Annotated in this window: 42 protein-coding genes; 24 read left to right on the top strand and 18 right to left on the bottom strand. The window is 64.3% G+C overall.

Annotated elements, in window-relative coordinates; translation table 11 throughout:
* Nucleotides 1-301 precede the first annotated feature (301 nt).
* Both QM467_RS02640 and QM467_RS02635 read left to right on the top strand, forming a co-directional pair.
* Nucleotides 302-1,363 (top strand): permease, encoded by a 1,062-nt coding sequence (locus tag QM467_RS02640; RefSeq protein WP_283364726.1) that lies wholly within the window; start codon nt 302-304, stop codon nt 1,361-1,363.
* Nucleotides 1,364-1,379: 16 nt separating this feature from the next.
* Entirely contained in the window at nt 1,380-1,616 is a 237-nt protein-coding gene (locus QM467_RS02635; protein ID WP_283364725.1) for a thioredoxin family protein, read from the top strand.
* A 13-nt stretch (nt 1,617-1,629) separates the two neighbouring features.
* Here the strand turns inward: QM467_RS02635 and miaA are convergent, their stop codons facing one another.
* Nucleotides 1,630-2,550 (bottom strand): tRNA (adenosine(37)-N6)-dimethylallyltransferase MiaA, encoded by a 921-nt coding sequence (gene miaA, locus QM467_RS02630; RefSeq protein ID WP_283364724.1) that lies wholly within the window; start codon nt 2,548-2,550, stop codon nt 1,630-1,632.
* Here miaA and serB point away from each other — a divergent pair.
* The 6 genes from serB (at nt 2,542) to ppk2 (ending at nt 8,562) form a co-directional block, all read left to right on the top strand.
* The gene (gene serB, locus QM467_RS02625; protein ID WP_283364723.1) at nt 2,542-3,477 is read left to right on the top strand and encodes a phosphoserine phosphatase SerB; all 936 of its coding nucleotides are present in this window, start codon (nt 2,542-2,544) and stop codon (nt 3,475-3,477) included. The genes miaA and serB overlap by 9 nt on opposite strands.
* A 160-nt stretch (nt 3,478-3,637) precedes the next feature.
* Nucleotides 3,638-5,080: a cysteine--tRNA ligase gene (gene cysS, locus QM467_RS02620; RefSeq protein ID WP_283364722.1), complete on the top strand. Its 1,443-nt coding sequence runs from the start codon at nt 3,638-3,640 to the stop codon at nt 5,078-5,080.
* Nucleotides 5,077-5,220, top strand: a complete 144-nt coding sequence (locus QM467_RS02615) for a hypothetical protein (RefSeq protein ID WP_283364721.1) — start codon at nt 5,077-5,079, stop codon at nt 5,218-5,220. The genes cysS and QM467_RS02615 overlap by 4 nt, the downstream gene beginning before the upstream one ends.
* Complete coding sequence (locus QM467_RS02610) at nt 5,220-5,717, top strand: GNAT family N-acetyltransferase (RefSeq protein WP_283364720.1); 498 nt, start codon at nt 5,220-5,222, stop codon at nt 5,715-5,717. The genes QM467_RS02615 and QM467_RS02610 overlap by 1 nt, the downstream gene beginning before the upstream one ends.
* The gene (cimA, locus tag QM467_RS02605; RefSeq protein ID WP_283364719.1) at nt 5,714-7,318 is read left to right on the top strand and encodes a citramalate synthase; all 1,605 of its coding nucleotides are present in this window, start codon (nt 5,714-5,716) and stop codon (nt 7,316-7,318) included. Before QM467_RS02610 ends, cimA begins: the two co-directional genes overlap by 4 nt.
* A gap of 134 nt (nt 7,319-7,452) precedes the next feature.
* The gene (ppk2, locus tag QM467_RS02600) at nt 7,453-8,562 is read left to right on the top strand and encodes a polyphosphate kinase 2 (RefSeq protein ID WP_283364718.1); all 1,110 of its coding nucleotides are present in this window, start codon (nt 7,453-7,455) and stop codon (nt 8,560-8,562) included.
* A gap of 75 nt (nt 8,563-8,637) precedes the next feature.
* Here ppk2 and QM467_RS02595 read toward each other — a convergent pair whose 3' ends face one another.
* From QM467_RS02595 to QM467_RS02575, 5 genes are all read right to left on the bottom strand, one after another.
* The gene (locus QM467_RS02595) at nt 8,638-10,710 is read right to left on the bottom strand and encodes an acyltransferase family protein (RefSeq protein ID WP_283364717.1); all 2,073 of its coding nucleotides are present in this window, start codon (nt 10,708-10,710) and stop codon (nt 8,638-8,640) included.
* A gap of 3 nt (nt 10,711-10,713) precedes the next feature.
* Nucleotides 10,714-11,271, bottom strand: coding sequence for an acetolactate synthase small subunit (ilvN, locus tag QM467_RS02590; protein ID WP_283364716.1), 558 nt, complete (start codon nt 11,269-11,271; stop codon nt 10,714-10,716).
* Between the two features lie 48 nt (nt 11,272-11,319).
* Complete coding sequence (locus QM467_RS02585; protein WP_283364715.1) at nt 11,320-13,080, bottom strand: acetolactate synthase 3 large subunit; 1,761 nt, start codon at nt 13,078-13,080, stop codon at nt 11,320-11,322.
* Between the two features lie 306 nt (nt 13,081-13,386).
* The gene (rsmD, locus tag QM467_RS02580) at nt 13,387-13,956 is read right to left on the bottom strand and encodes a 16S rRNA (guanine(966)-N(2))-methyltransferase RsmD (RefSeq protein ID WP_283364714.1); all 570 of its coding nucleotides are present in this window, start codon (nt 13,954-13,956) and stop codon (nt 13,387-13,389) included.
* A gap of 3 nt (nt 13,957-13,959) precedes the next feature.
* Nucleotides 13,960-15,489: a pseudouridine synthase gene (locus tag QM467_RS02575; RefSeq protein ID WP_283364713.1), complete on the bottom strand. Its 1,530-nt coding sequence runs from the start codon at nt 15,487-15,489 to the stop codon at nt 13,960-13,962.
* 60 nt (nt 15,490-15,549) lie between these two features.
* On the opposite strand from QM467_RS02575, the gene QM467_RS02570 reads away from it, so the two are divergent.
* Nucleotides 15,550-16,014 carry a nucleoside deaminase gene (locus QM467_RS02570; RefSeq protein WP_283364747.1) on the top strand — a complete coding sequence of 155 codons (465 nt, stop codon included), beginning with the start codon at nt 15,550-15,552 and terminating at the stop codon, nt 16,012-16,014.
* 15 nt (nt 16,015-16,029) lie between these two features.
* Here the strand turns inward: QM467_RS02570 and QM467_RS02565 are convergent, their stop codons facing one another.
* The 4 genes from QM467_RS02565 to modA form a co-directional block, all read right to left on the bottom strand.
* Nucleotides 16,030-17,613, bottom strand: a complete 1,584-nt coding sequence (locus QM467_RS02565; protein WP_283364712.1) for a putative bifunctional diguanylate cyclase/phosphodiesterase — start codon at nt 17,611-17,613, stop codon at nt 16,030-16,032.
* A 258-nt stretch (nt 17,614-17,871) separates the two neighbouring features.
* A complete protein-coding gene (locus QM467_RS02560; protein ID WP_283364711.1) occupies nt 17,872-19,197 on the bottom strand; it encodes a Hint domain-containing protein in 1,326 nt (441 codons plus the stop codon).
* Nucleotides 19,198-19,561: 364 nt separating this feature from the next.
* Complete coding sequence (locus tag QM467_RS02555; RefSeq protein ID WP_283364710.1) at nt 19,562-20,416, bottom strand: SHOCT domain-containing protein; 855 nt, start codon at nt 20,414-20,416, stop codon at nt 19,562-19,564.
* Nucleotides 20,417-20,591: 175 nt separating this feature from the next.
* Nucleotides 20,592-21,428, bottom strand: a complete 837-nt coding sequence (modA, locus tag QM467_RS02550) for a molybdate ABC transporter substrate-binding protein (protein ID WP_283364709.1) — start codon at nt 21,426-21,428, stop codon at nt 20,592-20,594.
* 109 nt (nt 21,429-21,537) lie between these two features.
* Between modA and QM467_RS02545 the strand changes: the two genes are divergently transcribed.
* A complete protein-coding gene (locus QM467_RS02545; protein ID WP_283364708.1) occupies nt 21,538-22,836 on the top strand; it encodes a DUF3422 family protein in 1,299 nt (432 codons plus the stop codon).
* 71 nt (nt 22,837-22,907) lie between these two features.
* Here the strand turns inward: QM467_RS02545 and QM467_RS02540 are convergent, their stop codons facing one another.
* On the bottom strand, nt 22,908-24,365 hold the full coding sequence (locus QM467_RS02540; protein WP_283364707.1) for a catalase: 1,458 nt from the start codon (nt 24,363-24,365) through the stop codon (nt 22,908-22,910).
* A 130-nt stretch (nt 24,366-24,495) separates the two neighbouring features.
* Here QM467_RS02540 and QM467_RS02535 point away from each other — a divergent pair, with 130 nt between their 5' ends.
* Nucleotides 24,496-24,789: a LysR substrate-binding domain-containing protein gene (locus QM467_RS02535; RefSeq protein WP_283364706.1), complete on the top strand. Its 294-nt coding sequence runs from the start codon at nt 24,496-24,498 to the stop codon at nt 24,787-24,789.
* On the opposite strand, the gene QM467_RS02530 is transcribed toward QM467_RS02535, so the two are convergent.
* A complete protein-coding gene (locus QM467_RS02530) occupies nt 24,758-25,999 on the bottom strand; it encodes a glycosyltransferase family 2 protein (RefSeq protein ID WP_283364705.1) in 1,242 nt (413 codons plus the stop codon). The two genes, QM467_RS02535 and QM467_RS02530, sit on opposite strands and share 32 nt — an antisense overlap.
* 130 nt (nt 26,000-26,129) lie before the next feature.
* Here QM467_RS02530 and QM467_RS02525 point away from each other — a divergent pair, with 130 nt between their 5' ends.
* The 3 genes from QM467_RS02525 to QM467_RS02515 all read left to right on the top strand — a co-directional run bounded on the left by QM467_RS02525 (nt 26,130) and on the right by QM467_RS02515 (nt 29,676).
* The gene (locus tag QM467_RS02525) at nt 26,130-27,590 is read left to right on the top strand and encodes a glycosyltransferase family 39 protein (RefSeq protein WP_283364704.1); all 1,461 of its coding nucleotides are present in this window, start codon (nt 26,130-26,132) and stop codon (nt 27,588-27,590) included.
* Nucleotides 27,591-27,631: 41 nt separating this feature from the next.
* Complete coding sequence (locus tag QM467_RS02520; RefSeq protein WP_283364703.1) at nt 27,632-29,134, top strand: protein adenylyltransferase SelO; 1,503 nt, start codon at nt 27,632-27,634, stop codon at nt 29,132-29,134.
* Nucleotides 29,135-29,310: 176 nt separating this feature from the next.
* Entirely contained in the window at nt 29,311-29,676 is a 366-nt protein-coding gene (locus QM467_RS02515) for a hypothetical protein (RefSeq protein WP_283364702.1), read from the top strand.
* Nucleotides 29,677-29,834: 158 nt separating this feature from the next.
* Here the strand turns inward: QM467_RS02515 and QM467_RS02510 are convergent, their stop codons facing one another.
* Complete coding sequence (locus tag QM467_RS02510) at nt 29,835-30,365, bottom strand: CreA family protein (RefSeq protein WP_283364701.1); 531 nt, start codon at nt 30,363-30,365, stop codon at nt 29,835-29,837.
* 99 nt (nt 30,366-30,464) lie between these two features.
* Here QM467_RS02510 and QM467_RS02505 point away from each other — a divergent pair, with 99 nt between their 5' ends.
* The 3 genes from QM467_RS02505 to QM467_RS02495 all read left to right on the top strand — a co-directional run bounded on the left by QM467_RS02505 (nt 30,465) and on the right by QM467_RS02495 (nt 33,992).
* Entirely contained in the window at nt 30,465-31,232 is a 768-nt protein-coding gene (locus tag QM467_RS02505) for a dioxygenase family protein (protein ID WP_283364700.1), read from the top strand.
* Nucleotides 31,233-31,486: 254 nt separating this feature from the next.
* On the top strand, nt 31,487-32,863 hold the full coding sequence (locus QM467_RS02500; RefSeq protein WP_283364699.1) for a class II 3-deoxy-7-phosphoheptulonate synthase: 1,377 nt from the start codon (nt 31,487-31,489) through the stop codon (nt 32,861-32,863).
* Nucleotides 32,864-32,909: 46 nt separating this feature from the next.
* On the top strand, nt 32,910-33,992 hold the full coding sequence (locus QM467_RS02495; protein WP_283364698.1) for a DUF2865 domain-containing protein: 1,083 nt from the start codon (nt 32,910-32,912) through the stop codon (nt 33,990-33,992).
* Between the two features lie 15 nt (nt 33,993-34,007).
* Here QM467_RS02495 and gltX read toward each other — a convergent pair whose 3' ends face one another.
* A complete protein-coding gene (gltX, locus tag QM467_RS02490; protein ID WP_283364697.1) occupies nt 34,008-35,378 on the bottom strand; it encodes a glutamate--tRNA ligase in 1,371 nt (456 codons plus the stop codon).
* 270 nt (nt 35,379-35,648) lie between these two features.
* On the opposite strand from gltX, the gene QM467_RS02485 reads away from it, so the two are divergent.
* Complete coding sequence (locus QM467_RS02485) at nt 35,649-36,812, top strand: ceramide glucosyltransferase (protein WP_283364696.1); 1,164 nt, start codon at nt 35,649-35,651, stop codon at nt 36,810-36,812.
* Between the two features lie 29 nt (nt 36,813-36,841).
* On the opposite strand, the gene QM467_RS02480 is transcribed toward QM467_RS02485, so the two are convergent.
* The 4 genes from QM467_RS02480 to adh all read right to left on the bottom strand — a co-directional run bounded on the left by QM467_RS02480 (nt 36,842) and on the right by adh (nt 41,289).
* Entirely contained in the window at nt 36,842-38,590 is a 1,749-nt protein-coding gene (locus QM467_RS02480; RefSeq protein ID WP_283364695.1) for an NAD+ synthase, read from the bottom strand.
* A gap of 69 nt (nt 38,591-38,659) precedes the next feature.
* Entirely contained in the window at nt 38,660-39,046 is a 387-nt protein-coding gene (locus tag QM467_RS02475) for a DUF779 domain-containing protein (RefSeq protein WP_283364694.1), read from the bottom strand.
* Nucleotides 39,047-39,176: 130 nt separating this feature from the next.
* The gene (locus QM467_RS02470) at nt 39,177-39,605 is read right to left on the bottom strand and encodes a DUF779 domain-containing protein (RefSeq protein ID WP_283364693.1); all 429 of its coding nucleotides are present in this window, start codon (nt 39,603-39,605) and stop codon (nt 39,177-39,179) included.
* Between the two features lie 163 nt (nt 39,606-39,768).
* Entirely contained in the window at nt 39,769-41,289 is a 1,521-nt protein-coding gene (adh, locus tag QM467_RS02465) for an aldehyde dehydrogenase (RefSeq protein ID WP_283364692.1), read from the bottom strand.
* A 679-nt stretch (nt 41,290-41,968) separates the two neighbouring features.
* On the opposite strand from adh, the gene pqqA reads away from it, so the two are divergent.
* The 6 genes from pqqA (at nt 41,969) to QM467_RS02440 (ending at nt 46,153) form a co-directional block, all read left to right on the top strand.
* Nucleotides 41,969-42,055 (top strand): pyrroloquinoline quinone precursor peptide PqqA, encoded by an 87-nt coding sequence (pqqA, locus tag QM467_RS19860; protein WP_446737721.1) that lies wholly within the window; start codon nt 41,969-41,971, stop codon nt 42,053-42,055.
* 339 nt (nt 42,056-42,394) lie between these two features.
* Nucleotides 42,395-43,315 carry a pyrroloquinoline quinone biosynthesis protein PqqB gene (gene pqqB, locus QM467_RS02460; RefSeq protein ID WP_283364691.1) on the top strand — a complete coding sequence of 307 codons (921 nt, stop codon included), beginning with the start codon at nt 42,395-42,397 and terminating at the stop codon, nt 43,313-43,315.
* Nucleotides 43,312-43,596 (top strand): pyrroloquinoline quinone biosynthesis peptide chaperone PqqD, encoded by a 285-nt coding sequence (gene pqqD / locus QM467_RS02455; RefSeq protein WP_283364690.1) that lies wholly within the window; start codon nt 43,312-43,314, stop codon nt 43,594-43,596. Before pqqB ends, pqqD begins: the two co-directional genes overlap by 4 nt.
* Nucleotides 43,593-44,762, top strand: a complete 1,170-nt coding sequence (gene pqqE / locus QM467_RS02450) for a pyrroloquinoline quinone biosynthesis protein PqqE (protein ID WP_283364689.1) — start codon at nt 43,593-43,595, stop codon at nt 44,760-44,762. The genes pqqD and pqqE overlap by 4 nt, the downstream gene beginning before the upstream one ends.
* Nucleotides 44,763-44,876: 114 nt before the next feature.
* Complete coding sequence (gene pedF / locus QM467_RS02445) at nt 44,877-45,299, top strand: cytochrome c-550 PedF (protein WP_283364746.1); 423 nt, start codon at nt 44,877-44,879, stop codon at nt 45,297-45,299.
* A 5-nt stretch (nt 45,300-45,304) separates the two neighbouring features.
* The gene (locus QM467_RS02440; RefSeq protein ID WP_283364688.1) at nt 45,305-46,153 is read left to right on the top strand and encodes a substrate-binding periplasmic protein; all 849 of its coding nucleotides are present in this window, start codon (nt 45,305-45,307) and stop codon (nt 46,151-46,153) included.
* Nucleotides 46,154-46,191: the final 38 nt, after the last annotated feature.

The raw sequence follows: 46,191 nt of genomic DNA, 5'->3' as shown, positions 1-46,191 counted from the left end.
CGGCGGCGTGGATCGTGGCGCGTTCGATATGGGGGAGTGAGCCATTCCGTCATCGCGAGGAGCGAAGGCGACGAAGCAATCCAGAGCCGGCAAGCCGGCGCGGATTGCTTCGCGTCGCTCGCAATGACGGACCCGGCCGAAGTTGCGCGTCTTATCCCGAATGCTCCATTACATATATGCGGCATCGCGCATATATTGCGCCGCATGAAGTTCGTTTCCATTATGGCTCCTCGCGACGAACCTTGCCGCCTCGGCGCGCCGCGATCATGATCGCAGCGTCGTAATGCGGGAAGGACGCCCAATGAGCGTGAACGCCCCTCCAGATCTTCAATCCGGACCTCGGGAGCCGACGGCTTTGTGGGTCGGCGCGACGGCGGCGATGATCGCCCTGTGGTTTGCGGTCTATGGACGACTGCCCTGGCTTTCCGATTGGGCGACAGGGCTTTTGCCGCTCGTTCCCGGCAGCCATCTGGCCGAAGCCGTCCGGTTTTTCATCTATGACACCCCGAAGGTGTTGATGCTGCTCACGCTCGTCGTCTTCGCCATGGGCGTCGTGCGCAGCTTTTTCTCGCCGGAACGCACCCGCGCGCTTCTCGCGGGCAAACGCGAGGGTATCGGCAATATCGCGGCGGCGGCGCTTGGAATTTTCACGCCCTTCTGTTCCTGCTCGGCGGTGCCTCTGTTTGTCGGCTTCGTCTCCGCGGGCGTTCCGCTGGGCGTGACATTCTCCTTCCTGATCGCCGCTCCGATGATCAACGAAGTCGCGCTGGGGCTTCTGTTTGCTCTGGTGGGCTGGAAAGTGGCGCTGACCTATCTGTCCTTTGGCCTTGGCGTGGCGATCGCCTCCGGCTGGGTGATCGGGCGGCTGCATCTTGAAAGCTGGCTCGAGGAATGGGTGCGCAACGTGCGCGCCGGCGCGGTCGAAACGCCCGTCGAAACGATCTCGGTCGTGGACCGCATCAAGGCCGGCGTCGAGGCGGTGCGCGACATCGTCGGCAGGGTCTGGATCTGGATCATTGTCGGCATCGCCGCCGGGGCCTTGATCCATGGCTATGCGCCCGAAGATCTGCTTGCCTCCATCATGGGTAAGAACAGCTGGTGGTCCGTGCCGGCCGTCGTCGTCATCGGCGTTCCGATCTATTCCAATGCGGCGGGCATCATTCCGGTGGTCGAAGCCTTGCTCGGCAAGGGCGCGGCGCTGGGCACGGCGCTCGCTTTCATGATGAGCGTGACCGCGCTGTCGTTCCCGGAAATGATCATCCTGCGCAAGGTGCTGACGGCGAAGCTTCTTGCCGTGTTCGTCGGCGTTGTCGCGTTGGGAATCGTCGCCGTCGGCTATTTGTTCAACACTTTGTTCTCCTGAAGGAAAGGCCAATCCCATGAGAGACGTCAAGGTTCTCGGTTCGGGCTGCAAACGCTGTCAGGAGACGGAGCAGATGGTGCGAACGGAAGCCCAGCGGCTCGGCGTCGACATCACGATTGAAAAGGTGACGGATTACGCGGAGATCGCCAAATTCGGCGTCCTTTCCACGCCGGGCGTCGTGATCGACGGCAAGGTCGTACATGCGGGCGGGATCCCGAAGGCGGCGGATCTGGCGAAATGGCTCATGGCGTGACGGCTTCGTTCCGTCAGTCCACGGCCTCCCACACAAATTCCGGCAATTGCGTCCGCGCGAAAGTGAATTGCCTTTTGGCGTATTGGCGGCTGTCGCGTTTGCTCTTCTCGACCGCCGCCTCCAGCGAAATTTCGCCGCGCAAAAAAGCGCTCAGCCCGGGGACGCCGACGGCGCGCATCGCTGGCAGCGCGGGGTCGAGGTTGCGGACGATCAGACGGCGGACCTCATTGAGCGCCCCGGCCTCCATCATCCGGTCGAAACGCGCGTCGATGCGAGCGTTGAGCGCCGCGCGCTCCGGCGCCAGAAACAGGCAATCGCATCGCGCAGCATCGAGCAAAGGCGGCTGCCGCGCGCCCTGAAAACTTGAGAGCGGCGCGCCGGCGGCCTCGAAAATCTCCAGCGCGCGCAGGATGCGCTGCGGGTCGGTCGGGCGCAGCCGGCCCGCCGTTTCCGGGTCGCGCGCGCTCAATTTCGCATGGAGTTCGGCGGGCGTCGCGCCCTCGGCCTCAGCGCGCACGCGGGCGCGCACCTCGTCCGGCACGGCGGGGATGTTCGAGAGGCCTTGCAACAAAGCCTTGAAATACATGCCGGTTCCGCCGACGAAGATTGGCAGGCGGCCGCTGCGTCGAGCCTCGTCCAGCGCGGCGGTCGCGTCCGCGAGCCATTGGCCGACGGAATAGTTGCGTTCGGCCGCGATATGGCCGAAAAGCAGATGCGGTATGTCGCCTGTCTCCTCCGGTGTCGGGCGCGCCGACAGGATCGGCAGATCCTGATAGACAGCCATGGAATCGGCGTTGATGACGACGCCGTCCAAATCCCGCGCCAGTTCAATGGCTCGGGCGGACTTGCCGCTGGCCGTGGGCCCTGCCAGAAGAACGGCCTGAACATCCTTCCGATTCGACAAGTTGCGAGCGTTCAAAACTTTATGACCCATGTCGCTACATTGGTTGGCGCGCCCGGCGCCGATGCCCTGACCGCCGAAATTCTTGCCGCGGCTTCGAGCCGCCTGCCCGGCGCGCGTGGGCCGGTCATCCTTGCCCCGAACGAGGCGGCAGACATTCCTTTCGCACCCGGCGCGGCCTATGGCAATCACGCCGAGGGGGCCTTCGCCGACGCCGCCTATTGCCGCGCGGCGATGTCGGTCCTTCGCCTCGCGCTCGGCGACGCGCCGGTCGATATCTTCGTCCAGCCGATCGCCTGGCGGCGCAAGAAACTGCTGCTCGCCGACATGGATTCAACCATGATCGGGCAGGAATGCATCGATGAGCTGGCTGACTTCGTCGGGCTGAAGGAACAGGTCGCGGCGATCACCGAACGCGCGATGCGCGGCGAGATCGCCTTCGAACCCGCCCTGCGCGAGCGCGTCGCCCTCCTCAAAGGCCTTGCCGCCAGCGTCGTGGAAACGGCGATCAACGAGCGCATCACGCTGACGCCCGGCGGTCGCGCCCTGGTGCAGACCATGCGCGCCCATGGCGCCTATACCGCGCTGGTTTCGGGCGGCTTCACTGTCTTCACCTCGCGCATCGGCGAGGCCATCGGCTTCCATGAGAACCGCGCCAACACGCTCCTGATCGAAGAAGGCCGGTTCGCCGGCCATGTGGCCGAACCCATTCTCGGCAAGGCGGCCAAGCTCGCGACGCTTCAGGAGTTGACCGCGAGCCACGAACTGTCGCCCGAGCAGACTCTGGCCATCGGCGACGGCGCCAATGATCTCGCCATGCTGGAGGCCGCCGGCCTCGGCGTGGCCTATCACGCCAAGCCCGCCGTGGCCGCTGCCGCGCAGGCGCGGGTCGATCACGGCGACCTCACCGCCTTGCTCTATGCGCAGGGTTTTGCGGCACATGAATTCGTGACAGAATGAAATCCTTGACGGCGCCGGCTGAAATCAGCATGGTGCGGCCATGACGCATTCGAACATTCTTTGCCGGATTTCGATTATCAGCTAGCTGCAAGCTGGCTGGCGCCGTCATGTCTCCCCAAATCCATCGAGATCGACGTCCCGGCCAAAGCCTGGGGGATTCATGTCCGTTTCGACGCCGCTCAAACTTTACAACACGCTTTCGCGCGAGCGTGAGATCTTTGTCCCGCTCGATCCGGACCATGTGCGGCTCTATGTCTGCGGGCCGACCGTCTATGATTTCGCCCATATCGGCAACGCCCGGCCATTGATCGTCTTCGACGTTCTGTACCGCCTGCTGCGCGAAAAATATGGCGCGGATCACGTCAAATATGTCCGCAACATCACCGACGTGGACGACAAGATCAACGCCCGCGCCGCCGAGCGCGCCATCACGATCCGCGAACTGACGGAAGAAACCAACCGCGTCTTTCAGGAAGATGTGGCGGCGCTGAACTGCCTGCCGCCCGACGTGCAGCCGCGCGCCACCGAGCATATTGCGGAAATGATCGCGATCATCGAGAAGCTGATCGCCAATGGCCACGCCTATGCCGCCGACGGCCACGTGCTGTTCGACGTGCCCTCGATGCCGGACTATGGCGCGCTGTCGCGCCGTCCGCTTGACGACATGATCGCGGGCGCCCGCGTCGATGTCGCGCCCTACAAGAAGGGCGAGATGGATTTTGTGCTCTGGAAGCCCTCGAAGGAGAGCGAGCCGGGCTGGGACAGCCCGTGGGGCCGTGGCCGTCCGGGCTGGCATCTCGAATGCTCGGCCATGTCGCACAAGCATCTTGGCGAGATGTTCGACATCCACGGCGGCGGCATCGATCTCGTCTTCCCGCATCACGAGAACGAAATCGCCCAGACCCGCTGCGCCTTCGGCCATGACGTGATGGCGAACGTCTGGATGCATAACGGCTTCCTGCAGGTCGAAGGCGAGAAAATGTCGAAGAGCCTCGGCAATTTCGTCACCATCCACGAGCTGCTGCACAGCGACAAATTCGGCGGCAAGGCCTGGAGGGGCGAGGTTCTGCGCCTCGCCATGATGCGCAGCCATTACCGCCAGCCGATAGACTGGACCGTGAAGGCGCTGGAAGAAGCCGAAAAGACCCTTTCGCGCTGGTACGCCATTTTGCGCGCGCAAGGCGTCAATTCCGATACCGCCTTTGACGCGCCTTTGCGTCAGGCCTTCGCCGAGGCGCTGTGCGACGATCTCAACATCCCGCGCGCCATGGCCGAACTGCACGCCATGGCGGCCAAGGCCGAGCCGCGCGAGAGCGACAGCCAGACCGCGAGAGCGGAGGCCGAAAAGCTTTTGCGCGCCGCGAACCTGTTGGGCCTGCTGGAGGACGATCCCGCCGCCTGGGACCAGAAGGGTCCGGAACTCGCGGTCGACGTCGCGGAAGTGGAAAAACTGGTGTCGGAACGCCTCGCCGCGCGGAAAACCCGGAATTTCGCGGAATCCGACCGGTTGCGCGACCTGCTGGCCGACATGGGCGTGAAGCTCAAGGACGGCAAGGACAAGACGACCGGCGAGCCGACCACGGAATGGGAGGTCGCGGGATGAGCGAACCATCCGACGACAAGGAAAAGAACTGGCGCGACTCGCTGCCTTTCCCGGCCCATTGGCTCATTTATCTCGTGGCGAAGCTGGTCGTGCTGGCTTTGGTCGCGGGGTTCACGTTGCATTGGTATGGATTGCTGTGATGGCCACAAAGATCGCCCTGCGCCCGGCCCTGCCAGCCGACACGCCTTTGCTCGCCGCCTTGTTTCGCGCCAGCATCGAGGAGCTGGCGCAGGAGGATTACAGCGACGCGCAAATCGACGCCTGGGCGGCGCTTGCCGACGATGAAGCCGCCTTCGCGCAAAAGCTCGCCGGCGCCCTGACCATCGTCGCCCTGATCGGCGGCGAAATCGCCGGCTTCGCCAGCCTCAAGGGCGCGAATTCGCTGGACATGCTCTATGTCCATCCCTCCTTCGCCCGCAAGCGCGTGGCGACGCAACTATGCGACGCAATGGAAAAGCTCGCGGGCGCGCGTCACGCCGTGATCCTCACCGCCGACGTCTCCGATTGCGCGCAGCCCTTCTTCGCCGGACGCAACTATGCGCCGCTCCAGCGCAACATGGTTTTTGTTGGCGATGAAGTCCTGGGCAACACCACCATGACAAAAAAGCTCGCCCCCGTGAAAGAACAGGTCCAATGAGCCGCGAACGCGTCACTCTGTTTGACACCACCCTGCGCGACGGCGCCCAAACCACGGGCGTCGATTTCTCGCTCGACGACAAGAAGCAGATCGCGGGTCTGCTCGACGCGCTTGGCGTGGATTACATCGAGGGCGGCTATCCCGGCGCCAATCCGCTGGACACGGAGTTTTTCAAGTCTCGAAGGACAACCAATGCGCATTTCGCGGCCTTCGGAATGACGAAGCGGGCGGGACGCTCCGCGGCCAACGATCCGGGCGTCGCCGCGCTGCTGGACAGCGCCGCCGACACCATCGTCTTCGTCGCCAAGAGCTGGGACTATCAGGTCCATGTCGCGCTCGGCTGCAGTTTGGAGGAAAATCTCGAAGGCGTGACCGACAGCGTTGGCGCCGCCGTGGCGGCGGGCCGCGAGGCGATCGTCGATTGCGAACATTTCTTCGACGGCTACAAGGCCAATCCGGAATATGCGCTGGCCTGCGCCGAGGCCGCCTACAAGGCGGGCGCGCGCTGGGTCGTGCTGTGCGACACCAATGGCGGCACGCTTCCCCACGAAATCGAGGCCATCGTGCGCGCGGTCGCGGCGCGCGTGCCCGGCGATCATCTCGGCATCCACGCCCATAACGACACCGAACAGGCGGTCGCCAATTCGCTGGCCGCATTGCGCGGCGGCGTCCGCCAGATCCAGGGCGCGCTGAACGGACTGGGCGAGCGCTGCGGCAACGCCAATCTCTGCTCGATCATCCCGACGCTGTTGCTGAAGCCGGAGTTTTCCGAGAAATACGATATCGGCGTGACGCTGGAGAGCCTGCGCGGCCTGACCAAGCTGAGCCATACGCTCGACGAATTGCTCAACCGGGCGCCCGACCGCCACGCGCCCTATGTCGGCGCCTCGGCCTTCGCGACCAAGGCCGGCATCCACGCTTCGGCGGTGATGAAGGACCCGCGCACCTATGAGCATGTGACGCCCGACACGGTCGGCAACGTCCGCCGCGTGCTGGTTTCCGACCAGGCCGGGAAGTCCAACATCCTCGCCGAACTGGAGCGGCTGGGCGTGGCCGTCGCCAAGGACGACCCCCGCGTATTGCGGCTGCTGAACGCGGTGAAGGAGAAAGAGGCGCAGGGCTACGCCTATGAGGGCGCCGACGCCAGTTTCGAACTGCTGGCGCGGCGCGTGCTCGGCCATGTGCCGGATTATTTCGAGGTCGAGCGCTTCCGCGTCGATGTCGAGCGCCGCCATAATGCGCAAGGCGAGCTGGAGACGTTCTCCGAAGCCACAGTGCGGGTGAAGATCGACGGCGAGAACCTGATCTCGGCAGCCGAGGGCAACGGACCCGTTCATGCGCTCTATGTCGCGCTGTGCAAGGATCTCGGCAAATATCAGAAATATATCGCCGATATCGAACTGCTCGACTTCCGCGTGCGCGTGTTCCAGGGCGGCGCGGACGCGGTGACGCGCGTGCTGATCGAATTCGGCGACAAGAACGGCGAGCACTTGAATGGCGAGACCTGGACCACCGTCGGCGTCTCGCCCAATCTGATCGACGCCTCTTTCCAGGCCTTGCTCGATGCCATCGACTACAAATTGCTCAAGGCGGGGGCCTGAGTCGGCCTTTTTCTTTCCTCGGCATTGCGCCGGATCATGGCGGACGCGCAATTATTACAATAGCGTGACAACAACCTGCCGGGGCGCCTTGCGCGCGTCGGGCTTCGCATATCCGCCGCCTGGAGGAAGTCAGCTTGGACCAAAAAACCGACAAAGCCGAAACCGTCGTCGCCGCGCCGGAGCCCGCCAACGTCGCGCCCGCGCCGGCGCCCACCTTGCCGTCCCTGACCGTCGCTCCGACGCCGGCCAAGGCCCTCGCGCCGGCGAACGCCGCCGCGACAAGAAAGCCCGTGACCAAACCCAAGGCCAAGGCCGAGGCCAAGGCGGGGGCCGAGCTCGGGGCCGAGGCTGGCGCCGCCGACAGCCCGCAGCACCATCTCGCCCAGATGCGTCACGACCCCGCCGCGATCCGCCGCGTGTTCGAGACCGGCGAGTATCCCTATGCCGCGCGCATGCGCACCGCGCCCTATGAAGAGCACATGCTGAAATTGCAGCAGGAATTGCTCAAGGCGCAGCGCTGGGTCGAACAGACCGGCGAGAAGATCGTCATGCTGTTTGAAGGCCGCGACGCCGCCGGCAAGGGCGGCACGATCAAGCGCTACATGGAGCATATGAACCCCCGCACGGCCCGCGTGGTGGCGCTGCAGAAGCCGACCGAACGCGAGCGCACGCAATGGTACTTCCAGCGCTATATCTCGCAATTGCCGTCGGCCGGCGAAATATGCCTGTTTGACCGCTCCTGGTATAATCGCGCCGGCGTCGAGCGCGTGATGGGCTTCTGCACCCCGACCGATTATCTCGAATTCATGCGCCAGTGCCCGGAAGTCGAACGCATGCTGACGCGGTCGGGCGTCAGATTGTTCAAATACTGGTTCTCGGTCTCGCGCGAGGAGCAGCGCCGCCGCTTCGAGGCCCGCAAGGACGATCCGCTCAAGCAATGGAAGCTCTCGCCGATCGACCTCGCCTCGCTCGGCAAATGGGACGAATATACTGAGGCCAAGGAAGCGATGTTCTTCTATACGGACACTGCCGACGCGCCCTGGATCATCGTCAAATCCGACGACAAGAAGCGCGCCCGCCTCGCCTGCATGACGCATTTCCTGTGGTCCCTGCCCTATCCCAACAAGGATCTGAGCATCGTCCGCCCGCCGGACCCGCTGATCGTCGGCTCGACCGAGCATGTCATCGGCCACGACCTGCACATCATCGACAAGACGGTGCATCCCAATCTGAAAAGAGGCTGACGACAGCCAGACGCCCACAAAAAAAGGCCCGCCGGCAAGCGGGCCTTCTCTTTTTTCACGCGCGCGGCACGCGGTTCAGTTCGGCTTCTGCGCCTTCGCGGCCGCCAACGCCGGCGCAAGCGCCGGGACGAGGAAATTCTTCACCGCATAGATCGAGCCGGCGTTGCTGTAATGGCCATAGTCGGTGGCGATCATGTCATCGGGCACGCGCGGTCCGACGAAGCGGCGGCAGCCCTGTTCCCCGCAAAGTTTTGCGGCCTGCGAAATGTAGAAGACGTTTTCACCCCACTTGTGCGCGGCGAAGAGCGCGTCGATTTCGAGGCTTTCCGGGTTCAGATTTTCGCGCGAGATTTCGCTTGGAACGCGACCGGCGAGCACTTCGCGGCCCACCAGAATCGGCAGGCCGGGCGACCAGGTCGGCACCTGCCCCAGCACGAAAAGGGGCGCCTGCACGCCGGCCTGACGCAAAGCCGCGACATTGGCGTCGAACTGCTTCAGAAAGTCCGGCAGATAGCGGACATAGCCATAATAGAACTCCGCGAAATAGGCGCCGACGACGATGGCCGCGGGCTGGAGCCCGACAATGTTGCGGACAATCTCCTCATTGACCGCCCGGCAGCGCGACGATCCCGTGATGCCGCCGCGCCAGTCGGTCTGCGCGATGAGCGGAGCGCAGCCCAGCGACGACAGCACGACAATGTTGACGTTGTCGCCATAGGCGCTTCTAAGGCCGGCGAGCAGATGCAGCATGTGTGAATCGCCGAGGAAAACGATGGTTGGCTTGCCGGGATGGTCGAGCCTGGCGCAATTCCGCTCGCTGAAGAAGGCCTTGGCCTTCTCGCGCGCCTTGTCGATCGAGTCCCGGTCGTGGACGCGATTTTCGCTGCAACGGAGCTTTTCGACCGGGCCGTCGCCGCCGCCAAGCTGATAGTTGAACACCGTCAGCACCGGATCGGGAAAGCGGTGCGGAAAACCATTGGTCGAGCGGGTGACGCTGCCGAGCAGCCCCGCGAGCGCGAGCCCGGCCAGCAGCGGCGCCGCCACGGCCAGAGGCTTGCGGCTATAGGCCGCCGCGACGGGGCCTTCAAGGTAACGCCAGGTCAGAAAAGCCAGCAGGACCGACAACCCGAGCAGGCCCGCCGTGAGCGCCGGAGGGAGATGATCGCCGATCTGGTTATGAGCGAAGGACAGCAGCGGCCAATGCCAGAGATAAAGCGGATAGGAGATCAGGCCAAAAAACTGCGCGACGCGATTTCCGAACACGATCTGGCTGATCCGCGCGCCCGGCGAGGCGATGACCAAAGCGCAGCCGACGGTGGGAACGAGCGCCAGGGAACCCGGCCAGGGCGCCGCCTCGTTCAGGAGCCAGAAGACGCTGAACAGCATCATGAACAGGCCCAGACCCGCGCCCAGATTGGCGGCGCGCGGCGAAGGCCGGTCCGGCTGCCAGAATACCTCGCGCAGCGCCAGCATCGCGCCAAGCGCCAGTTCCCAGGCGCGCGCGCTCAGGAAATAGAAGGCGGCCGTCGAGTCGATGCCCGTCATGACGATGCAGAAGACGAGCGAGACGAGGAAAATGACAGCGACAGCGGGCGCCAGGAACCGGCGCGCCTTGAACAGGCCGAGCAGCAGCGCGGGCCAGACCAGATAGAACTGCTCCTCGATGCTCAGCGACCAGAGATGCAGCAGCGGAAAATAGCGGGCGTTGGGCAGGAAATAGGCCCCCGGCGCGCCGGCGTTGCGGTAAAGCCAGAGATTGACCGAGAAATAGGAGCTGGCCTCCATATGGCCGCCGAAACGGCGGAACTCGGTCGGATCGAGCAGCGTATAGGCGACGATCCAGCTCGAAAACAGCACCAGCAGCAGCGCCGGCAGAATGCGCTTGACGCGCTTGCCATAGAAGCTGAGCAGCGAAAACGCGCCCGCCGCGCGCTCGCTCAGGATGATCCGCGAGATCAGGAAGCCGGAAATGACGAAGAAGATGTCGACGCCGGCGAAACCGCCGGGAACGGGAAGCCCGCCGTGAAAGGCGAGCACCGCCAGCACGGCCAGCGCGCGCAGGCCGTTGATGTCGGGACGAAAGTCATGATGCGCGAGTGGTCTCGACGCGGTCGCGCCAAGACCGCTTCCCGATACGAGCTTGTCCAACCGTCACATCCCCTGCGGACCGCGGGTGATGGCGGCGACGCCGGTGCGCGAGACTTCGACCAGCCCGATCGGGCGCATCAGCTCGACGAAATCGTCGATCTTCTTGGCCGCGCCGGTCAGTTCGAAAATGAAGCTGTCCAGCGAGGCGTCGATGACCCGGGCGCGGAAGGCCTCGGCGAGACGCATTGCCTCCATGCGGTTCTCGCCCTTTCCCTTCACCTTGATCATCGCCAGCTCGCGCTGGATGGCGTTGCCGAGGATGGTCAGGTCCGTGACCTTGTGGATCGGCACAATGCGTTCGAGCTGATGTGAAATCTGCTCGATCGTCTCCGGCGTGCCGGTGGTGACAATGGTGATCCGCGAAAGCTGCTGCGCATGGGCGACTTCGGCCACGGTCAGGCTTTCGATATTATAGCCGCGGCCGGAAAACAGGCCGACCACGCGGGCGAGAACGCCCGGTTCGTTATCGACAAGCACGGAAAGTGTGTGCGTCTCGGAACGCGACGCCTTGCCATTGGAAGAGGAATAGGGCGAGAGCGCGGCGGGGGTCTGGGCGTTCATGAAGGCCGTCCGATCTTGAAATGGGTCCCAACTTGGCGAAGCGTGGCGTCAGACCAGCATCTTGCCCTTGTCGTCGATGACGCTGCCGATATCCTCGTCCGCGTCGGGCAGGATCATCTCGTTATGCGCCTTGCCCGACGGGATCATGGGCAGGCAGTTTTCCGACTTGTCCACGACGCAGTCGAACACCACCGCCTCGGGGCTGTCGATCATTTCCTGGATCGCGGCGTCGAGCTGCGACGGATCGGAGCAGCGCATGCCCTTGAGGCCATAGGCCTCGGCGAGCTTGACGAAATCGGGCAGAGCCTCGGAATAGGACGAGGAATAGCGCCCGCCATGCAGCAATTCCTGCCACTGGCGCACCATGCCCATATATTCGTTGTTCAGGATGAAGATCTTCACCGGGCAGCGATATTGCTTGGCCGTCGAAAGCTCCTGGATGTTCATCAGGATCGAAGCCTCGCCCGCGATGTCGATCACCAGCGAATCGCGGTTGGCGAGCTGGGCGCCGATCGCCGCCGGCAGGCCGTAGCCCATGGTGCCGAGGCCGCCGGAGGTCATCCAGCGGTTGGGCTCCTCGAAGCGATAATGCTGCGCGGCCCACATCTGGTGCTGGCCGACTTCCGTCGTGATGTAGGTCTTGCGACCCTTGGTCAGTGCGTAGAGGCGCTCGACCGCATATTGCGGCTTGATCGTGCTCTCGGACTTCTTGTAGCCGAAAGAATTGCGGCCGCGCCAGCGATCGATCTGGCTCCACCATTCGGCAAGCGCCTTCTTTTCGACCGAATGCGCCTCGGAACGCCACAGCCGCACCATGTCTTCCAGCACATGGGCGCAGTCGCCGATGATGGCGAGATCAACCGGCACGTTCTTGTTGATCGAGGAGGGGTCGATGTCGATATGGATCTTCTTGGAATAAGGCGCGAAGGCGTCGAGGCGGCCGGTGATGCGGTCGTCGAAACGCGCGCCGACGCAGACCATCAGGTCGCAATCATGCATCGCGTTATTGGCCTCGTAGGAGCCGTGCATCCCCAGCATGCCGAGCCAGTTCTTGCCGGAGGCCGGATAGGCGCCGAGGCCCATCAGCGTCGAGGTGATCGGGAAGCCGGTCTGCGCCACCAGATCGCGCAGCAGGGTCGAAGCCAGCGGGCCGGCGTTGATGACGCCGCCGCCGGTGTAGAAGATCGGCTTCCTGGCCTTGGACATCATGGCCAGGGCCTGCTTGATCTTGCCGATGTCGCCCTTGAGCTGCGGCTGATAGGTCTTGTGCTGGACGTTCTTCGGTGCGGAATAGGTCCCGCTGGCGAATTGCACGTCCTTCGGAATGTCGATCACCACCGGGCCGGGGCGCCCCGAGCGCGCGATATAGAACGCCTCGTGCAGGATGCGCGGCAGGTCCTCGATACGGCGGACGAGATAATTGTGCTTGGTGCAATGGCGAGTGATGCCGACCGTATCCGCCTCCTGGAAGGCGTCCGAGCCGATCAGATGGGTCGGCACCTGGCCGGTGATGCAGACCAGCGGGATCGAATCCATCAAGGCGTCAGTGAGGCCGGTGACGGCGTTGGTCGCGCCCGGGCCGGAAGTCACCAACAGGCAGCCGACCTTGCCGGACGACCGCGCATAGCCTTCCGCCGCATGGGCCGCGCCCTGCTCGTGGCGGACGAGGACATGCTCGATCTTGGTCTGGTGAAAGAGAGCGTCATAGATCGGAAGGACCGCGCCGCCCGGATAACCGAACAAATGCGTCACGCCCTGGTCCTGCAGGGCCTGGACCACCATTTCGGCGCCGGTCATGATCTTCGACATTTTCAGCTCCAGCTCATCTGTTTCGTTTTGTTTCCATGCCCGCGACATTCGTGGTCATGGGTCCCCTCGCATCAGCTCGGCGTCGCGTTCGCTCCTGACCGGGCCTCTGGCCCGAGGGTCCGGACACGGCCCATTCCGGCGCGACCAAAATAAAAAAGGCCCCTTTCGGGACCCGGGTATGCGCCATCGGCAGGTGATCCGGGTCAGTCCCGGCCCGCTCGTGGCGCTCGAATAACTACAAGGATTTTCCGCATTGGGAACGTTTCCTGAATGATGCGCCTGTCATAGGGCACGCTCCGGGGTGGGTCAAGCCTGTCCCTTGGGCGCATGACGCAAAAAAATCGCTTCCGTTTCGCCGTAATCGCGACGCTCAAGCAGGTCGAAGCCCGCCGCCGGCTCGAAAACGGCCGCCGCCGCCTCCTCCACGATCACCAGGGCTTCCGGCGCCAGCCAGCCGCCGCGCGCCAGCGAAATCAGCGCCGGCTCGGCCAGGCCACGGTTATAGGGCGGATCGAGAAAGGCCAGCGTATAGGGCGGGCCGGGCGGCGCGGCGCCAAGTCGGCGGGCGTCGCGTCGGAAGATGCGCGTGACCCCGCCCAGCCCCAGAGCCTCGACATTTTCGCGCAGAAGCGCACGCGCCTGCGAACCGTCGTCGACAAAAAGGCAGAATTCGGCGCCGCGCGAAACCGCCTCCAGCCCGAAGGCGCCCGTGCCCGCGAAAAGGTCGATCACCCGCGCGCCCGGAACAGGATCGCCATAGGAATGGGCCAGAATATTGAACAGGGTCTCGCGCAGGCGGTCGGAAGTCGGGCGAATGCCCTCCCCGCGCGGACCTTGCAGAGTGCGCCCTTTCAGCCGCCCGCCAACAATCCGCACGGCTTATTTTCTTCCGGGATTTCTTGTTCCGGGACTTCTTGGCGGCTTTCTCGGTCCCGACGATCCGCCGCCCGAAGGTTTAGCGCCAAAGGGCTTGCCGCCAGCAGGCCTGCCGCCAGCGGGCTTGCCCCCAGTCGGCTTCCGGTCTTGCGGACGGTCACCCGCCGGCCTGTCGCCAAATCCCCGGCTCGGTTTTTCTCCGCGCGGGCGTGAAAAATCCCGGCCTCCGGCGTTGTCGTCGCGCGACGCTCCGTCGCGGCGGAAATGCTTGGCCGCGCCGGTCTCGCCGGAAAATTTTTCCGCGCGCGCGCCGCCTTTTCCGGACGGGCCTTTTCGCGCGGGCGCGTCCACCTTCTCCCTCTCCGCGCGGAAGCGGCGGGCGTTGCGCGTATCCTCCGGTTCGGCGCGCGGCCCCGCCGTGCTGACGCGCTCGACCAGGACCTTGCGGCCCCTGCGGTCCTCGGTCGCGCCGCTTTCGACGCGCCGGCGCGGGCCTTTTTCCGCCTTGTAGCGTGCGCTGCGCAGGGCCGAGACATGTTTGCGCGGCCCGGCTTTTTCCGTTCCCATCTTCTTTTCCGGCCGCCGGGTTTCTGTTTCTTGCGGCGGCCGTTTCGGACGCGGCCCGCTATTCTCGCGGGGCCCGCGCAGTTCCGGCTCGGGTTCCGGCGTCCGGTCGATGACCGGGCCGTCGAAATCGACGCCCGCCTCCTGCGCCAGATGCGCGCCAAGCTGGTCGGCCAGCACGCGCGTGCGCACCTCCTCGACCACGCCCTCCGGCGTCTCGCCAAGCTGGAACGGGCCGTAGGACAGGCGGATCAGGCGGTTGGTCGCAAGGCCGAGATGTTCCAGCAGGCGCTTGACCTCGCGGTTCTTGCCCTCGCGCAGGCCGAGCGTGATCCAGACATTGGCGCCCTGCACACGATCGAGCTTGGCGTCCACTCCAGCGTAATCCACGCCGTCGATGGTGACGCCCTTGGCGAGCGTGTCGAGTTTGGCCTGATCGGTCGCGCCATTGGCGCGGGCGCGATAGCGGCGCAGCCAGCCGGTCGAAGGCAGCTCCAGCACGCGCGCGAGACCGCCGTCATTGGTGAGCAGCAGCAGGCCCTCGGTGTTGATGTCGAGCCGGCCGATCGACATCAGGCGCGGCAGATGCGGGTTCTTTTCCGCGATATAGTCGAAAACCGTGGGCCGGCCTTCCGGGTCGCGGTCGGTCGTGACGAGTCCGCGCGGCTTGTGGAACAGGAAGAGCCGGGTGCGCTCGCGGGTCGAGAGCGGCCGGCCGTCCACCGTGACCTTATCGTCGTCGGTGACGTTTTTGGCAGCGCTGGTCAGAACCTCGCCATTGACGGCGACGCGGCCCTGCTCGATCCACAGCTCCGCGTCGCGGCGCGAGCACAGGCCGGCGCGCGCCATGACCTTGGCGATGCGCTCGCCCTCGAAATCGCGCGCGGCGGGCGCGGGCTTTTTCGCCGCCGGTTTCCGGGCGGCGGGCTTGCGGGCGGGGCCGGGCTTTTTGGGAGTGTCGTTTTCCATTGCCGTCTGATAGCAGAGGCGGCGTTGTTGCGAAACATTTGCGTGAGGCTCGCCTTGCCCTTGCCCGAAACCTCAGCCGACGCTTTTTCCGATCCCTGGGCGCGCGCCTTCGCCGAGGCGCGGGCGGCGGCGGCGCGCGGCGAGGCGCCCATTGGCGCCTGCGTGGTCAGGGACGGCGAAATCCTCGCCAGCGCTGGCAATCGCACGATTCAAGACCACGACCCGACCGCCCATGCCGAAGTGCTGGCGATCCGCGCGGCGGCGAGGCGGCTGAAGGACGAGCGCCTGATTGGCTGCGACCTCTATGTGACGCTGGAGCCTTGCGCCATGTGCGCCGGGGCGATCTCCTTCGCCCGCATCCGCCGGCTTTATTTCGCCGCCGAGGACGAAAAGGGCGGCGCTGTGGAGAACGGCCCGCGTTTTTTCGCCCAGAAGACCTGCCATCACCGCCCGGAGATCTATGGCGGAATCCGCGCCACGGAGGCCGCCGAAATGTTGCGCGACTTCTTCAAGGCGCGGCGCTGACCAAACAGCGGTGGCTTATCCGGCGTTGGCCCGTCCAGGCTGCTCGACGCGATTCGTGATCCGGATGTTTTCGAGGAAGCGGTCGGCGGCGTCTTTCGGCATCGGCCGCCCGAACAGATAGCCCTGACCGAAGGTGCAGCCCTGGCGCGACAACCAGTCAAGATTTGATGTGGTTTCGATGCCCTCGGCCGTGGTCTCCATGCCGAGGCTCGCGCCAAGTTGAATAATGGCGTCGACCAGCTTGGCGCCCTCGCTGCCCTGCATGAGCGTCGTGACGTAGCTCCTGTCGATCTTGAGCTTGTTGAACCGCAGTTCGCGGAGATGATAAAGGCTCGAATAGCCAGTTCCGAAATCGTCGAGGGCGATCTTCACGCCGATATTCTGAAGCGACATCAGCGCCGAACGCGCGGCCTGGAGATCATTGATGATCGCCGTTTCGGTGATTTCTGTTTCGAGACGGCTCGGGGCGAAGCCCGTCTCGGTCAGGATGGCGAGGACCCGCTGGGGCAGACGCGGATCCTGAAGCTGCTGCGGCGCCACATTAACGGAGAGCAGGAGGTGGGGCGGCCAGTTTTGCGCGCTCATGCAGGCTTGATGGAGGAGGCTGTAGAACAGATCGCCGATCATTCCGGTCTGCTCGGCGACCGGAATGAAAATGTCCGGAGCAATCAACCCCTTGGTCGGATGGTTCCAGCGGGCCAGCGCCTCGAAACCGACGAGGTCCTCGGACGGGAGCCTGACGACAGGCTGGAAGAAAGGAACGAATTCGCCGCGCGCGATCCCCAGGCGCAGATCGGATTCCAGTTCCGCCCGCGCCTTCAAGGCGGCGCCCATCTCGGCCGCAAAAATGCGAAACGTCCCGCGCCCGTCCCTCTTGCCCTCATACATCGCAAGATCCGCCGCATGCAGCAGGCCTTCGGGCTCATTGTTGTCCAGCGTCACCGGGGCGATCCCGATCGTCGCGTCCACATGAATCCGGTTGTGATTCCAGTGAATGGGCGCCCGTATCGCGGCGATGATTTGCTCCGCCAGCACAATGAGCGTGTCCGGCCCTTCGCCATAGGGCACGACGACAGCGAATTCATCGCCGCCCAGACGGGCCACGACGCCTCTTGAAGGAACGATCTGGCGCAACCTGTCCGCGACGGCGCAAATCACGGCGTTTCCAGCGGCATGGCCATGGACGTCGTTGACCGGCTTGAACCGGTCGAGATCAATGACCATGACAGCAAGCCGGTCCCCGGGCTGATGCGACTTCATCATCCCGTCAAACAGTTCAAGGAAGAAACGGCGGTTGGCGAGCCCGGTCAGCGCATCATGGCGCGCGATGGATTCGGTGCGCATTTCCGCGGCGGCGCGACCCCTCATGGCTTTGCGCAGCAGGAAAGACTTGCGGATTGTCGCGGCGACCGCGCCCAGACCTATACATCCGCTCAACATCACAAGATTCAGCAGATCATGTTCCGCCGAAAAATAAAAAAAGTAATCAAAGAAGCCGAATTTCGTGCCGAACACCCAGACGCAATAGCCCATCATCATGAGGCACAGCATTTCGTAAAGTTCGCCTTGCCCCCATGAATCTTGTTTCGCGCTCGTCATCAGGCAAATTTCCAGTATTAAAGGTTATCGCTCGCATTATCCTCCCGTGATTACAAGCCAAGCCCTTAATACAAAGTAATATTTGCAATATTAACACTCGTTATCATTAACGGTACACAACCAAACCGAAATCAGTCCTCTCCGATTGAAATCGATGGTCTCCGGGGGCGCAATCCCACAAATCTGAAATGCAAGGGCGGGCTTCCAGCCTCGCCACGTCCGCGATGGCGCGTGGCGGTTCAGGCGAGCGACAAATATTCAGGCGACCGCCGCAGCCTCTTCGGCGCCGATGCTTTTCGCACGCGCGTCAAGCGCCGTCCGAATGCGCAGCGGGACCTGTCGGCGCGCTTTCGCGCGCGGGAGCGCCAGTTCGACGATTGGCTTGCCCTCTGGAAAAAGGGCGTCATGCTCGGCCCAATTGTCGAAGTTGAGGCGGTCGGCGTTGTCGATGAACGTCTCCGCCGGCGTGTTTTCCGCCAGGATCAGGGAATGATCGTCCAGTTCGACGTGGTAATAGACAAAGACCGAAGAGACCTCGCTCTCGCGGACGATCGACGTTCCATTGACCAGCGCGGCGGCCTGGATCAGCACGCCGCCGACCAGCAGCGCGTGATCGGGCGACAGCAGCAGATCGCGAGAAGGGACGTTGTCGGCCAGCGCTCCGGCCTTGACGCGGATCGGCCAGTTGCGCAACGGATCGGCGAAGATCGCGGAAATGGTCTGCCGCCCGACCCAGCGAATGGGCTTCGCCGCGCCATCGGCCGTCACGACCAGATCGCCGCGTTCGAGCGTTTCGACCGCCGCCTCGCCATCCGGCGTGCGGATCAACGTGCCGGCCATGAAGCAGAAAACCTGAATCGTGTCCGCTGTTGCGGCATTGTTGGGGCCGGTCAGGCCGAACGCGCCGGTGATGGTGCTGAGAAGGTTATAGTCGTTATAGGCGGTGTTGTAGTTTCCCGGCACGACATTGGCGCCGTACAGAATGGCTGGAACCTGATTAGTCGTCTGGGCTGACGCGTCGTTGCTTTCGTCCCACACGACGACAAGCAAGGAATTATTGGTCAAGGCCCATTGCGCGTAGGCGGCCAGATTGGCCTGAAGCCAGCTGTCTCCCGCCGCGATCGTTCCGCTGTGCATGTCATTGGTGATGCTCGGGATGACATAGGACACGGACGGAAGAGAGGAATAGTTCCCGCTCGGAAACAGCGCAGGAAAACTGGTGAAATTGGTCTGAACCGAATAGCCCTCGGGGAAAGAAACCCAGGGGTCATGGTTGAGATCGCTGCCGCCGCCAGTCGTATCGACATAGCCGGTGAAGGTGAGGCCGGCGTTATGCAAGACCGTATAGAGGGTCGGGTCCGGCTCGCTATACGCATTGTCGTCGGTGGTGCCGAAGGTGGAGCCTGCGTAAAGCGCGAAATAGTTCGGCTGGCTCGGATGCATCAAGGCGCTGAAATTGGTCAGATTGGCGCCGCCCGCCATCAGGCTGTTGATGAATGGAGCGTCGGGGTTCCCCGCGATCTCGCTGTAATTATGGTTTTCCATAACGACGACGACGATGTGGCTATAGGCTGGGACCGCCATGAAACCATCTCCGCAAAACGAAGCGCGCCGACTTCCCGCCGTCGCGTCAAACCGCCAAAGCCCCTCGCCGCCGCGACAATTTCGCCGGGTTCGATCAGTCCGGCCGGTTCGCCCTTAAATCATTCGCTCGCCCGCGCTCCTCAGCCGGTCGCGAAGAGGGGCCGGAAAGCCGAAGCGCAATCGGTTCCGCCCGGCCATGTCGTCAACGCAAATTACCATGGCGCCGACGCCGCATTCAGGCGCCAAATCGGCGCGATGAATACCGCTAAAGCATTAGGCTCAGCCTCGGCGGAAAAAGCGAGGCGCGCGGAAAGGCCACTTCGGCCGGGCGCCCGAGACCATGACCGCCATTGCGCGTCGTTGTTCAGAGCCGGCTGAGCAACTCCGCCTTTTTTGCCGCGAATTCTACTTCCGTGAGAATGTTCTTCTGACGGAGATCGGCAAGGCGTTCGAGCGCGGAGAAAATATCGTCCTTGGAAGCAAGGCCGCCCGGCGCGGCCGCGACGGGCTCCGGCGCAGGCGGAGCGAAAGGCGCAGGCTGTTGCTGGGCAGGCGCCGACTGTGGCGGCGAGGCGTTTTCCCCCGCTGGCGAAACCAAAGGCAGATCGGCGACGCGGACCAGTCCATACTGGCTGGTGAAGGTCACCGACTGATCGCCGCCCTGCTGCTGCGAGAAACCGCCGATATTGTGATCAAGCGTATCATAGACCCGCGTCTGCCCGCCGACCTGCACGGCGAGGCGCCGCGCGGCCGGGAAATAGGCGTAGCGCAAATCGTTCTGCGCGCCGGTGGACGAGGGCGAGCCGAGTTCGGCGGGCCACCAGGATCCGGAGCCCGGCCCCTGCACGAACAGGCTGGAGCCCGAATTCAGGAAACCGGAAGAGCCGCCCCCCTGGTTCTGCCATGAAGAACCTTGCGACTGCGACTGGCTCGAGGCCGGCGCGGCGAACATCGTCTGGCTGCGGAGCAGGGCGGAGATCTCGTCGCACAGCGCGGAAACCCGATATTTCAGATTCTGATTGAACATATCGCCAATCATGATCATCCCGCCCTGGGACCATTGCCCCATGCCGCCGAATTCGGGATGGTTGAACTGCGCCTGCGTTCCATAGCCGGCGGCGACGGCGCGCAGCAGCGTGGCGACCGCGTCGGAACTGAAGTCGGTTCGCTGCGCCATGTCGTTGACGAGCCGCTGCCCATCGGGCGTGAGGTCTTGCATGCTGCCGGCTCCGGTTTGGCGCCTCCAGGGCGGGGCGTCCGAGATTCCAGCAAAAAGGCGCCATTTGACGCCTCAGGTCAAGGGCTCGGCGCCCGCCCCCAAGGACCGTCCCAAGGACCGTTCCAAGAGCCGTTCCAAGGGCCGTCCCAAGACCAGCCCGACAGCCGCATCGGCGCTACTTGCCGGAGAGAATGACGAAGCCCTGCTTCTCGAAGAATTTCGCCGCTTCCGGCCCTTCGAGGAAGGCGAGAACCTTTTTGGGCGCTTCGCCCTTGGCCGCCGCCGTCAGCGCGATCGGATAGGCGATCGGCTTGTGCGAATCCGCGGGGAAGCGCGCGACGATCTTGACCTCCGGCGCGGCCTTGGCGTCCGTGGCGTAGACGATGCCGAGCGGCGTCTCGCCGCGCGAGACGAACAGCAAAGCCGAGCGCACATTGTCGGCGAAGGCGGCCTTGCCCTGAACCTCGTCCCACAGGCCCAGCTTGGTCAGCGCGGCCTGGCCATATTTGCCGGCCGGCACGCTGGCGGGATCGCCCATCGAAAGGCGGCCGTCCTTCAGGGCGGCTGCAATGCCTTCCCTGGTCAGCGCGACGGAATCGCCCGCCGCCGCCTTCGGCGCGATCAGCACCAACTCGTTGCCGAGCAGGTCTTTGCGCGTTTCCGGCGCGATCAGCTTCCTGTCGGCGAGATAGGCCATGCTCTCCTGATCCGCGCCGATGAAGATATCGGCCGGAGCGCCCGCCTCGATCTGCCGCGCGAGCGGAAAGGAGGCCGCATAGGAAATGGAGATCTCTTCGCCGGTGCGGCTTTTCCAAAGCGCCGCCGCCTCGTCGAGCGCGTTCTTCAGGCTCGCTGCGGCGAAGATCGTGACGCTCGCGCTCTTGGCGGCCGGCGCGGTCGCCGGCGCGGGCGTCGCGTCCAGCGCCAGGGCCGGCGAAAGGAAGCCGGAAAAGGCCATGGCCAGCAGCGCGCGCCGCGTCGAGGTAAGCTTCCGAATGGAAGTAAGCCGCATAGTCGTATTCTCCTTGCACGCGAATTCCTGGCATATAAAACGAAAGCCATAGACCATTGTCGAACTCGCCATCGGCAATGTGTAACAAATTTACAGCTTTGGGGGAAGCATGACGGAAGCAGGTCTGGGCGCTTCGGCTTTCGAGCAACATCCATTGCGGGCGCGCATTCTCGGCGAGTTGCACGCGCGGCCGACCCGCCCGCTGGAGACGCCGGCGCGCATCCTGCATTTCGCGTTCCTGACCGATTCCGCCCGAGTCGACGCCGACCGCGCCGCGCTGACCAAGGCCTGCGTGGAGCGCGGCCTGACCGGTCCGGACGCGCAGACCCGGCAATTCCGCATCGAATTGCAGGGCGCGACCCTGGTCTGGGAGCGGCATGGCGAGTTCATCACCCATAGCTGGGAGTTCGCGGGCCTCGACGGGGACATTCCCTTTGCCCCCTCGCCCACGGCGCTGATGCAGAAAGTGCAGATGCTGCCGCAGCCCGGGCCTCTGCTGGTCGCCGCCGATCTGCATATGCTGGAAGGCGACCGCGAGCCGTCGTCGCTCGGTGCGGCGTTCGGCCCGCTGCAAATGGCGGTCTGCGAAGCCAATGCCGGCCGCGCGCTCATCGCCACGGATTTCGCGCCGGACACCTTCGGCTTCGTGCGCATTTTCATCGCAAACCGTTCTATGCCCCCCATGGCCGCGGGCCGGCTCGCCCAGCGGGTGCTGGAGATCGAGACCTATCGCACCCTCGCGCTGATGGGCCTGCCCGAAGCGCAAAGGCTCGCGCCCTCCATCCGCCGCATCGAGGAGGAATTGCCGCGCCTGCTCGACGCGATGACCAAGGCCTCCGGCGTCGAGGCCAACCGCAAATTGCTCGACGAGTTGACCTCCCTCGCCGCCGAGCTGGAAGTCGGCGCGACCGCCAGCCTGTTCCGTTTCGGCGCGACCCGCGCCTATGACGATCTGGTGCGCACGCGCCTCGAAGCGATCAATGAAACGCCTTTGCCCGACTATCCAAGCTGGGACGGCTTCCTGACCCGGCGCCTGCATCCGGCCATCCGCACCTGCGTCAACACCGAGGCGCGCCAGGCCGATCTCTCGCGCAAGCTGGCGCGGGCGGCGCAATTGCTGCGCACGCGCGTCGATACGGAAGTGGAGGCGCAGAACGGCGACCTGCTGCGGCAGATGGGCGAGCGCGTGCAGTTGCAATTGCGCCTGCAACAGACGGTGGAAGGACTCTCCATCGCCGCCATCACCTATTACATCGCCAGCGTCGCCCATCACGTCTTCGAAGGCGCACATCAGGCGGGCCTGCATGGAATCGACCCTGCCGTGGATACGGCGATCCTGATTCCCTTCATCGTCGCTTTCGTCGGCTGGACGGTCTGGCGCATCCGCCGCAAGCACAGCGCGGAATAAGGCTGCCTCCGGCGCGAGCCGGGAGCCGTCGCTCCCGGCCGCCGATTTGGCTCAGGCCAAGTCGGTTTCCCTTAAGTCAAGTCCGCCTCGCTCAGGCCCAGCGCCTTGGCGACGCCCGCGCCATAGGCAGGATCGGCCTTGAAGCAGTTCCGCACATGGCGGATCTGGATCTCCTTCGGCGCGCCGCCCAGCGACCGCGCCGTGTTCTCGAACAGAACCTGCCTCTTGTCCGGCGTCATCAGCTGGAACAGGGCGCGCGGCTGCGAAAAATAATCGCCGTCCTCGCGATGGTTCCAGTGATCCGCGGCGCCCTCGATCGAGAGCGGCGGCTCCCGGTAATCGGGCTGCTCCTTCCACTCGCCATAGGAATTGGGCTCGTAGCCGAGGCGGCCGCCGAAATTGCCGTCAACCCGCATCGCGCCGTCGCGGTGATAGGAATGGACCGGGCAGCGCGGCGCATTGACGGGAATCTGCTGGTGGTTCACGCCCAGCCGATAGCGTTGCGCGTCGCCATAGGAGAACAGCCGCGCTTGCAGCATCTTGTCCGGCGAGAAGCCGATGCCGGGCGGGACATTGGCCGGATTGAAGGCCGATTGCTCGACCTCGGCGAAGAAGTTCTCCGGATTGCGGTTCAGCTCCATTACGCCGACCTCGATCAGCGGATAGTCCTTGTGCGGCCAGACCTTGGTGAGGTCGAAGGGGTGATAGGGAACCTTCGAGGCGTCGGCCTCCGGCATGATCTGCACGAACAGCGTCCAGCGCGGGAAATCGCCCTTCTCGATGCTCTCGAACAGGTCGCGCTGATGGCTCTCGCGATCCTTGCCGATGATCGCCTCGGCCTCTTCGTCGGTCAGGTTCTTGATCCCCTGCTGCGACTTGAAATGGAACTTCACCCAATGCCGCTCATTCGCAGCGTTGATGAAGCCGAAGGTGTGCGAGCCGAAGCCGTGCATATGACGATAGGTCGCGGGAATGCCGCGATCGCTCATCACGATCGTGACCTGGTGCAAAGCCTCGGGCAGTGAAGTCCAGAAGTCCCAGTTGTTCTTCGCGCTGCGCAGGTTGGTGCGCGGATCGCGCTTCACGGCGTGGTTGAGGTCCGGGAACTTCAGCGGATCGCGCATGAAGAAGACGGGCGTATTATTGCCCACCATGTCCCAATTGCCTTCCTCGGTGTAGAATTTCACCGCGAAGCCGCGAATGTCGCGCTCGGCGTCGGCCGCGCCGCGCTCGCCCGCCACCGTGGTGAAACGGGCGAAGAGTTCGGTCTTCTTGCCGATTTCGGAGAAGATTTTGGCCCGCGTATAGCGGCTGATGTCATGGGTCGTCGTGAAGGTCCCGTAGGCGCCCGAGCCCTTGGCGTGCATGCGCCGCTCCGGGATCACCTCGCGGTCGAAATGGGCGAGCTTTTCCAGCAGCCACACGTCCTGCAGCAGGGCCGGGCCGCGCGGACCGGCCGTGATGATGTTCTGGTTGTCGGCCACCGGGACGCCTGCGGCGGTGGTCAGCTTCTTGCCGTCGTCGGTCATGAGTTTCTCCAGTTCGGGAGCCACGGCGCGATCATGCGCCGCAATTCGCGCCGAAGCTATGACATGAGGGCGACGACCCACTCCAACGATTAAAAAATGCGTTTTTAATCGATTTATTAGATCAGGCTGAATGAAGCCTCGCTATATCTCCGGCGGGCGGCGACATTCGCGCGCCAGGCGCGAAGCGGCGCTCAAGGGCCTCGGCCTGACGACCCTGCCGACAGGGGTGGCCGACGAGGAACGAGCCGCCGGTTCTCTCGTGCAGGTGCGGAAGGACTGGACGAAGCCGGAAAGCGGCGTCTACGCCGTCTATCCATCCAGCCGGATGATCGCGCCGAAGGTGCGGCGCCTCGTCGAAGCCGTCGCCGGCCGATTGCGCGAAATCCGAGCCGTCAGTCCTTGCGCCAGACGAAGAGCGAGCTGAGGGTGAAGTTCCAGACCGAGCCCATCACCACGCCGGCGAGGGCCGAGATCCAGACCACGTGGTCGATGTTGTAGAGCCAGGCGGCGACGCCGACATTGGCCACGGCGCCGAAGCCGCAGACCACATAGAAATAAAGCAGGCCGCGCAACTGCGGCCAGAAGCCCTTCAGCTTGGCGTCGCGATAGGTGATGGCGTTGTTGATGTAGAAATTGGTGGTCATCGCCACCAAGACGGCGATGCTCTGCGCGAGCATGAAGCTCACGCCCGGCACGGCCAGGGCCGCATTGACTGTCATCAGATGGATGACGACGCCGCTCAGCCCGACCAGTGCGAAGAAGATGAAGCGCACCGGAATGCGGCCGCCGCTGACCTTGTTGAGCAGCAGCCCGAGGAAATCCAGCCCGACCTTGATGTCGAATTTCGATTCGCCCGCGATCCTTTCCCGGAACATGTAGCCTACCTCTTTGATTTTCAGCGGCTGCTTCGCCGAGGCGACGATATCCGCGAGGATCTTGAAGCCGGAAGGAACGAGATCCGGCGCGCAATCCTCGACGATTTCGCGCCGCAACATGAAGAAGCCACTCATGAGGTCGGAGAAGTCTGCGCGCAAGGCTTTTTTCGCCATCCGGGTGGCGAGATCGCTGATCGCGGCGCGGCGCGCCGAGAAGCCGCCCTCGGCTGAGCCGCCTTCCACATGACGGCTGCCGACCACGAGATCCGCGCCCGCGCGGACTTTTTCGAGCATTTGCGGCAGTATGCGCTCGTCATGCTGGAGATCGGCGTCCATGACCGCCACCACCGGCGCGCTGGAGGCGAGCATGCCTTCGATACAGGCGCCCGCGAGGCCGCGGCGATTGACGCGGCGCAGGCAGCGCACGCGAGGGTCCGCCTGCGCGATGCCCTTGGCAAGCGCCGAAGTGCCGTCCGGGCTGTTGTCGTCGACCACGATCATTTCCCAGGCGACGCCGGCCAGGGCGGCGTCGACGCGCCGGATCAGCTCGCGAAGATTGGCGCTTTCGTTGAAGGTGGGGATGACGAGGGTAAGTTCGGCGGCCAAGTGCTGGGCTTTCTTTTCAAACTCTTTTTCTGTTAGCTGGAAAGCCTCGGCCAGTACAGCCAACCTTTTCGCGGCTTGCAAAAGGCGGTCGCGGTCGTCGGCGGGCGCGCGCGCCCGCGTAAATTCCGAGAAACGAAGCACAGGCGCCTGCATGGTTGGCATTCCGTCGTTCGACACTAAACCCGGGCCAGCCCCCCGCTGGCCGGCGGAGAGCAAAACCCTTGCGCTGATCCTAGGAGTCTTAACGTTAAGATTCGTTTTCGCAGGTGCAACAGGATTGGGCGTGGACGAGTCCTATACCGCCGCGACCGCCCGCGCGCTGGCGCTCAGCACCTTCGACCATCCGCCGCTCGCCTGGTGGGCGACTCATCTTGCCGCGCAGCTTTTCGGCGAGAGCGCCCTCGCCCTGCGCGCGCCCTTCGTGCTGCTGTCCGGCTTGACGAGCTGGCTGACCTTCGCGCTGACGCGACGGCTTTTTTCTGCCGAAGCAGGGTTTTACGCCGTACTCGCCCTCGCGCTCTCGCCTGCGCTCGGCTTCGCCGACGCCGTCTGGATCCTGCCGGACTCGCCGCTCCTCCCCGCGATGCTCGCTTCCGCCCTGGCGCTGGCGCGCGTCTTTTTCGACCCGGATTGCAGCCTGAATCGCAGCCTGGCGGCGCGCCAATGGCTGCTGGCGGGCCTTTACGCCGGCTTAAGCATGTTGTCGAAATATCACGGCGTGCTGCTCTTCGCGGGGGCGGGCGTGTTCATGCTCGCCAGCCGACGCCAGCGCTTCTGGTTCGCCACGCCCTGGCCCTATGCGGCGGGCCTCGTCGCTCTTCTGGTGTTTTCGCCTGTCCTCGTCTGGAACGCGCAGAATGGCTGGATTTCTTTCCTGTTCCAGAGCGGCCGCTCGGGCGCGCCGCATCTCAATCTGGTCGCGCCGCTGGTTCTGATCGGCCTGCAATCGCTGCTATTCGCGCCATGGATCTATTTTCCGCTCGCGCTGCTGTTTTTCCGGGCGCTGGCGCAGGGACCGGCGCAGGAGAAAGACTTTTTCCTGGCCTGTCTCGCCGCCTTTCCCATCCTGCTCTTCACGCTGGTCGCCTTCTGGTCGAGTCGCCGAATCCTGCCCCATTGGGTTGGCCCCGGCTATCTCATGCTCTTTCCTCTGCTTGGCCGCGAGATCGCGACCCGCATGGAGGCGGGCGCGCCCTGGCTGCGCCGGGGCCTGATCGCGGCTTCGGGCTTCATGGTCGCGGGAGTGGGCATTGTTGCGGCCCTGTCGCGCCAGCCGCCGGCCTTCCTGTCCGGCCCGCGCTACCCTTTGGTCGAAATGCTGGACTGGGATGATTTCACTCGCGCGCTTGACGCGCGCGGCTGGCGCAAAGCCAACACTTTCGTCGCCGCAACGCGCTGGCTCGACGCGGGCAAGCTCGATTACGCACTGCATGGCGACCCGCCGGTGCTCTGCCTGTCCGACGATCCGCGCGGCTTCGGCTTCCTGCGCGATCCGAAGGATTTCATCGGCTGGGACGCTCTGCTTGTCGCGCCAGACCTGTCGCTCGACCAGGCGCGCGCACGATTCGGACGCTTTTTCGACGCCATCGAGCTGCTGGAGCCGGTTGAAATCCAGGCAGGCGGCGCGCCCGCGATCCATCTGTCGGTCTTTCGGGGCGTCCGTTTCCACGATCCCGCGCCGGAATTCCGTCTTGCGCCGGCGGGTCTTGCGAAATCGCCCGCGGAGCCCCAGTTCAAACATTGACCAATTGGCGCGCTTCCTGCTTCGCCGCGCCAGGAGCAACAATGACCTCGACCCAAGATTTTCTCCGCGAAACGTCCTATCGCGCCCTGCCGCCGGAATTTTTCGCCGCCGCGCCGCCTTCGCCAGGGCCGGCGCCGCAATGGATCGTCTTCAATGACTCGCTCGCGGCGGAACTCGGCCTGCCCGAGGGCGCGGCGACACAGGAATTGCTTGAGCTTCTCGCGGGCGGCCCGCCGCAGTCGGGGCGCGAAAACATCGCCCTCGCCTATTCCGGCCATCAGTTCGGCCATTGGAACCCCCTGCTGGGCGACGGCCGCGCCGCGATGATCGGCGAGATCGCGGCGCCCGACGGCGCGACCTATGACGTTCATCTCAAAGGCTCGGGCCCGACCCAGTTCGCCCGCCGAGGCGACGGCCGCGCCACGCTTTCGGCCATGCTGCGCGAATATATCGTCAGCGAGGCCATGGCCGGGCTGAAAATCCCGACCACGCGCTCGCTCGCGGTGGTCGCGACCGGCGCGCTGGTCTATCGCGACGCCGTCCAGCCGGGCGCCGTGCTGACCCGCATCGCCCGCAGCCATGTCCGCGTCGGCACGTTCCAATATGCCGCAGCCATGGATACGGGCCGCGGCGAAGGCCCGATCCTCACCCGCGCTCTGGCCGACCTCTGCATCGCCCGTCATTTTCCGGAATTCGCGGGCTCGCGGGAGGCCTATGTCGCCTTTTACGCGGCGGTGGTGGCGCGGCAGGCGAGGCTCGTCGCGCAATGGATGCTGGTCGGCTTCATCCACGGCGTGATGAACACCGACAATATGTCCGTCGCCGGGGAAACAATCGATTTCGGCCCTTGCGCCTTCATGGATTCCTACAACCGCCGTCAGGTCTTCAGCTCCATCGACGCCGCCGGACGCTACGCCTTCGACCGCCAGGCCCCGATCGCGTCATGGAATCTCGCTCGGCTCGCGGAAACCCTGCTGCCACTGTTCGACGAGGACGACGCGACCGCATTGCGGCGCGCGCAGGAGACGCTGGAGGGCTTCCAGCCGGCCTATGTCGCCGCGCTCGGCCAGGGGCTGGAGCGCAAGCTGGGCCTGAGACCGCGCGACCCCGGCAACGAAAATTTCATCGCGCGGCTCTGGCGCCTGCTCGAAACTGGAAAGGCGGATTTCACCTTGTTCTTCCGCCGCCTGACCCAATTCGCCGGCGGCGCAAATGGTCAGGCCTTTCTGGACCTTTTCCCCATCGAAGCGCGCGAGGAAGCGGGGAATTTCCTTGCCGAATGGCGCAGCCTGACCGCCGGCGACGACTTTCCGGCGCGGCTTGCGCTCATGCGCGCGAGCAATCCCATCGTCATCGCGCGCAACCATCGCGTCGAACAGGCGCTCTCCGCCGCCAATGTCGGCGATCTCGCGCCCGCGCTGCGGCTTTGCGCGGCCCTGAAGACTCCCTTTCTGGAGCCGTCGCCGCCGGCGCGCCCGGAAGACGACCTCGAAACGCCGCCGCGCCCCGAAGAGCGCGTGTTGGAAACGTTCTGCGGAACCTGAAAGAACAGAAAAACTCTACGCCTTTACCAGACTGTGGAAATCCTGCCGCTACGAAAACTGGTATAGTTAAATTTAACTCTTTCTTCATGCGCCCCGTTTCATGATGGCGTCCTGCGCACCTGTTGCGGAGCGGGCCGAAATAACGCCCTACCCGCGCTTTCTTGTGAGCCGGGACGATGAAATTCTACGAATTCGAACATGACTTTTTTCCGCATATTCTGATTCCGCTGCTTGGCGGGCTGTTCGTCATCGCCGCCCTGCACTCGGCGGCGCGGGCGGAAACCAGCGCGCCCGCCGCGCTCGGCCACAACAGCTTCATCATCAGCGCCGACGATGGCTATGGCGTGAAGGATTGCATCAGAGGCGGCGACGATTGCGCGAAAATCGTGGCGGACGCCTGGTGCGAAGCCCATGGCCACGGCGCCGCGCGGGCGTTCGGCCGTGCCGGCGACATCACGGCCACCATTGAGAAATCCGCCGTCACCTCGTCCCCCTCGCGGAGAATCAAGGAAGACGACGTCTTCATCTCTTGCGGAGAATAATTCGCGAGACGTGTTGAATAATACCAATTCTCCCAGTCCGCGACTCATCGCGGTCTGGGAAACCCTCGCGTAAGCTCGGCGGCGCGGTCGCGCCTAACCATGGCTCACAGGTTGTCACCTGTGAGCCATGGTATAAGCGCCGGGTTCAGCCCCGGCGCTTATCCGTTGACGAAGTCGCCGCATTTCGGGGCCGGCTCCGCGCCCCAGGGCTGGATGGCCACGGTCGAGGTGGAATTCTTGGGCGAGCCTTCGACCAGCTTGTCGCTATAGACCATATAGACCAGCACGTTGCGCTTCGCGTCGCAGCCGCGCACGATCTGCATGCGCTTGAAGATCAGCGAGCGGCTTTCGCGGAACACCACGTCGCCCTGGGCGAATTTTTCCTTGAACTGGATCGGGCCATATTGGCGGCAGGCGAGCGACACGTCCGATGTTTGCTCGGCCACGCCGAAGGCGCCGGCGAGCCCGCCCTTTTCCGGCACGGTGTAATAGCAGGCGACCCCCGCCACCGCCGGGTCGTCGATGGCGTAGGTGCCCAGCTTGTCATTGGGCGTCAGCAGCTTGAAGGTGGTCGACTTGCGGAAAATCAATTCCGGGTCGTCCGCCGCCCGCGCGGAAGCGCTGATTGCCAGACACCCGGCCAGACATGCAATGGCGCAAAGCAGGCTTTTCCGGAAAATGGACGTCATGGCTGGCCGCTCCTTGTTGCGCCGCTTATATGACGTCGGAGGCTGAGAATAAAAGGCCTCGCCGCCGATTTAACGCAAAGCTGGAGCCGCGCGCGCGCCATGACCAAATTGCCGAGCCTTTTTCTCTCTCATGGCGCCCCGAATTTCATCCTCTACGACAGCGACACCCGCGACGTCTGGCGCGACATCGGCGGGAAATGGCCGCGCCCCTCCGCGATCCTGATCATGAGCGCGCATTTCACCACCGCGCAGCCCACGTTCGAAAAAGGCGCGAAGCCGGGCATGATTTATGATTTCGGCGGCTTCGAGCCGGAGCTCTACCAGATGACCTATCCCGCCCCGGGCGCTCCCGCGCTCGCGGAAAAGGCGGCCGGGCTGGCGCAGGCGGCGGGCCTCGCGCCCGTGCTGTCGGAAGGGCGCGGCTATGATCACGGGACCTGGGTTCCGCTCAAGGTGATCTATCCCGACGCGGATATTCCCGTCGCCACGCTGTCCACACAGCCCAATCTGGGCGGCGCGCATCACATCGCGCTCGGCCAGGCCCTGGCGCCCTTGCGCGACGACGGCGTGCTGATCATCGGCTCCGGCGGCGCGACTCACAATTTGCGCGCCTTTTTCGGCGGCGAGGATACCCCGGACTGGGCGCGGACCTTCAACGAATGGCTGTGCGAACGGGTCGAGGCGGGCGATTCCGACGCCGTCGCCCATTGGGAGAAAGGCCCGGACGCCTTGCGCAACCACCCAACGCCAGAGCATTTCCTGCCGTTGCCCTTCGCCTTCGGCGCGGGCGGGCCAGGCGCGAAGGGCAAGAGGCTGCACCATGTCCTCGTCGGCCCGATCAGCCTCGACGCCTATGCTTTTGAGTAAGGCCAAGGGTCATAGGCGAGAACCCGTGAGCCTTGGTTAGGCGCGACTGCGCCGCCGAGCTCATGCGAGGGATTCCTTGACCGCGATTATTCGCGGTCAACGAAAAATGGCGCCGCCGCAAAGCCGCCCCTTTCCGGCGCCATGAAGAGTTCATGGAAGCGTTAATGGTTTGGCGCTTTGCATGCGCTGGTGTATAGAGCGCGCTTTCCCACTTAGAGGGGCCCAAAAAGGGCCGCCAAGGAGTTTTTCGCGTCATGGAACGTTGGTCGCCCGATAGCTGGAGGTCCAAGCCGATCGTTCAGGTTCCGACCTACTCGGACCCGATGGCTTTGGCCGATGTCGAAAAGCAGATTTCGGGCTTCCCTCCCCTGGTCTTCGCGGGCGAGGCGCGCAAGCTCAAGAAGCATCTGGCGCAGGTCTGCGCCGGCGAGGCCTTCCTGTTGCAGGGCGGCGATTGCGCCGAAAGCTTCGCCGAACATTCCGCCGACAATATCCGCGACTTCTTCCGCGTCTTCCTGCAGATGGCCGTGGTGATGACCTTTGGCGCCGCCATGCCGGTGGTGAAGGTCGGCCGCATCGCGGGCCAGTTCGCCAAGCCGCGCTCCGCGCCCACCGAGACCATCGACGGCGTGGCGCTGCCCTCCTATCGCGGCGACATCGTCAACGACATCGCCTTCACGCCGGAAGCGCGCGAGCCCGATCCGCGCCGCCAGCTGATGTCCTATCGCCAGTCGGCCGCGACGCTCAACCTGCTGCGCGCCTTCGCGACCGGCGGCTACGCCAATCTGGAAAACGCCCATCGCTGGATGCTCGGCTTCGTCAATGACAGCCCGCAATCCGAGCGCTACCAGAAGCTGGCCGACCAGATCACCGAGACCCTCGGCTTCATGCGCGCCATCGGCCTTGACCCGGAGCATCATCAGGAGCTGCGCCAGACCGAGATCTACACCTCGCATGAGGCGCTGCTGCTCGGCTACGAGCAGGCCCTGACGCGCGTGGATTCGACCAGCGGCGACCCTTACGCCACCTCGGGCCACATGCTCTGGATCGGCGACCGCACCCGCCAGCCCGACCACGCCCATGTCGAGTTCATGCGTGGCGTCAAGAATCCGATCGGCCTCAAATGCGGCCCGACCACCACGCCGGACGGGCTGCTGCAACTGATCGACCTGCTCAACCCGACCAACGAGCCGGGCCGACTGACCCTGATCGCGCGCTTCGGCGCCGAGAAGGTCGGCGACCATTTGCCGGCGCTGATCCGCGCCGTGACCCGCGAAGGCCGCAAGGTCGTGTGGTCGTGTGACCCGATGCACGGCAACACGATCAGCGCGGGCGGCTACAAGACCCGTCCGTTCGACCGCGTGATGCAGGAAATCCGCTCGTTCTTCGACGTGCATCGCGCCGAGGGCACCTATGCCGGCGGCATCCATCTCGAAATGACCGGGGCGAATGTCACCGAATGCACCGGCGGCGCCCGCGCGCTTTCGGAAGCGGACCTGCGCTCGCGCTACATGACCTATTGCGACCCCCGCCTGAACGCGGAGCAGGCGATCGAAGTCGCCTTCCTGGTCGCGGAAAAGCTCAAGAAGGACCGCGCCGCCTCGATCGCCGAGGCCGACGCGGCTGAATGACGGGCAGGAATCGAGCGCCAACCGGCGCCTGAGGATGGAGACGACAATGGCTCTTGGCCGAGGCGGGAAAACGACGCCCGCATTGCGGCTGTCGGTCCTGCTCGTCTCCATGTTCGCGCTGGTCGGCGCTTTCCTGGCGCAAGGCGGCCCAGCCGGGGCGCAAAGCGTGGAATGCCAGCAATTGCGCGCGGCTCTGGCCGCGCCTGTCAGCATCGATCCCGGCGCTGCGGCGGGCGCGCGCAGGGCTCGGGCCGAACTCGACCGGGCCACGTCCCGGGCGCAGGCAATGGGCTGCGACAACCAGCAATTCCTGTTTTTCGGCAGCCCGCCGCCGCCGCAATGCGGCGGGCTGAAAGCGCAAATCGCAGCCTTGAAAAGCCAGTTCGACGCCTATTCGGCGCGCTCGTCCGGCGATTCGCCACAAAGGCGCGCGCTGCGGGCCCGCTATGACGCGAATTGCGGGGCCGCCCCGCGCGAAAGGAATTTCTTCGAGACCTTGTTCGGCAATTTCGGCGAAGAACGCCGGCCCGAGGATGGCGTCGTCGCCGACGCGCCGCAGACCGAAAGCAGCGGCAATGGCGCCATTGGCGGCTCGCAGGCCCTCTGCGTGCGCAGCTGCGACGGCGGCTTCTTCCCGCTGAATTTTTCCGCGCGCAGCGCCTCGACCGACGAACTCCAGCAGATGTGCCAGGCGCTGTGCCCCAACACGCCGGTGCAATTGTTCACCCGCAATCCGCGCAGCGACATCAGCACCGCGCTCGGCGCCGACGGCACGGCCTATCAGGACCTGCCCAACGCGTTGAAATACACCAAGGCCTTCGATCCGGCCTGCGCCTGCAAGCCGCCCAACCAGAGCTGGGTCGAGGCGCTCGCCCATGCCGAACAGGTTCTGAACGAGATGGGCGGCGCCAAGGCCAGCGACACGGTCGTCACGGAGCAGCAATCCAGGGACATGGCGCAGCCCTCGCCGCCCAAGCCGGGCAAGGCGACCGACCGCAAGCTTGCTCCGACGCCTGTCTCGGCGCCTGCCGCCCCGGCGGCGGCGCCGTCGCCCGACAAGAAGGTGATCGAGAGCGCGGCGCCCGACGGGTCCCCCCGTCAGGTGCGGGTCGTCGGGCCTAATTTCTAAGCCGGGTTACGAGGATCAGGACCCCAGTCGCGCCAAAACCTTGGCGCGGCCGATCAGCGGCAACAGTTTCGCCAGTTCCGGCCCCGACTCGCGGCCAGTCAGGGCGAGCCGCAGCGGATGGAACAGAGCCTTGCCCTTCAGCCCTGTCGTCTGCCTCACGGCCTGGGTCCAGGCGCCCCAGCTGGTTTCGTCCCAAGGCTCCGGCGGCAGGGCGGCCGTCGCGCCGGCGCGGAAATCATCGGTTAATGGCTCGGTCCCGACCTCGCCCTCCACCACGCTCCACCAATCGGCGACATCGGCAAAGCGGGTCAGATTGCCGCGCACGGCAAGCCAGAACGGCTCCGCCTTGAAGCCCACGATGTCCTGCGCCTCCAGCCGGTCGCGCACGGAATCATAAGCCAGTCCATGCAACACCCGTTGCGAGAGCGCCTGCAGCTCCTCGTCGTCGAACCGCGCGCTGTTGCGGGAAATGGCGGCGAGATCGAACAGGCCGGCGAGTTCCGGCAGGCTGTGAACCGGGTGCACGGCGATGGACGAGCCGGTCAGCGTCGCCATGGCCGCCACGGCGAGCGTTTCGACGCCCGCCTCGCGCAGGCCGGCGATCGAGAGCGCGCCGGTGCGCTTGGACAAGCCCTGCCCGTCCGCGCCGATCAGCAGGTTGTGATGGCCGAAATGCGGCGCCGCCGCCGCGCCCAAAGCCCGGAAAAGCTGGACCTGCACCGCCGTATTGGTGACGTGATCCTCGCCCCGGATGATATGGGTGACGCCGGAGTCGAGATCGTCCACCACCGATGGCAGCGTATAGAGATAGGAGCCGTCCTCGCGCACCAGCACCGGATCGGACAGCGAGGCGCAATCGATATGGCTGTCGCCGCGGATGAGATCGTCCCATCGCACGACTTCCGGCTCGAGCCTGAAGCGCCAGTGCGGCTTGCGGCCCGAGGTCTCCAGCGCCGCGCGCTCTTCCGCCGAGAGGCTCAAGGCGGCGCGGTCATAGACCGGCGGCGCGCCACGCGCGATCTGGAGGCGGCGCTTGCGCTCCAGTTCGTCCGGCGTCTCGTAGCAGGGATAAAGCCGCCCCGCGGCCTTCAGGTTCTTCGCCGCCGCGTCATAAAGGGCGAAACGCTCGGACTGGCGGAACTTGCGGTCCGGGGAGACCCCCAGCCATTCGAGATCGACCTCGATCCCCAGCGCGTATTCCTCGGTCGAGCGTTCGGCGTCGGTGTCGTCGAAGCGCAGGATGAACTGGCCGCCATGCTTGCGGGCGAAGAAATAGTTCAGCAACGCCGTGCGCGCATTGCCGATATGGATGCGGCCGGTGGGCGACGGCGCGAATCGGACGACGGGCGCAGCGAAGCCAGGGGTGTGGTGAGCCAGATGAATCATAGGGAATCTTTATCGTCTCGGCGGCGTTTTGGGAAATCGCCGAGCGTTTACCCTCCGCACGCGCGCAACATAGCGCCGCCGGACGCTCGTGTCATAGAACGGTGAAGAATTTTCCGCATAAGCGCAATGGAGGCTTGCAGATTGGGCTATTGACATAGAGGTCCCTTTCCCAAAGGTTAAATTCCGGCAAAAGGACGGCGTGTCAAAATGAAGCCTCATTCGCGAGCCAAAGCCTCGCTATCGAGGCGAAGAAAAAGAGAGATTGGCTGAATGACGGGATATATCGCCGCGGCTTTCTGCCTGTTCATGACCTTTTTCAACGCCTTCTCGCTCGGCCTCGCGGGCTGGCGCTGCCGCCGCCGCCCCGAGCCGCTCGCCGAGCGCCTGTTGCAAACGGGCGTCGACCGTCCCACCCCGCCGGTGAGCATCGTGCGGCCCGTCTGCGGCCTGGAGACATTCTCGGAAGAGACGCTGCGCTCGACTTTCGAGCTCGATCATCCCGAATATGAGGTCCTCTTCTGCGTGCAGAAGAAGAACGACCCCATCATTCCGCTGATCGAGAAGCTGCTGGCCGGGCAGCCCGAAGGGCGCGGCCGCTTGCTGATCGGCGACGACCCCATCAGCCCTAATCCCAAGCTCAACAATTGCTTCAAGGGTTGGCAGGCGGCGCAGCATCAATGGATCGTGCTGGCGGATTCCAACGTGCTGGCGCCGAAAGACTATCTCCAGCAGATGCTGGTCCGGTTCCGTCCCGACATCGGTCTGGTCTGCTCGCCGCCGCTCGGCGTATGGCCCGACGGCTTCCGCGCCCAGCTCGAATGCGCCTTCCTCAACACCTTCCAGGCGCGCTGGCAGTTCTGCGCCGACGCCATCGGCATGGGCTTCGCCCAGGGCAAAAGCATGATGTGGCGGCGCGAGATCGTCGAGCAGGCGGGCGGCGTCGCAGTCCTCGCCTCTGAAATCGCCGAGGACGCCGCCGCGACCAAGCTGGTCCGCAACGCCGGCATGAAGGTCGCGCTGGTGGACCGCCCCTTCGGCCAGCCGCTCGGCAAGCGCACCCTGCGCTCCATCTATCAGCGCCAGACCCGCTGGGCGCGCCTGCGCCGAGCCAGCTTCCCCAGCATGTATGCGCCGGAAATCCTCGCTGGTTCGCTGCTGCCGATCCTCGCGGGCGCCTATGCGGCGCGCGACTTCGGCTTTGAGCCCTGGACGGTCGCCGCATTGGTCGCCGCCGCCTGGCAACTGCCGGAGACGCTGGTCAGCTGGCGTCTGGGGTGGCCGACGAGCCCGCTCTCGCCGCTTTATTTCATGCTGCGCGACCTGCTGTTCCCAATCGTCTGGATTGACGGCTGGCTGGGCGATGATTTCGTCTGGCTCGGCAATTCCATGTCCGTGCGCGAAGGCGCCGACGAGACGGTCGACGGCGCCGCCTGAGCCCAAAAGGGCGTCGCAAGCCGCCCCGATCAGTCCTCGAAGCGCTCGCTGAAACCGATCGGGCTTTCCGGCGCGATCAAGAAATCCGGCAGCTGCGCCGGGACGCCCTTGTCGCGAAAGCGATTGACGATCGGATAGCGGCGGTCGCGGCCGAAATTCTTGCGTGTCACCTTCACGCCCGGGGCCGACTGGCGGCGCTTGTATTCGGCGAGATAGAGCAGGCGCTCGATCTTTTTCACGATCTCGATATCATGCCCGCGCGCGGCGATCTCGACGAGGCGCATCTCCTTCTCGACCAGGCATTCCAGCATATCGTCCAGCGCGTCATAAGGCGGCAGGGAGTCCTGGTCCTTCTGGTTCTCGCGCAGTTCCGCGGTCGGCGGCTTGTCGATGATGTTCTGCGGGATCACGAGGCCCTGCGGCCCCAGCGCGCCGTCAGGCTTCCAGCCGTTGCGCAGACCGCACAGGCGGAACACCTGGGTCTTGTAAAGGTCCTTGATCGGGTTGAAGCCCCCGTTCATGTCGCCATAGAGCGTGGCGTAGCCGACCGACATTTCCGACTTGTTGCCGGTGGTCACCAGCATCGGCCCGAATTTGTTGGATACCGACATCAGCAGGATGCCGCGCGCTCGAGCCTGGATATTCTCTTCGGTGACGCCTCGCTCAGTTCCCGCAAAGAGCGGCGCCAACGCCGCCTCGACGCCCTCGACCGCCGCCGCGATCGGAAGGATATCATAGCGCAGGCCGAGCGCCTTGGCGCAATCCGCCGCGTCCGTCAGCGATTCGCCGGACGTGAAGCGATAGGGCAGCATGATCGCGTGGACGCTGGACGGACCCAGAGCATCCGCCGCCATGGCTGCGCAGAGCGCCGAGTCGACGCCGCCCGACATGCCGAGGACGACGCCGGGAAAATTGTTCTTGTGGACATAGTCGCGCAGGCCCAGCACGCAGGCGGAATAATCCGCCCTGTCGTCGTCCAGCGACGGCGCGCTGGGCGCCTCCTCGCAGAACCAGCCGTGACCGCCGCGACGGAACACGACCTTGGCCACAGTCTCGGCGAAAGCCGGCAAGCGGCCAGCCAGGGCGCAATCGGCATTGACGATGAAGCTCGCCCCGTCGAACACCAGTTCATCCTGGCCGCCGATCTGGTTGAGATAGACCAGCGGCAGCCCGCTTTCGACAACCCGCTCGGTGACGATAGCGAGGCGCTCGGAATCCTTGCCGCGCCAATAGGGCGAGCCATTGGGCGAAAGCAGGATTTCCGCGCCGGTCTCGCTCAGGGATTCGACGATGTCCGGCCCCCAGATATCCTCGCAGATCGGCAGGCCAAGGCGCACGCCGCGAAAGGCGACCGGGCCGGGCGCCGGGCCGGGCTGGAACACGCGCTTCTCGTCGAACACGCCGTAATTGGGCAGATCGACCTTGAACCGCACGGCGACAATGCGGCCGCCGTCGAGCAAGGCGTAGGCGTTGTGGCAGGCGCCGTCCTGCATCCATGGCAGCCCCATCAGGACCGCCGGCCCGCCATCCGCCGTATCGCGCGCCAGATCCTCCAGCGCGGCGCGACAGGCGTCCTGGAACGCCGGCCTCAGCACCAGATCCTCCGGCGGATAGCCGGCGAGGAAAAGTTCCGAAAACATGACAAGATCGGCGCCGAAAGCGGCGGCTTCCCGGCGCGCGGCGCGCGCCTTGTCGAGATTGGCGTCAATGGCGCCCACGACGCAATTGACTTGGGCGAGAGCGAGCACGAGGCGGTCGGCGGGAGCGGAGGACGTCATCATGGAGCCCGGTTTAGCGCGTTTTCCGGACGGCATGAAGCCTTCATTCCGCGCGACCTGCATCGGCGCTCACCCAGCGCGCGGGGGGTCTCCAGCCGCCGCCAGCTCCGCGGCCTCCGCGTCGCTGAAAACGCGGCTGCGGGTCAGAAAGCTCACGCCTTCCGGCGCCTCGAGCGAGAATCCGGAGCCCTGGCCCGGAGTCACATCAAGAATCATCTGGGTATGGTGCCAATATTCGAACTGCTGCGCGCTCAAATAGAAAGGGCTGCCGCCGACTTCGCCGAGCAGAACGTCGGCTTCGCTCACGCGGTAATCGCCCTTGGTAAAACACATGGGCGATGAGCCCTCGCAGCAACCGCTGGAGAGATAAAACATCAGCGGACCATGCTTGGCCTTGAGGATGGCGATCCAGAGCAAGGCCTCGGCGGTGACTTCGATACGTGCGGGCGCGGACATCTGTACCTCGGTTGGCTTCGCCTTTAAGCGCGCCGGATTGGAATTTACCGGCTGGACGCATGGTCTGGTCCAGGCGGCGCTCCACTCGCCGGCATGTTCCTTTACGAAAATCAGCGACCCATTTTCGGGATCATGTTCCGGCGACGGGAAAATGGCGCGGCGCGTTTCCCGATCCCAGAGTGGGAGGCTCGTCCGCCTCGACCAGCAGCGCGACTTCGGCGTCGGTGAACACACGCAGGCGCGTGAAGAAACATACGCCCTCTGGCCCCTCGATGGAAAAGCCCGAGCCTTGACCTGGCGCCACGTCGACGATCGTCTGTATGTTCCGCCATTGCTCGAATTGCCATCCGCTCATGTAAAAGGAGCAGCCGCCAATTTCGCCGAGCAGAACATCGGCGTCGCCCAGTCTGTATTCTCCCTCGGGAAGGCACACAGGAGCAGGTCCGCCCTGGCAACACCCATGGTGCTGATAAAACATCAACGGACCATGTTTTTCTCTGAGGCGGTCGATCCAGAGCAGGGCCTCGGCGGTGACTTCGATGCGTGCGGGCGCGGACATTGCTTCCTCCGATTGCCTGGCTATCGCCACGAAAACACATTCCAGATTCGGACGTCGCGCCTTGGCGTCAAAAAAATTGCGCGGCGCGTTTCAGGCGCCGCGCAATCTTGAAATTTGCATCCATCGGAGACGCCCCGGCCGGGACCGGGGCGCCGTAACGTTCTCAGAAGAAGCCGAGCGCCTTCGTCGAATAGGAGACGAGCATGTTCTTGGTCTGCTGATAATGGTCGAGCATCATCTTGTGGGTTTCGCGGCCGATGCCGGATTCCTTGTAGCCGCCGAAGGCCGCATGGGCCGGATAGGCGTGATAGCAGTTGGTCCAGACGCGACCGGCCTGAATGTTGCGACCGAAGTGATAGGCGCGGTTGCCGTTACGGGTCCACACGCCGGCGCCGAGGCCGTAGATCGTGTCGTTGGCGATCGCCAGCGCGTCGGCATCGTCCTTGAAGGTCGTGACCGACAGAACCGGTCCGAAGATTTCTTCCTGGAAGATGCGCATGCTGTTCTTGCCGTGGAACACGGTCGGGTTGATGTAATAGCCCTGCTCCAGCTCGCCGCCGAGATTGGCGCGCGAACCGCCGGTCAGCAATTCAGCGCCTTCCTGCTTGCCGATGTCGATATAGGACAGGATCTTGTGAAGCTGTTCGTTCGAGGCCTGGGCGCCGATCATGGTGCTCATGTCGAGCGGGCTGCCCTGCTTGATGGCCTGGACGCGCTTGACGGCGCGCTCGATGAACTTCTCGTAGATCGATTCCTGAACCAGGGCGCGGCTCGGGCAGGTGCAGACTTCGCCCTGGTTGAGAGCGAACAGAGCAAAGCCTTCGAGCGCCTTGTCGAAATATTCGTCGTCGGCGTCCATCACGTCGGCGAAGAAGATGTTCGGCGACTTGCCGCCCAGCTCCAGTGTCGCGGGGATCAGGTTGTCGGCGGCGTAATGCGCGATCATCTTGCCGGTGACGGTCGAGCCGGTGAAGGCGATCTTGGCGATGCGCTTGCTCATGCCCAGAGCCTTGCCGGCTTCCGCGCCGAAGCCGTTCACGATGTTGAGAACGCCTTCCGGCAGCAGGTCCGAGATCAGCTCGACCAGAACCAGAATGCCCGCGGGCGTCTGTTCGGCGGGCTTCATCACGATGCAATTGCCGGCGGCCAGAGCCGGCGCGATCTTCCAGGCGGCCATCAGCAGCGGGAAGTTCCAGGGAATGATCTGGCCGATGACGCCGAGCGGCTCGTGGAAGTGATAGGCGATGGTGTCGTGGTCGATTTCGGAAATCGAGCCTTCCTGCGCGCGCAGCGCGCCGGCGAAATAGCGGAAATGATCGACCATGAGCGGGATGTCGGCATAGGTCGTCTCGCGGATCGGCTTGCCGTTGTCGAGCGTTTCCACCAGGGCGATGGTCGCGAGATTGTCCTCGATGCGGTCGGCGATCTTGAGCAGGATCTTGGAGCGTTCGGCGGCGGGCGTGCGCGCCCACTTGTCCTTGGCGGCGTGAGCGGCGTCGAGGGCGAGTTCGATGTCCTGCGCGGTCGAGCGGGCGACCTGGCAGAGAACCTTGCCGCTGACCGGGCTGATGTTATCGAAATACTGGCCCTGCACCGGGGCGACCCATTTGCCGCCGATGAAATTGTCGAACTTCGCCTTGATCAGATTCTTGCCGGTAAGATTGGCTACAGCTTCCTGGTACATGACCTTCCTCCATATTCGCGCGCCTTGCGACGCTTGTCGAAAGCGGCCCGCTCTTTCGTCCGTGCGCCGGGGCGCGAGAACCGAAAAGCCAAACCGCTCGAATTTCAGTTGACGCCCCGAAAGCGTCCGCATGTTGACGGCGCGGGTTCAATGCCTGGCGACGCCGTCGCCAAGGCTTTCGGCGTTAAGGCCTTCGGCGCCAAGCCAATCACGGACATCAAGAACCCAATCACGGATATCAAGCAAAGGTCGCGGGCGTCGCCAGAGCATCGCTTGCGCGGTCTTCAATTGACGAATGACCTCCCCGGGGCCGCCACGCATTATGGGCGCTGCGTTCAACGGGCGGCAATTTAGTCCCCATTCTCAAAATTCCGATACTGCTCTTTAGTGCCATTGCACTTGGCCGAACCGGGAACGAAACGGCGCATATCTTGCCATGCTGAAGCAGCCGATATAGCAGAAAAGCAATAACGTCGCCAAAACCGCGCAAAGCGGGGGTCTTCCGGGCGCCGGGGCCTTGAGCCAAATCTAAGGGCGGGTTCATACTTTGGCGCCGTAGACGCTGTTGCGAGGCGCCCTATCTTCGCTTAGGGATAGAGGCCTTGAAAGCAGAACTGCGATACAACGCAGCCTATCCCTCGAGCGCATCGGCCGCGCGAGATCTTCACTGGAGGAAAACATGACGGAAGTTACCTGGACCGCCCCCGAAGCCTGCGAAGTTTGCGTCGGCATGGAAGTCACCAGCTATATGTCGGCTGAAATCTGATCGCAGCGACCGCCTGCGCGTCATTCGCCTCATCGGACGCCAACGCGACCGGTGAGGTTTTTGCGCGTTTGGAGCCTGCCAATACGAGCTGTTTCGACTAGCCGAGCGAGCGTAGCCGGACCTTTATGACGGGACCGCACTGCTTGACGAAAATCTTACGATTTTCTCGCCGCGGCCTGACGCATTGGACGCCGGATTGTTATATCGCCATCATCGGGCCGCGAGGCCGCTTGCTGCGATCATGTCCGGGCGCCTCCGGGGCCCGTGCGGTTCGATTTGAGCCAAAATTCGGCATAGCGCCACCGGCGTAGAGCCAAGACTGGGAATAAGGTCGTTCACGTGCAATTTCTTGTGCTCGGATCGGCGGCGGGCGGCGGCCTTCCGCAATGGAACTGTCTCTGCGAAAACTGCCGGCTCGCCTATGCGCGCGACGGCCGGATCGCGCAGCGCTCGCAATGCAGCGTCGCCGTCAGCGCCAATGGCGAAGACTGGGTGGTGCTCTCGGCGACGCCCGACCTGCGCCAGCAGATCATCGCCAATCCCGAACTTCACCCGAAGATCGCGCCGCGTCATTCGCCGATCAAGGGGGTGTTCGCGCCTAATGGCGACGTGGACAACATCGCCGGCCTGCTGGTCATGCGCGAGGTCCAGCCCTTCACGCTGTGGGCGACGAAAAGCGTCATGGCCAATACGATTGGCGGCGTGTTCGGCGTGCTGAACGCGGACGCCGTCAAGCGCGAGACGGTGGCGGTCGAGCAGGTGGTCGACACCGGCCTTGGCTTCACGCTGACGCCCTTTGTCGCGCCGGGCAAGATCCCGCTCTATCTCGAATCGCGCAACGAAGCCGAGATCGAATTGGGCGCCGAAAGCGACACCACGGTCGGCGTCGAAATCCGCCAGGGCGACCGGCGTTTCTATTACATGCCCTCCTGCGCCCGCATCACAGACGCATTGCGCAAGCGGCTCCATGGCGCGGACCTGATTTTCTTCGACGGCACGACTTTTGAAGACGACGAAATGATCCGGCTCGGCCTGTTGCCGAAAACGGCGTGGCGCATGGGCCATATGGCCATGAACGGCGAAAAGGGCTCGATCGCCTCGCTCGACGGCCTCGACATCAAGCGTCGCGTTTTCGTCCACATCAACAACTCCAATCCGGCGCTTCGCCACGATTCGGCGGAGCGCGCGCAGGTCGAGGCTGCCGGTTGGGAAATCGGCTATGACGGCATGCGCGTCGATCTGGCGGAGGGCCGGCCGTGACCGTCGAAGAACTCGCGCCGGAGTCGCGACCCCATCTGTTGCGTGGCGTGAAACTCAAGAACGACCAGGTCCGCAAGACCTGGGTGCTGCTGGCCCCCGAGCGCTATCTGCGCCTCAACGCCATCAGCGTCGACATATTGCAACGCTGTGACGGCGACGCCGCCCTGTCCACGATCGTGGACGATCTCGCGGAGAAATATTCCGCGGATCGCACGCTGATCGAACGCGACGTGCGTAGCCTGCTCAACAGCCTGCTCGAAAAGCGGATGCTCGGCCTATGACCACGCAAACAGCTCCCCAGGTTTCGGCCCAAGTTTCGAACCAGGTTCCGGTTCAAGCGCCGGCCCTCCAGCCGCCCTCCGCCATGCTCGCGGAGTTGACCTATCGCTGTCCGCTGGCCTGCCCCTATTGCTCCAACCCGCTGCAAATGGGCGGGCGCGAAACGGAAATGCCGACCGAGGCGTGGCAGGACATTTTCACCCAGGCGGCGGCGCTCGGCGTGCTGCATGTGCACATGTCGGGCGGCGAGCCCGCATCGCGCCGCGACCTGCGCGAGCTGGTGGCGCATTGCGCCGGGCTTGGCCTCTACACCAATCTCATCACCTCGGGCGTTGGCCTGACCAAGGCGTCATTCGCCGAACTCGCGGCCGCCGGACTCGATCACGTGCAGCTTTCCATTCAGGACGCCGAAGCGAAGAGCGCCGACTGGATCGGCGGCTATGAGGGCGGCTTCGCCAAGAAGCTCGAGGTCGCAAGCTGGGTGGCCGAGGAAGGCCTGCCGCTGACCATCAACGCCGTGATCCATCGCGCCAATGTCGCGCGCGCCGCGGACATGGTCGATTTCGCGGTGCGTCTCGGCGCGCGGCGCATCGAAATCGCCCACACGCAATATTACGGCTGGGCGCTGCACAATCGCGCCCATCTGATGCCCACGCGCGAGCAGAGCGAAAAGGCCTATGCCGAGGTCGAGGAGCGCCGCATCCGCTACAAGGGCCAGATCGTCATCGACCATGTCGCGCCGGATTATCACGCGAAATTTCCCAAGGCCTGCATGAGCGGCTGGGGCCGGATGAGCATGAATGTCACGCCGCAGGGCAAGGTGCTGCCCTGCCATGCGGCGGAAACGATTCCCGGCCTCGAATTCTGGAACGCGCGCGAAAAGAGCCTGGCCGAGATCTGGGCCAGTTCGCCCGGCTTCAACGCCTATCGCGGCGACGATTGGATGCAGGAGCCCTGCCGTTCCTGCGAGCGCAAGGCGGTCGATTTCGGCGGCTGCCGCTGCCAGGCGATGGCGCTCGTCGGCGACGCCGCGGCTTGCGATCCGATCTGCTCGAAATCGCCGCGCCACAACCTGATCGCGGAAATCGCGGCGCGCGATTCCGCCGAAGAAGTCGCCGGCTTCACGCCGCGGCGAATCGAACGCGCCCGGGAGAAAAGCCCCGTTTGAGCCCTGCGCGGCGGTTGGCGCCACCCTCCTCCATCAAGGGCGCCAAAGTACAATTTCCCTCGCGCCGCCGCGCTCTAAGATCGGGCCAAAATTTGGAGGAAAAACGTGGCGTTTATGACCCGCACTCTCGGGATTTCCCTTGCTGTCTGCCTGTCCGTGTTCGGCGCCCAGCGCGTCCTCGCGCATGGCGACGTGACCCCCCAGCCCGTCGACACCACCGGCTTGCCGCCGCTCGGTCCGGAATGGCTGGAAAAGAACCCCTATCGCGGCAATGAGCTCGCGGAGAAAATCGGCCATTCAGGCTTCGCGCAGAATTGCGCCCGCTGCCACGGCATCGAGGCCGAGTCTGGCGGCCTCGCGCCCGATCTGCGCTATCTCGACAAGGGCGAAGAGGGCGACGCCTGGTTCATCGGCCGTATCCGTCATGGGTTCACCCAGAATGGCGTCACCAAGATGCCGGCTTTCGAAGGCATTCTGTCCCAGGAAGCCATGTGGTCGATCCGCACCTATCTCGACTCCCGCTACCAGGGTAACTGAGCCACATGCGCGCGATCTTCCGCGCAGCGCTTTTCCTCGCAGCCATTTGCAGCGCCGTCGCGCCGCAAATGGCGCAGGGCCGCGCGCTTAAAGCTGTGGAATCCGCGGGCGTCCTGCGGGTGACGGTCTATCGCGACTACAAGCCGTGGTCGTGGGAAGAAAATGGCGTCCGCAAGGGAATCGACGTCGAAATCGGCGCGGCTCTGGCGAAGGCGCTCGGGACCAAGGTCGACTATCTTTTCCTGCGCGCCGGCGATGAAATCGACGTCGATCTGCGCAATGGCGTGTCGCGCGGTTCGCTGCTGGGCGAGCAGCCCGGCGACGTCATGCTGCATGTGCCGAACGATCCCCGGGTCGAGGCGGCCAATGACAAGATCAAGCTGACCGCGCCTTATCAGGTCGAGGGCCTGGCCATGGCGGTGGAGCCCGGCAAGGCCGACGCCGCCAAGGATTTCTCGCTGTTCGAAACCGAAAAGGTCGCGGTCGATCTCGGCACCCTGTCGGACATCATTCTCCTGTCCGCGCGCGACCACAAGCTGATCTCGAACATCGTGCATGTGCGCGGCGAGGACAAGGCGGCGCAGGCGTTCGAAAAGGGTGATGTCGTCGCTTTCTACGGGGAATCGGCGCTGGTGGAGAATCTGGCCCATCAGAGCAGCAAGCCCGTCACGATCATTTTTCCGCCGCATCGCCTCGCCCAGAGCTGGCCAATTGGCGGCGCGGTCAACGCAGACGCAATCGACCTGGCCGAGGCCATAGACAAGGCGACAGCACACTTGGCCGAGTCAGGCGAATTAAAAAAGATTTTTGCGTCCTACGGCGTCACGTGGCGTCCGCCGGCGCAAGAACAATGACCGGGTCCGGTCCTGGTCCGGCGGCCTGTTAGCCGCCG

The organism is Rhodoblastus sp. 17X3, assembly GCF_030056575.1.
Taxonomy (GTDB): Bacteria; Pseudomonadota; Alphaproteobacteria; order Rhizobiales; family Beijerinckiaceae; genus Rhodoblastus.
The sequence above is the reverse complement of the archived record's forward strand: the minus strand, read 5'-3'. Positions and strand labels throughout refer to the sequence as shown.

What these genes read in the sequence shown, in the direction of transcription:
- QM467_RS02640 (WP_283364726.1), top strand. Translation starts at nt 302, where the DNA reads ATGAGCGTGAACGCCCCTCCAGATCTTCAATCCGGACCTCGGGAGCCG.
- QM467_RS02635 (WP_283364725.1), top strand. Translation starts at nt 1,380, where the DNA reads ATGAGAGACGTCAAGGTTCTCGGTTCGGGCTGCAAACGCTGTCAGGAG.
- serB (WP_283364723.1), top strand. Translation starts at nt 2,542, where the DNA reads ATGACCCATGTCGCTACATTGGTTGGCGCGCCCGGCGCCGATGCCCTG.
- miaA (WP_283364724.1), bottom strand. Translation starts at nt 2,550, where the DNA reads ATGGGTCATAAAGTTTTGAACGCTCGCAACTTGTCGAATCGGAAGGAT.
- cysS (WP_283364722.1), top strand. Translation starts at nt 3,638, where the DNA reads ATGTCCGTTTCGACGCCGCTCAAACTTTACAACACGCTTTCGCGCGAG.
- QM467_RS02615 (WP_283364721.1), top strand. Translation starts at nt 5,077, where the DNA reads ATGAGCGAACCATCCGACGACAAGGAAAAGAACTGGCGCGACTCGCTG.
- QM467_RS02610 (WP_283364720.1), top strand. Translation starts at nt 5,220, where the DNA reads ATGGCCACAAAGATCGCCCTGCGCCCGGCCCTGCCAGCCGACACGCCT.
- cimA (WP_283364719.1), top strand. Translation starts at nt 5,714, where the DNA reads ATGAGCCGCGAACGCGTCACTCTGTTTGACACCACCCTGCGCGACGGC.
- ilvN (WP_283364716.1), bottom strand. Translation starts at nt 11,271, where the DNA reads ATGAACGCCCAGACCCCCGCCGCGCTCTCGCCCTATTCCTCTTCCAAT.
- QM467_RS02585 (WP_283364715.1), bottom strand. Translation starts at nt 13,080, where the DNA reads ATGTCGAAGATCATGACCGGCGCCGAAATGGTGGTCCAGGCCCTGCAG.
- QM467_RS02575 (WP_283364713.1), bottom strand. Translation starts at nt 15,489, where the DNA reads ATGGAAAACGACACTCCCAAAAAGCCCGGCCCCGCCCGCAAGCCCGCC.
- QM467_RS02565 (WP_283364712.1), bottom strand. Translation starts at nt 17,613, where the DNA reads ATGACGAGCGCGAAACAAGATTCATGGGGGCAAGGCGAACTTTACGAA.
- QM467_RS02560 (WP_283364711.1), bottom strand. Translation starts at nt 19,197, where the DNA reads ATGGCGGTCCCAGCCTATAGCCACATCGTCGTCGTCGTTATGGAAAAC.
- QM467_RS02555 (WP_283364710.1), bottom strand. Translation starts at nt 20,416, where the DNA reads ATGCAAGACCTCACGCCCGATGGGCAGCGGCTCGTCAACGACATGGCG.
- modA (WP_283364709.1), bottom strand. Translation starts at nt 21,428, where the DNA reads ATGCGGCTTACTTCCATTCGGAAGCTTACCTCGACGCGGCGCGCGCTG.
- QM467_RS02545 (WP_283364708.1), top strand. Translation starts at nt 21,538, where the DNA reads ATGACGGAAGCAGGTCTGGGCGCTTCGGCTTTCGAGCAACATCCATTG.
- QM467_RS02540 (WP_283364707.1), bottom strand. Translation starts at nt 24,365, where the DNA reads ATGACCGACGACGGCAAGAAGCTGACCACCGCCGCAGGCGTCCCGGTG.
- QM467_RS02535 (WP_283364706.1), top strand. Translation starts at nt 24,496, where the DNA reads ATGAAGCCTCGCTATATCTCCGGCGGGCGGCGACATTCGCGCGCCAGG.
- QM467_RS02530 (WP_283364705.1), bottom strand. Translation starts at nt 25,999, where the DNA reads ATGCAGGCGCCTGTGCTTCGTTTCTCGGAATTTACGCGGGCGCGCGCG.
- QM467_RS02520 (WP_283364703.1), top strand. Translation starts at nt 27,632, where the DNA reads ATGACCTCGACCCAAGATTTTCTCCGCGAAACGTCCTATCGCGCCCTG.
- QM467_RS02515 (WP_283364702.1), top strand. Translation starts at nt 29,311, where the DNA reads ATGAAATTCTACGAATTCGAACATGACTTTTTTCCGCATATTCTGATT.
- QM467_RS02510 (WP_283364701.1), bottom strand. Translation starts at nt 30,365, where the DNA reads ATGACGTCCATTTTCCGGAAAAGCCTGCTTTGCGCCATTGCATGTCTG.
- QM467_RS02505 (WP_283364700.1), top strand. Translation starts at nt 30,465, where the DNA reads ATGACCAAATTGCCGAGCCTTTTTCTCTCTCATGGCGCCCCGAATTTC.
- QM467_RS02500 (WP_283364699.1), top strand. Translation starts at nt 31,487, where the DNA reads ATGGAACGTTGGTCGCCCGATAGCTGGAGGTCCAAGCCGATCGTTCAG.
- QM467_RS02495 (WP_283364698.1), top strand. Translation starts at nt 32,910, where the DNA reads ATGGCTCTTGGCCGAGGCGGGAAAACGACGCCCGCATTGCGGCTGTCG.
- gltX (WP_283364697.1), bottom strand. Translation starts at nt 35,378, where the DNA reads ATGATTCATCTGGCTCACCACACCCCTGGCTTCGCTGCGCCCGTCGTC.
- QM467_RS02485 (WP_283364696.1), top strand. Translation starts at nt 35,649, where the DNA reads ATGACGGGATATATCGCCGCGGCTTTCTGCCTGTTCATGACCTTTTTC.
- QM467_RS02480 (WP_283364695.1), bottom strand. Translation starts at nt 38,590, where the DNA reads ATGACGTCCTCCGCTCCCGCCGACCGCCTCGTGCTCGCTCTCGCCCAA.
- QM467_RS02475 (WP_283364694.1), bottom strand. Translation starts at nt 39,046, where the DNA reads ATGTCCGCGCCCGCACGTATCGAAGTCACCGCCGAGGCCTTGCTCTGG.
- QM467_RS02470 (WP_283364693.1), bottom strand. Translation starts at nt 39,605, where the DNA reads ATGTCCGCGCCCGCACGCATCGAAGTCACCGCCGAGGCCCTGCTCTGG.
- adh (WP_283364692.1), bottom strand. Translation starts at nt 41,289, where the DNA reads ATGTACCAGGAAGCTGTAGCCAATCTTACCGGCAAGAATCTGATCAAG.
- pqqA (WP_446737721.1), top strand. Translation starts at nt 41,969, where the DNA reads ATGACGGAAGTTACCTGGACCGCCCCCGAAGCCTGCGAAGTTTGCGTC.
- pqqE (WP_283364689.1), top strand. Translation starts at nt 43,593, where the DNA reads ATGACCACGCAAACAGCTCCCCAGGTTTCGGCCCAAGTTTCGAACCAG.
- pedF (WP_283364746.1), top strand. Translation starts at nt 44,877, where the DNA reads ATGACCCGCACTCTCGGGATTTCCCTTGCTGTCTGCCTGTCCGTGTTC.
- QM467_RS02440 (WP_283364688.1), top strand. Translation starts at nt 45,305, where the DNA reads ATGCGCGCGATCTTCCGCGCAGCGCTTTTCCTCGCAGCCATTTGCAGC.